The 57,671-nt window shown below is 71.4% G+C and carries 44 protein-coding genes (1 of these 44 running past the window's edge); 23 read left to right on the plus strand and 21 right to left on the minus strand.

The annotated features are described in order from the left end of the window. Nucleotides 1–5,886, plus strand: a 5,886-nt coding sequence (locus JHN45_RS08710; protein WP_201048593.1) for a non-ribosomal peptide synthetase, incomplete at its 5' end; no start/stop codon positions are given. A 55-nt stretch (nt 5,887–5,941) separates the two neighbouring features. Then, nucleotides 5,942–6,145 carry an MbtH family protein gene (locus JHN45_RS08715; RefSeq protein ID WP_201048594.1) on the plus strand — a complete coding sequence of 68 codons (204 nt, stop codon included), beginning with the start codon at nt 5,942–5,944 and terminating at the stop codon, nt 6,143–6,145. A 59-nt stretch (nt 6,146–6,204) separates the two neighbouring features. Here JHN45_RS08715 and JHN45_RS08720 read toward each other — a convergent pair whose 3' ends face one another. The 3 genes from JHN45_RS08720 to JHN45_RS08730 are packed head-to-tail and all read right to left on the minus strand — an operon-like array spanning nt 6,205 to nt 10,808. Next, the gene (locus JHN45_RS08720; protein WP_201048595.1) at nt 6,205–7,281 is read right to left on the minus strand and encodes an iron-siderophore ABC transporter substrate-binding protein; all 1,077 of its coding nucleotides are present in this window, start codon (nt 7,279–7,281) and stop codon (nt 6,205–6,207) included. A gap of 48 nt (nt 7,282–7,329) precedes the next feature. After that, nucleotides 7,330–9,159 (minus strand): ABC transporter ATP-binding protein, encoded by a 1,830-nt coding sequence (locus JHN45_RS08725; RefSeq protein ID WP_236583500.1) that lies wholly within the window; start codon nt 9,157–9,159, stop codon nt 7,330–7,332. Then, nucleotides 9,156–10,808 carry an ABC transporter ATP-binding protein gene (locus JHN45_RS08730; RefSeq protein WP_200711108.1) on the minus strand — a complete coding sequence of 551 codons (1,653 nt, stop codon included), beginning with the start codon at nt 10,806–10,808 and terminating at the stop codon, nt 9,156–9,158. Before JHN45_RS08730 ends, JHN45_RS08725 begins: the two co-directional genes overlap by 4 nt. Nucleotides 10,809–11,084: 276 nt before the next feature. Between JHN45_RS08730 and JHN45_RS08735 the strand changes: the two genes are divergently transcribed. After that, nucleotides 11,085–11,729: a DedA family protein gene (locus JHN45_RS08735; RefSeq protein WP_200711107.1), complete on the plus strand. Its 645-nt coding sequence runs from the start codon at nt 11,085–11,087 to the stop codon at nt 11,727–11,729. A gap of 83 nt (nt 11,730–11,812) precedes the next feature. On the opposite strand, the gene JHN45_RS08740 is transcribed toward JHN45_RS08735, so the two are convergent. After that, nucleotides 11,813–12,340 carry a gamma carbonic anhydrase family protein gene (locus JHN45_RS08740; RefSeq protein ID WP_200711106.1) on the minus strand — a complete coding sequence of 176 codons (528 nt, stop codon included), beginning with the start codon at nt 12,338–12,340 and terminating at the stop codon, nt 11,813–11,815. A gap of 108 nt (nt 12,341–12,448) precedes the next feature. Between JHN45_RS08740 and JHN45_RS08745 the strand changes: the two genes are divergently transcribed. Beyond that, nucleotides 12,449–13,246, plus strand: a complete 798-nt coding sequence (locus tag JHN45_RS08745; RefSeq protein WP_307783061.1) for an acyltransferase — start codon at nt 12,449–12,451, stop codon at nt 13,244–13,246. Nucleotides 13,247–13,253: 7 nt separating this feature from the next. On the opposite strand, the gene JHN45_RS08750 is transcribed toward JHN45_RS08745, so the two are convergent. After that, nucleotides 13,254–14,111, minus strand: coding sequence for a DMT family transporter (locus tag JHN45_RS08750; protein WP_201048596.1), 858 nt, complete (start codon nt 14,109–14,111; stop codon nt 13,254–13,256). 106 nt (nt 14,112–14,217) lie between these two features. Between JHN45_RS08750 and JHN45_RS08755 the strand changes: the two genes are divergently transcribed. Beyond that, nucleotides 14,218–14,802, plus strand: a complete 585-nt coding sequence (locus JHN45_RS08755; protein ID WP_201048597.1) for a helix-turn-helix domain-containing protein — start codon at nt 14,218–14,220, stop codon at nt 14,800–14,802. Between the two features lie 31 nt (nt 14,803–14,833). Then, nucleotides 14,834–15,391 carry a YbaK/EbsC family protein gene (locus JHN45_RS08760; RefSeq protein WP_200711102.1) on the plus strand — a complete coding sequence of 186 codons (558 nt, stop codon included), beginning with the start codon at nt 14,834–14,836 and terminating at the stop codon, nt 15,389–15,391. A gap of 2 nt (nt 15,392–15,393) precedes the next feature. On the opposite strand, the gene JHN45_RS08765 is transcribed toward JHN45_RS08760, so the two are convergent. Further along, nucleotides 15,394–16,431: a cation diffusion facilitator family transporter gene (locus JHN45_RS08765; protein ID WP_200711101.1), complete on the minus strand. Its 1,038-nt coding sequence runs from the start codon at nt 16,429–16,431 to the stop codon at nt 15,394–15,396. A 59-nt stretch (nt 16,432–16,490) separates the two neighbouring features. Here JHN45_RS08765 and JHN45_RS08770 point away from each other — a divergent pair, with 59 nt between their 5' ends. Further along, nucleotides 16,491–16,850 carry a metalloregulator ArsR/SmtB family transcription factor gene (locus tag JHN45_RS08770; RefSeq protein WP_200711100.1) on the plus strand — a complete coding sequence of 120 codons (360 nt, stop codon included), beginning with the start codon at nt 16,491–16,493 and terminating at the stop codon, nt 16,848–16,850. A 3-nt stretch (nt 16,851–16,853) separates the two neighbouring features. Here the strand turns inward: JHN45_RS08770 and JHN45_RS08775 are convergent, their stop codons facing one another. From JHN45_RS08775 to JHN45_RS08795, 5 genes are all read right to left on the minus strand, one after another. Continuing rightward, on the minus strand, nt 16,854–18,074 hold the full coding sequence (locus JHN45_RS08775) for a 4-hydroxybenzoate 3-monooxygenase (protein WP_200711099.1): 1,221 nt from the start codon (nt 18,072–18,074) through the stop codon (nt 16,854–16,856). A gap of 84 nt (nt 18,075–18,158) precedes the next feature. Beyond that, nucleotides 18,159–19,796, minus strand: coding sequence for an APC family permease (locus JHN45_RS08780; protein ID WP_201048598.1), 1,638 nt, complete (start codon nt 19,794–19,796; stop codon nt 18,159–18,161). Between the two features lie 179 nt (nt 19,797–19,975). Further along, nucleotides 19,976–20,389, minus strand: coding sequence for a CoA-binding protein (locus tag JHN45_RS08785; RefSeq protein ID WP_200711097.1), 414 nt, complete (start codon nt 20,387–20,389; stop codon nt 19,976–19,978). A gap of 70 nt (nt 20,390–20,459) precedes the next feature. Further along, nucleotides 20,460–22,328, minus strand: a complete 1,869-nt coding sequence (locus tag JHN45_RS08790) for a right-handed parallel beta-helix repeat-containing protein (protein ID WP_201048599.1) — start codon at nt 22,326–22,328, stop codon at nt 20,460–20,462. A gap of 136 nt (nt 22,329–22,464) precedes the next feature. Continuing rightward, complete coding sequence (locus JHN45_RS08795; RefSeq protein WP_200711095.1) at nt 22,465–23,460, minus strand: LacI family DNA-binding transcriptional regulator; 996 nt, start codon at nt 23,458–23,460, stop codon at nt 22,465–22,467. A 193-nt stretch (nt 23,461–23,653) separates the two neighbouring features. Here JHN45_RS08795 and JHN45_RS08800 point away from each other — a divergent pair, with 193 nt between their 5' ends. Next, nucleotides 23,654–25,612, plus strand: coding sequence for a hypothetical protein (locus tag JHN45_RS08800; protein WP_236583501.1), 1,959 nt, complete (start codon nt 23,654–23,656; stop codon nt 25,610–25,612). A gap of 13 nt (nt 25,613–25,625) precedes the next feature. Here the strand turns inward: JHN45_RS08800 and JHN45_RS08805 are convergent, their stop codons facing one another. Beyond that, entirely contained in the window at nt 25,626–27,671 is a 2,046-nt protein-coding gene (locus tag JHN45_RS08805) for an AfsR/SARP family transcriptional regulator (RefSeq protein WP_201048600.1), read from the minus strand. Between the two features lie 118 nt (nt 27,672–27,789). Between JHN45_RS08805 and JHN45_RS08810 the strand changes: the two genes are divergently transcribed. The 4 genes from JHN45_RS08810 (at nt 27,790) to JHN45_RS08825 (ending at nt 30,397) form a co-directional block, all read left to right on the plus strand. Beyond that, nucleotides 27,790–28,665, plus strand: coding sequence for an alpha/beta fold hydrolase (locus JHN45_RS08810; protein WP_201048601.1), 876 nt, complete (start codon nt 27,790–27,792; stop codon nt 28,663–28,665). A 64-nt stretch (nt 28,666–28,729) separates the two neighbouring features. After that, nucleotides 28,730–29,062 (plus strand): DUF190 domain-containing protein, encoded by a 333-nt coding sequence (locus JHN45_RS08815; protein WP_201048602.1) that lies wholly within the window; start codon nt 28,730–28,732, stop codon nt 29,060–29,062. Between the two features lie 31 nt (nt 29,063–29,093). After that, entirely contained in the window at nt 29,094–29,858 is a 765-nt protein-coding gene (locus JHN45_RS08820) for a hypothetical protein (RefSeq protein ID WP_201048603.1), read from the plus strand. Then, nucleotides 29,855–30,397, plus strand: a complete 543-nt coding sequence (locus tag JHN45_RS08825; RefSeq protein WP_201048604.1) for a histidine phosphatase family protein — start codon at nt 29,855–29,857, stop codon at nt 30,395–30,397. The genes JHN45_RS08820 and JHN45_RS08825 overlap by 4 nt, the downstream gene beginning before the upstream one ends. Nucleotides 30,398–30,405: 8 nt before the next feature. Here JHN45_RS08825 and JHN45_RS08830 read toward each other — a convergent pair whose 3' ends face one another. Further along, entirely contained in the window at nt 30,406–31,230 is an 825-nt protein-coding gene (locus JHN45_RS08830) for a sugar nucleotide-binding protein (protein ID WP_201048605.1), read from the minus strand. Between the two features lie 5 nt (nt 31,231–31,235). Then, complete coding sequence (locus tag JHN45_RS08835) at nt 31,236–33,221, minus strand: amino acid transporter (protein WP_200711088.1); 1,986 nt, start codon at nt 33,219–33,221, stop codon at nt 31,236–31,238. Between the two features lie 125 nt (nt 33,222–33,346). Between JHN45_RS08835 and JHN45_RS08840 the strand changes: the two genes are divergently transcribed. After that, on the plus strand, nt 33,347–33,973 hold the full coding sequence (locus tag JHN45_RS08840; protein ID WP_201048606.1) for a YigZ family protein: 627 nt from the start codon (nt 33,347–33,349) through the stop codon (nt 33,971–33,973). 24 nt (nt 33,974–33,997) lie between these two features. Here the strand turns inward: JHN45_RS08840 and JHN45_RS08845 are convergent, their stop codons facing one another. After that, on the minus strand, nt 33,998–35,959 hold the full coding sequence (locus tag JHN45_RS08845) for a protein kinase (RefSeq protein WP_236583502.1): 1,962 nt from the start codon (nt 35,957–35,959) through the stop codon (nt 33,998–34,000). Nucleotides 35,960–36,538: 579 nt separating this feature from the next. On the opposite strand from JHN45_RS08845, the gene JHN45_RS08850 reads away from it, so the two are divergent. From JHN45_RS08850 to JHN45_RS08880, 7 genes are all read left to right on the plus strand, one after another. Further along, entirely contained in the window at nt 36,539–38,101 is a 1,563-nt protein-coding gene (locus JHN45_RS08850) for an ABC transporter substrate-binding protein (protein WP_201048607.1), read from the plus strand. Nucleotides 38,102–38,143: 42 nt separating this feature from the next. After that, entirely contained in the window at nt 38,144–39,067 is a 924-nt protein-coding gene (locus tag JHN45_RS08855) for an ABC transporter permease (RefSeq protein WP_200711115.1), read from the plus strand. After that, a complete protein-coding gene (locus JHN45_RS08860; protein WP_236583503.1) occupies nt 39,064–41,001 on the plus strand; it encodes a dipeptide/oligopeptide/nickel ABC transporter permease/ATP-binding protein in 1,938 nt (645 codons plus the stop codon). The genes JHN45_RS08855 and JHN45_RS08860 overlap by 4 nt, the downstream gene beginning before the upstream one ends. Further along, the gene (locus JHN45_RS08865) at nt 40,998–41,825 is read left to right on the plus strand and encodes an ABC transporter ATP-binding protein (RefSeq protein ID WP_201048608.1); all 828 of its coding nucleotides are present in this window, start codon (nt 40,998–41,000) and stop codon (nt 41,823–41,825) included. Before JHN45_RS08860 ends, JHN45_RS08865 begins: the two co-directional genes overlap by 4 nt. 29 nt (nt 41,826–41,854) lie before the next feature. Beyond that, nucleotides 41,855–43,105 (plus strand): serine hydrolase, encoded by a 1,251-nt coding sequence (locus tag JHN45_RS08870; RefSeq protein WP_201048609.1) that lies wholly within the window; start codon nt 41,855–41,857, stop codon nt 43,103–43,105. 113 nt (nt 43,106–43,218) lie between these two features. Next, nucleotides 43,219–44,382 (plus strand): exonuclease SbcCD subunit D, encoded by a 1,164-nt coding sequence (locus JHN45_RS08875; RefSeq protein ID WP_201048610.1) that lies wholly within the window; start codon nt 43,219–43,221, stop codon nt 44,380–44,382. Nucleotides 44,383–44,500: 118 nt separating this feature from the next. After that, entirely contained in the window at nt 44,501–47,491 is a 2,991-nt protein-coding gene (locus JHN45_RS08880; RefSeq protein WP_201048611.1) for an AAA family ATPase, read from the plus strand. A gap of 11 nt (nt 47,492–47,502) precedes the next feature. Here JHN45_RS08880 and JHN45_RS08885 read toward each other — a convergent pair whose 3' ends face one another. Beyond that, a complete protein-coding gene (locus tag JHN45_RS08885; protein WP_200711081.1) occupies nt 47,503–47,949 on the minus strand; it encodes an Lrp/AsnC family transcriptional regulator in 447 nt (148 codons plus the stop codon). Between the two features lie 126 nt (nt 47,950–48,075). Between JHN45_RS08885 and JHN45_RS08890 the strand changes: the two genes are divergently transcribed. Together JHN45_RS08890 and JHN45_RS08895 are read left to right on the plus strand one after the other, a co-directional pair. Continuing rightward, the gene (locus JHN45_RS08890; protein ID WP_201048612.1) at nt 48,076–48,516 is read left to right on the plus strand and encodes a rhodanese-like domain-containing protein; all 441 of its coding nucleotides are present in this window, start codon (nt 48,076–48,078) and stop codon (nt 48,514–48,516) included. Between the two features lie 94 nt (nt 48,517–48,610). Continuing rightward, on the plus strand, nt 48,611–49,129 hold the full coding sequence (locus JHN45_RS08895; RefSeq protein WP_200711079.1) for an immunity 21 family protein: 519 nt from the start codon (nt 48,611–48,613) through the stop codon (nt 49,127–49,129). Between the two features lie 37 nt (nt 49,130–49,166). Here JHN45_RS08895 and JHN45_RS08900 read toward each other — a convergent pair whose 3' ends face one another. Continuing rightward, complete coding sequence (locus JHN45_RS08900) at nt 49,167–50,858, minus strand: DUF885 domain-containing protein (RefSeq protein WP_201048613.1); 1,692 nt, start codon at nt 50,856–50,858, stop codon at nt 49,167–49,169. Nucleotides 50,859–50,891: 33 nt separating this feature from the next. Next, nucleotides 50,892–51,386: an Lrp/AsnC family transcriptional regulator gene (locus JHN45_RS08905; RefSeq protein WP_019070989.1), complete on the minus strand. Its 495-nt coding sequence runs from the start codon at nt 51,384–51,386 to the stop codon at nt 50,892–50,894. Nucleotides 51,387–51,446: 60 nt separating this feature from the next. Between JHN45_RS08905 and JHN45_RS08910 the strand changes: the two genes are divergently transcribed. After that, the gene (locus tag JHN45_RS08910; RefSeq protein ID WP_201048614.1) at nt 51,447–52,718 is read left to right on the plus strand and encodes a PLP-dependent aspartate aminotransferase family protein; all 1,272 of its coding nucleotides are present in this window, start codon (nt 51,447–51,449) and stop codon (nt 52,716–52,718) included. Here JHN45_RS08910 and JHN45_RS08915 read toward each other — a convergent pair. The 3 genes from JHN45_RS08915 to JHN45_RS08925 form a co-directional block, all read right to left on the minus strand. Beyond that, entirely contained in the window at nt 52,687–54,138 is a 1,452-nt protein-coding gene (locus JHN45_RS08915; protein WP_236583504.1) for a GNAT family N-acetyltransferase, read from the minus strand. The genes JHN45_RS08910 and JHN45_RS08915 overlap by 32 nt on opposite strands. A 144-nt stretch (nt 54,139–54,282) precedes the next feature. After that, on the minus strand, nt 54,283–56,943 hold the full coding sequence (locus tag JHN45_RS08920) for a DUF6493 family protein (RefSeq protein ID WP_201048615.1): 2,661 nt from the start codon (nt 56,941–56,943) through the stop codon (nt 54,283–54,285). Continuing rightward, nucleotides 56,940–57,671, minus strand: the 3' portion of a protein-coding gene (locus JHN45_RS08925; RefSeq protein ID WP_201048616.1) for an SWIM zinc finger family protein. 672 nt of this gene lie beyond the right edge of the window; 732 of the gene's 1,404 nt are visible here — the last part of the coding sequence; its start codon lies off the right edge, out of view; the stop codon is at nt 56,940–56,942. The genes JHN45_RS08920 and JHN45_RS08925 overlap by 4 nt, the downstream gene beginning before the upstream one ends.

Below are 57,671 nucleotides of genomic sequence, written 5' to 3' on the forward strand. Positions count from 1 at the left end.
CACCCCGCCTACGTCATCTACACCTCCGGCTCCACCGGCCGCCCCAAGGGCGTCACCGTCCCCCACCAGGGCATCACCAACCGCCTGTTGTGGATGCAGGACACCTACCGTCTCGACGCCGACGACCGGGTCCTGCAGAAGACCCCGGCCGGATTCGACGTGTCGGTGTGGGAGTTCTTCTGGCCGCTCATCACCGGGGCGACGCTCGTCGTGGCCCGCCCCGAAGGCCACCAGGACCCGGCCTACCTCGCCGAGCTGATCCGGCGTCAGCACATCACCACGGCCCACTTCGTGCCGTCGATGCTGCGCGCCTTCCTCGACGAACCCACCGCCACCGGCTGCACCGACCTGCGCCAAGTGATGTGCAGCGGCGAGGCGTTGCCCGCCCCACTGGCCACCCGCTTCCACCAGATCCTGCCGGACGTACGTCTGCACAACCTCTACGGCCCCACCGAGGCGTCCGTCGACGTCACCGCCCACGAGGTGCCCGCCGACCCGGCCACCGTGCCGATCGGCCGCCCGGTGTGGAACACCCGCACCTACGTCCTCGACGCCCACCTGAGCCCGGTGCCGCCCGGCGTGGCCGGCGAACTGTACCTGGCCGGTGTTCAGTTGGCGCGCGGCTACCTCGGCCGCCCCGTCCTGACCGCCGAACGCTTCGTCGCCGACCCCTACGCCACCGAGCCCGGCGCCCGCATGTACCGCACGGGCGACCTGGCCCGCTGGACCCGCGACGGCGAACTGGAATACCTCGGCCGCGCCGACGACCAGATCAAGCTGCGCGGCTTCCGGATCGAACTCGGCGAGATCGAGAGCGTGTTGAGCGCCCACGCGAGCGTCGCGCACGCCACCGTCGTCGTACGGGACGAACGGCTCGTGGCGTACGTCGTACCGGCCGGAACCTCTGCCGAATCCGCCGAACTCCGCGCCCACACCGCCCGTTCGCTGCCCGATCACATGGTCCCGGCCGCCGTGGTGACCCTCGAAACCCTCCCGCTCACGCCCAACGGCAAGCTGGACCGGCGCGCCCTGCCCGCCCCCGACTTCGCCGCCGAGGTCACCGACACCCGGCCGCGCACGGAGCTGGAGGAGACCCTCTGCGCGCTCGTCGCGGATGTCCTCGGGCTCGAACGGGTCGGTGTCGAGGACGACTTCTTCACCCTCGGCGGCGACAGCATCGTGGCCATGCAGCTGGTCGCCCGAGCACGTGCCGCCGGGCTCACCTTCAGCCCGCGTGACGTCTTCCGCCACAAGTCGGCGGCGGGGCTGGCCACCGTGACCGCGACCACGGTCACGGCCGGGCGTGCCGACGACACCGTGCTGCTCGACCTCACCGACGACGAGCGCGCCGAACTCGCCGCGCTGCCCGCCGGAACCGAGATCCTGCCCGTCTCCCCGCTCCAGGCCGGTCTGCTCTTCCACGCCGCCCTCGACTCGGGCGACGACGGCCCGGACGTCTACACCGTCCAGGTCTCCTACGACCTCGAAGGCCCCCTGGACGCCGACCGGTTGCACACCGCCGCACAGTCCGTGCTCGACGCCCACGAGAACCTGCGCAGCGGCTTCCGGCACCTGTCCTCCGGACGGCCCGTCGCCGTCGTACCGCGGACGGCCGTACTGCCGTGGCGACAGCTCGACCTGAGCGAGGAGCCGGGGGAGTGGGAGCGGCTGCTCGTGCAGGAGCGGCGCCGCTTCGATCCCGAACACCCGCCGCTGCTACGGCTGTTGCTGGCCCGGCTCGGCCCGGACCGGCACCGGCTCGTGCTCTCGCACCAGCATCTCCTGCTGGACGGCTGGTCGTTGCCGCTGCTCACAGCCGAACTCTGGGCCCGCTACGAAGGCCGCACCCGGCTCGCGCCCGCCCCGTACCGCGACCACCTGCGGCTGCTCGCCGCCCAGGACCCGGCCGCTTCCACCGCGGCCTGGGCCGAGGCGCTCGGCGGGCTGGCCGAGCCGACCCGGCTCGCGCCGGTCGACCCCGACCGGGCCGCCGTCGTACCGAGCACCCACACCGTGGAGCTGGACCCGGACCGCACTGCGGAGCTGGAGGCGTTCGCGCGCCGCCGGGGCGTCACCGTCAACACCCTTGTCCAGGCCGCCTGGGGCGTGCTCCTCGGCCGGCTCACCGGCCGTACCGATGTGGTGTTCGGCGCCACCGTCGCCGGGCGCTCGCCCGAACTGACCGGTGCCGAGTCGATGATCGGTCTGTTCATCAACACCGTGCCGGTACGGGTGAACGTCCGCCCCGAGGAGAGCACCGCCGCCCTGCTGACGCGGCTCCAGGACGAGCAGTCCGCTCTCATCGCCCACCAGCACCTCGGTCTCGCCGACATCCAGCGGGCCGCCGGACTCGGTGAACTCTTCGACACCCTCGTGGTGTTCGAGTCGTACCCGGTCGCCGACGCGGACGAGGACGGCGACGGGCCGCGCGTGACCGTCCGCGACCACGAGGACTCCACCCACTACCCGTTCGCGTGGGCCGTCGAGCCCGCCGAACGGCTGCGGCTGACCGCCGAGTTCCGTCCCGACCTGTTCCGGCCGGCCGTCGTACGACGGATCTCGGACGCCCTGACCACCCTCCTCACCGGGATGGCGGCCGACCCGGACCGCCCCGTCGGACGCCTCGACCTGCTCGGCCCCGCCGACCTGCACACCGTCCTGGAGAGCTGGAACGACACCGCGCTCCCGGCCGCCGAACGCCTCGGCACGGTCCCGGAGTTGTTCGCCGCGCAGGCCGCCGCGGGACCGGACGCGATCGCCGTCACCGACGGCCGTACGACCTACACGTTCGGTGAACTCGACGCCCGCACCGACCAGTTGGCGCGCACCCTCGCCGGGCACGGCGCCGGACCCGAGCGGATCGTGGCCCTCGCGCTGCCCCGCACCGTCGACCACATCGCCGCGATCCTCGCCGTGATGAAGGCGGGCGCCGCCTATCTGCCCCTCGACCCCGACCTTCCCGCCTCCCGGCTGACCGGCATGCTCGACGACGCCCGCCCCGTGCTGATCCTGGCCACGGACGAGACCGCCGCCACGCTGCCCCCAACCGGCGTACCAGTACTGCGACTTGACGCCCCGGCCGAGGGCCTGCCGCAGGCGGAACCCGTCGCCCCCGGCCCCGACCACCCCGCCTACGTCATCTACACCTCCGGCTCCACCGGCCGCCCCAAGGGCGTCGTCGTCACCCAGCGAGGCATCGCCAACCTCTTCCACAGCCACCGCCACGACCTGCACCAGGTGGCCAGGGAGCGCACCGGACTGCGGCGCCTGCGGGTCGGCCACGCCTGGTCGTTCTCCTTCGACGCCTCCTGGCAGCCGCAGTTGTGGCTGCTGGACGGACACGCCCTGCACATCGCGGACGACGAGACCCGCCGCGACCCCGAACTCCTCGCCGAGTTCATCCGCGGCCGGGGCATCGACTTCATCGAGGTCACCCCGTCGCTGCTCGCGCAGATGGCGGACAGCGGACTGATCGGCACCGAGGGCGACTGCCCCCTCGCGGTGGTCGGCTTCGGCGGCGAGGCCGTACCCGAGTCGCTGTGGACACGGCTCGCCGCGCTGCCGGACACCGAGGCGTTCAACCTCTACGGCCCCACCGAGGCCACCGTCGACGCGCTCGTCGGCCGGGTCCGCGACAGCGCCACCCCGGTCGTCGGACGCCCCGTCCACGAGTCCCGCGCCTACGTCCTCGACACCGCCCTGCGCCCCGTACCGCCCGGCGTCACCGGCGAGTTGTACCTGTCGGGCCCCGGTCTGGCCCGCGGCTACCTCGACCGCCCCGACCTCACCGCCGAACGCTTCGTCGCCGACCCGTACGCCACCGAGCCCGGCGCGCGCATGTACCGCACCGGCGACCTGGCCCGCTGGACCGAGGACGGCCAGCTGGAGTTCGCCGGCCGTTCCGACGACCAGGTCAAGATCCGCGGCTTCCGCATCGAACTCGCAGAGATCGAGGCCGCGTTGGACACCCACCCGGCCGTCACCCAGACGGTCGTCGTGGCCCGCGAACACCGGCCCGGCATACGGCAGTTGGTCGCCTACGCGGTCGCGGAGGAGACGGATGGGTCGGCCCTGCGCGCCCATGCCGCCGCTGTACTGCCCGACTACATGGTCCCGGCCGCCGTGGTCGTCCTCGATCAACTGCCGCTGATGTCCAACGGCAAGCTCGACCGATCCGCCCTGCCCGCACCGGACTTCACCGCGACGGGCGGCGGCCGGGCCCCCGAGAACGACGCCGAGCGGACCTTTCGCGACCTGTTCGCGGACGCCCTCGGGCTGCCCGCCGAGGCGGTCGGCACGGACGACGACTTCTTCACCTTCGGCGGCGACAGCATCGTCGCGATGCAACTCGTCGCCCGCGCCCGGGCCGGCGGCCTGCGCGTCACCCCGCGCCAGGTCTTCCAGCACCGAACTGTCGCCGCCCTCGCGGCAGTTGCCGTCCCGCTGGGCACCGCCGAACGGCACGCCGTCCACGACGACGGCACCGGCACCGTCCCGCTCACCCCGATCATGCGCGGCCTGCTGGAGCGCGGCGGCCCCATCGCCGCGTACCACCAGGCGGCCCTGGTGCAGACTCCCGCCGACCTCACCGAACCCGGCCTGCTGGCCGTGCTCAAGGCACTCGCCGACCGGCACGACATGCTCCGGGCCCGGCTCGTGCGCGCACCGGAGTGGAGTCTGCGGGTGCCCGCCGCCCGGGACACCGACGTGAGCGCCTGGCTCACCCGGGCCGATGTGCGTGGGTCGGACGAGGCCGGACTGCGCGCCGCCATCTCCCGACACGCCGAGACCGCACGCGCCAGGCTCGACCCCGACAGCGGAGCGATGGTGCGGGCGGTCTGGTTCGACGCCGGACCCGGACAGCCCGGGCGGCTACTGATCCTCGTCCACCACCTGGTGATCGACGGCGTGTCCTGGCGGGTGCTCCTGCCCGACCTGGCCACCGCCTGGGCAGCGGTCCGAGGCGGTCGTACGGCCGAACTCGCTCCCGTGGAGCTGTCGTTCGCCCGCTGGTCCAGGCTCCTCGGGGCCCGCGCCGGCGACCCGGCCACCGAGGACGAACTGCCGTGGTGGACCTCCGCCCTCGCAGAGGGGGCGGGCCTTCCGCTGGCCCGTGCGCTCGACCCGGCCCGGGACACCGTCGCCACCACCCGCTATCTCTCCCTGACCCTGCCCGCCGACCTCACCGAACCGCTGCTGAGCCGTGCCCCTGCGGCCTTCGGCGCCACCGTCAACGACGTCCTGCTCACAGCATTCGCGCTGGCGGTCGGGGACTGGCGGACCCGGACACTCGGCGCGTCGCAGGCGGGCGGGCCCGTCCTGGTCGACCTGGAGGGCCACGGCCGCGAGGAGCAACTCGCGGGCGACGCCGACCTGTCCCGTACCGTCGGCTGGTTCACCAGCGTCGTACCCGTACGACTCGACCCGGGCCAGGCCGACTTGGCGGACGCCCTTGCGGGCGGACCCGCACTGGACACGGCCTTGGCCCGGGTCCGCGCCCACCTCACCGCGCTGCCGACAGCCGGTATCGGGCACGGACTGCTGCGCCACCTCAACTCCGGGACCGGCCCGCTCCTCGCCCAACTCGCCGAGCCGCAGATCGAGTTCAACTACATGGGCCGCTTCGACCGCCCGGCGGCGGCCGACTGGTCCTACGCGCCCGAGGACGACGCGGCCGACCTCGACGCCGACCCCGGCCAGCCGATGTCCCACGCCCTGACCCTCAACGCCATCACCGAGAACCGCCCCGAGGGCCCGGAACTCAGCGCCCACTGGGCCTACGCGGCCGAACTCCTCACCGAGGAACGGGTCCAGGATCTGGCGCGCACCTGGTTCAGGGCGCTGGAGGCCGTCGTACGACGGGCGGACGCCCTGAACAGGGCCTGAAATCACGGTACTTACCCCGACAGCAGAACCCTACGAAAGGCAAGGAAACCCCGACATGAGCAACCCGTTCGAGAACCCCGAAGGCGTCTACTCCGTCCTCGTCAACGGCGAGGGCCAGTACAGCCTGTGGCCCGACTTCGTGGACGTACCGGCCGGCTGGACGGTCGCGCACGGACCCGCCGCCCGGCAGGAATGCCTGGACCACATCGAGGCCAACTGGACGGACATGCGGCCCAAGAGCCTGGTCGACGGGGTCTGAGCACATGAAAGGGGGGCCGGTCCGAGTCATGAACTCGGGCCGGCCCCCCTTCCGTCGGGTCAGGAGGCGGGTTGCTCCACCTTCGTCGACGCCTTGCCGTCCACCGCCGCCGAGAGCTGCGGCACCAGGCGGTCCAGGACGTAGGGGATGCTCAACACGGTGGAGAGGGATACCGCGTTGCCGTAGTCACTGGTCTCCTTGATGAAGACCTCGCGGCCCTGCTTCACCACGTTCAGGTCGCCGTAGATCTTGTCGTTGTGCAGCTTGGTGACGGCCGTGGTGGTGTCCGGCACGATCCACACGGCGACCTTCTGGTCGAGGAGGTCGTAGCGCTCCTTGCTGATGTTGGCGCCGAACGTGTCCCCGATGACCTTGTCGAGATCCTTCGGGAGCGAGAAGCCCAGGTCGGACAGGAGGCGGGAGCGCGGGTCCTGGCTGCCGTAGACGAAGACGCCCTCGTACGGGGTGGCCATGACGGCGGAGGCACCGGCGAACGCGGGGTTGGCCTTCTTGGCCGCGTCGAACTTGGCCTCGACGCCCGATACCAGGGTCTTGGCCTCGTCCGCCTTGCCGAGCGCCTGACCGATCTCCTCGGTCTGCTGCTGCCACGGCACGCCGTAGTCGTTGTAGGCCTTCGGCTGGGCGACGACCGGCGCGAACTGCGACAGGCTCTGGTACTGGGCCTTGGTCAGACCCGAGTAGACGGCGAGGATCAGATCGGGCTTCAGGGCGGCGATCTTCTCCACCTGGGGGCCGGTGCCGGTGTCCTTGAGGACGGTCGGCGCGGGTGAACTCCCCAGCTTGTCCGTGGCCCACGGGCCGATGGCGCCCTTGTAGCCGCCGAGCCATTCGGTCGTGCCGACCGGGACCTTGCCGAGGGCGAGGACGGCGTCCTGATCGGTGAGACCGACGGTGACGATCCGCTTGGGCTCGGACTTGATCGTCGTACTGCCGAACTTGTGGGCGATCGTCACGGGGAACGCGTCGGCGGAGACCTTCGCCTCCGAACCCGCCGTCTCCGAAGAGGACGCATCGGAACCGGAGTCGGAGGAACCGCAGCCCACCGCCGTGACGGCCAGCAGGAGTACGGAGGCGAGCAGGCCGGACAGCCGGGAGGCTCTGGTGGCGCGGGGCATCGGATGATCCTTCTGTTCGTCGCGATGGGTCGGCGGGGGGTGACGGGTTCAGGGGGTGTCTGCGGAGCGGCTGTCGGACCAGGCCTGCCAGAGCGCGGCGTACTGGCCCCAGGCGGCGAGGAGTTCGTCGTGCGTGCCGTTCTCCACGACCCGGCCTTCGCTGAGGACGACCACCCGGTCCGCGGAGGCGGCCTGGCTCAGCCGGTGCGCCACGACCAACGCGGTACGGCCGCGCAGGGCCTGTTCGGCGGCCTCGTCGAGCTGACGGGCGCCCGAACTGCCCGCCTCCGCCGTCGCCTCGTCGAGCACGACGACCGGCGGGTCGGCCAACAGCAGCCGGGCCAGGGCGAGTTGCTGGGCGCGGTCGGCGGTCAGCCGGTGGCCGCCGTCGCCCACGACCGTGTCCAGGCCCTCCGGCAGCGCCTCGGCCCAGCCGAGCGCGCCCACCGTTTCGAGCGCTTCCTGCAGTTCCTCGATGTGGGCGTCCGGGCGGGCCAGTCGCAGATCGTCGACGAGCGGTCCGGCGAAGACATGGACCTCCTGTGTGACGAGCCCGACCAACTGCCCGGCCTCGTCCGGCTCTTGACCGCCGACATCGATCCGCCCCGCCTGTGGGCGGTGCAGCCCCGCGACCAGCTTGGCGAGCGTCGTCTTGCCCGCACCGGTCGTCCCGACCAGCGCGACCCGCTCCTTGGGCCGGATCTCCAAGTCGACGTCGTGCAGGACCGGGCGGCCCGCCACATACGCGTGCGAGACACCGGTCAGCGTCACGGACGGAGGTCCGGCCGCGGTCGTACGGTCGTCCGCGTGCCCGGCGACCACCGGCGCGGGTTCGTCCACGACCCCAACGAGCCTGGCCAGTCCGGCCGTTGCCGACTGGGCGTCGTCCAGCAGCACCAGGGCGGTGTTGACCGGACCGAAGAGACTGTGGAAGTAGAGCGCGGCGGCGGTGGCCGTACCGACCGAGGCGGAACCGTCGCGCACCAGCAGGAACCCGGTGACCAGGACGGCGGACAGCCCCAGATACTCCGCGATGTGCAGCCGACTGTAGAAGCGCAGCATCAGCCGCACCCCGCTCATCGTCAACTCCACGGCGGCACGCGAGCGTTCGGTGACCTGCCGGGTGTGCCCCTTCTGCAGCCGGTACGCCCGTACGGTCCGCGCCCCGCCGATGGTGTCCAGCAACTGCTGCTGCTGGGTCCCGGTCGCGATGCGCTCCTTGGCGTACAGCGGAACGGCGTTGCGCACATACCAACGGGCGGTGTGCGCCTGCACGGGCACGGCGATCAGCGCGGCGAGCAGGAAGCGCCAGTCCAGCAGGGCGAGCGCGCCCAGGGTCAGCACGATCGACAGCGCGGACCGCGCCAGTTCGGGCAGCGCGCCGCGCACGGCGTCGGCGACCCGTGAAACATCGCGCGTCACACGGGAGTTGAGGTCGCCCGACCCGGCCTTCTCGATCCGGTCCAGGGGCAGCGACAGCGCCCGCTCCACGAACAGTTCACGCAGCCGCGCGAGCGCGGTCTCCCCGAGCCGGGACACCAGCGACATGCCCAGCGCGGTGGTCACGCCCTGGACCAGGGCGACCCCGGCCAGCGCGACCACGGGCAGCGTGAGCGCGTCGGGGGAGCGACGCTCGGTGACCACGTCGACGATATGGCCCAGCAGCGGCTGGGTGAGCAGCCCGACAGCCGTGGCGACCACCATCAGCCCGAACCCGGCGAAGGCCAACCCCCGCTGCGGACGCAGCAGTTCGCGCACGGCGGCACGGGTGCGGGCGGGGGTGGCGGTGGGGAGCAGCGCGCGGTCGGAGTCCGTCCGCAGGACTTCGGAGTCCGTCCGCACGTCCTCGGCGTCCGTCCGTATGTCTTCTGTCGTCATGCCAGCACCGCCGTCCGGTAGGTCGCGTCGGTCCGCACCAGATCGGCGTGGGTGCCCTCGGCGCCGACGCGCCCGGCGTCGAGGAGGATGACGTGGTCGGTGACGGCGAGAAGTGCCGGGCTGTTGGTCACGACGATCGTGGTGCTGCCCTGCCGGTACTCGCGCAGCCCCTCCGCGATCCGCGCCTCGGTCACCGTGTCGACGGCCGTCGTCGGATCGTGCACGACCAGGACCGGTGACCCGGCCCGCAACGCCCGTGCCAGCAGCACGCGTTGACGCTGCCCGCCCGACAGGGACCGGCCGCCCTCACCGACCCCGGTGGCGGTCCCGTACGGCAGCGACTCGGCGACCTCGTCGGCACGGGCGGCGGCCATGGCGTGCTCGGTACGGAGATCGGCCTCCTCGCTCGCCGACTCCTCCTCCGGCGTCACGTTCTCCGCCAACGAGCCCTCGAACAGGGCCGCGTCATGGGCGGCGACCAGCACCGCCGCCCGAAGTCCCGTCGGATCCAGCCGAGTCAGGGGCACACCGTCCAGCTCCACCGAGCCCGACTCGGGGTCGGTCTCCCTGCCCAGACAGCGCAACAGGGCCTCGGCGCCGGCCGGATCCGTCACCGCGATGCCGGTCAACCGCCCGGCGCGCAGGTCGAGATCGACACCGTCGAGGCCGCCGAGTCGTACGCCCCGAAGTCGCAGTTCGCCGCGCACGGGCTCGGTGACCGGGTCGTCGCCGTCCACGACGGCGGGCCCGGCCGCGAGCACCTCGGCGACCCGGGCGGCCGAGGCCCGGCCCTGTGCAAGCTCGGCGTTGACCCAGGCGAACGTCTCCAACGGCCCCAGCAGGAACAGTGCGAGCCCCACGGCCGACACCAACTGCCCCAACGTAAGGGACCCGTTGAGGGCGAGCCGTCCGCCCACCAGGGCGATGAGTGCGATGAACCCACCGGTGAGCGCGAGCACGAGCCCGGTCTGCCAGGACTCGGCACGCGCCGAACGCAGCGTGGCGGCAAGGGAGATACGACTCGTCCGCCGATACCGCTCGACGGCGGCCTGCTGCGCACCGAGCCCCTTCAGCACCCGCAGCCCGGCCACCAGGTCGGCGGCCACGCCCGAGGCATGGGCGGCCCGGTCCTGCTCGGCCTCGCTGCGCCGCTCCAGCGGCTTGGACAGCAGATGCCCGAGCCACAGCAGAACAGGCGTCCCCAGCAGGACGATCAGTCCGAGCGTCACCGAGATCAGCAGCAGCGCGACGGCACTCACCGTGACCCCCGCGAGGGCCCAGATCCCGCTCATCAAAGCCATGTTGACCGCGCCGACCCGCTTGGCGTCCTCGGTGGCGACATTGGCCAGCTCACCGGGCAGCCGCCCGTCCTCGGCACCGCCGCGCGCATCGAGCACCCGGTCCACGATCGCCAACCGCAGTGTGTGCGCGGCCTCTTCGGCCCCGCGCTCACCGGCCTTGGCACCGAGCCGGAAACTCCACGACAGCGTCACGTACATGAGGGCCAGCACGCCGAGCCAGAGCGCCAGCCGCCCCGCGTCCTGACCGGCGACGGCCTGATCGATGACGACGCCGATGAGCACCGGCACCAGGGCTTCCCCCAGTTGGTGCACGCACCCGAGCGCCGAGCCGAGAGCGACGCGCCGCATCTGTCCCTTGACCGAGCGCGTCAGAACATCCCGCCCCGACAGTTCCCCTGCTCCCACCAGCCACCCTCCGGAAACCGGCCAACTTAGGCAAGGCTACCTTAAGTGAATTGCGGGAAGTGAGAGCCCTTTCTGCCCGCTCAGTAGGTAACGGAGCGGTTCCGATGCGCTCGATCGGCGGGGCGTCGGCCCGTGACGGCGAGCGGTACCCTTCCCGGAGTGCGCCCTTTTGCGCGGCGCGCGCAGGCAAGGCGGTACGCGAACTCGGGAGGACCGGCGTTGCACGTCCAGGAATGGCTCGACACGGTTCCCCCGGTGGCCGTCTACGCCTTGGTGGCGCTGGTCATCGGGGTGGAGAGCCTGGGCATCCCGCTGCCGGGCGAGATCGTCCTGGTCTCGGCGGCGCTGCTCTCCTCCCAGCACTCCGGCATCAACCCGATCATCCTCGGCGCCTGCGCCAGCCTCGGCGCGGTGATCGGCGACTCCATCGGCTACGCGATCGGCCGCAAGGGCGGACGCCCGCTGCTCGCCTGGCTCGCCGACAAGTTCCCCAGACACTTCAGCGAGGGCCATGTGGCCACCGCTGAGCGGTCGTTCGAGAAGTGGGGCATGTGGGCCGTCTTCTTCGGCCGCTTCATCGCCCTGCTCCGCATCTTCGCCGGCCCGCTCGCGGGCGTACTGCACATGCCGTACTGGAAGTTCCTGACCGCCAACCTCCTCGGCGGAATCATCTGGGCGGGCGGCACCACGGCGGTCGTCTACTACGTAGGCATCGTCGCCGAGGACTGGCTGAAGCGCTTCTCGTACTTCGGCCTGGCAGCGGCGGTACTGGTGGGCCTGGCCTCGATGCTGATGGTCAGGCGCAAGGCCCAGAAGATGAACGCGGCGAAAAAGGAACCCGAGCCAGTCAACGCCGCCGAGTAAAACAGGGGCGCGGGGCTGTGTTTGATCTGCGGCTCCGCCGCGTGGGCGCGCCCAGCCCCAACGGACCCGCACCCGCCAACGGTCTACTCATGCACCCCCTTGTGCGCCTTGGCCAACTCCGCATACATGGTTCCGTTGAGGGTCAGCCCCTCCCGCTCTTCGGGCGTGAGTTCTCGCCTGACCTTGGCGGGCACTCCGGCGACCAGTGACCCCGCCGGCACAACCATCCCCTGCGGCACCAACGCCTGCGCGGCAACAAGCGAACCCGCCCCGATCACCGCCCCGTTGAGCACCGTAGCCCCCATCCCGATCAGACAGTCGTCCTCGACGGTCGCCCCATGCACAACGGCGTTGTGCCCCACGGACACCCGCTCCCCGACGCTCACCGGAAACCCGGGATCGGCGTGCAGCGTGCAGTTGTCCTGGATGTTGCTGCTCGCCCCGACGACGATCCGCTCGACGTCACCGCGCAACACGGCCCCGTACCAGACACTCGCCCCCGCCGACACCGTCACATCCCCGATCACCGACGCCGTAGGAGCGACGAACGCCGACTCGTCGACCTTCGGTTCCCTGCCGCCGATACCCGTGATCAACGCCTTGTGCGCCATCGTGCTCTCCCTTTCGTCGAAGACACCCGCACCGTATGTCATCGGGTAGGGCGAAGATCACAGCGGTCGGACCTCATGGGTGCGGCTCACGCTGAGTACCGTGAGCGGGTGCCCAAGCGCAAGAACACGTTCTCAGAATGGCGCCGCCACCTCGCGCAACGCGCTGTCCACGCGGGCTGGGCCTGGGTGCAGCGCACGGGCTCCGTGACCGCCGCGCACCCGGGACGGTTCCGCTTCGGCGCGATGGGAACAGGTACCAGACTCGCCTTCCCGCTCGGCACCGTCTTCGGCGAACCGTGGATCCATCTCGGCGCCCACTGCATCGTCGGCGAACAGGTCACCCTGACCGCGGGCCTGATGCCCGACCTCGACCTCGGCCCCGACCCGATCCTGCGCCTCGGCGACGGCGTCGTCCTCGGCCGCGGCAGCCACGTCATCGCCGACACGACGGTCACCATCGGCAGCGACTGCTACTTCGGGCCGTACGTCTACGTCACCTCCACGAACCATTCCTACGACGACCCGCACGAGCCCATCGGCAAGCAGTGGCCGCGCATGGAGCCCGTCGAGATCGGCCCGGGCTGCTGGATCGGCACCGGCGCGGTGATCCTGCCGGGCGCGCGGATCGGCCGGAACGTGGTGGTGGCGGCCGGTGCGGTGGTCCGGGGCACGGTGCCCGACCACGCCGTGGTGGCGGGCGCGCCCGCACGGGTCGTACGACGCTGGACTCCGGCGGAGGGCTGGCAGCCACCGCTGCGGACGCCCGCGCCGGTGCCGATCCCCGAGGGCGTCACCCCGGACCAGCTGAACGCGCTGGCCGGTCTGGACGAGGAGACCGCGGCGCGGCTCGCCGAACTCGACGACGACACGATCGCGCGGCTGGCGGAACTCGACGCCGAAGCCTGAGCGGCGCTCACCCCGTGGCCAGCAACAACGTCCCCACCAACGCGAGTCCCGCCCCCGCCGCCTGCACAGCCCGCAGCCGCTCACTCAGGAAGCCGCGCGCGGCCAGCGACGTGACCACCGGATAGAGCGAGGCGAGGACCGCCGCCACGGTGATCGGCCCGTGCTGCGCGGCGATCGAGTACGTTCCGTTGGCCGCGACATCGGCGAGTCCCACGAAGCCCAGCGCCGACAGCGAGGCCCAGCGGAAGCCGCCCTCCGGGAGCGCGGTCCCGCCCCGCCGCACGGAGACGCGGAGCGCGGCCCCGCCCGTGGCCACGCTCGTCACGCGCTGCACGAACAGCGAGAGGAAGAGACCGGTGACGTTGGTGGACGCCTCCGCGATCAGCGCGAACACCGTGCCGAAACCGAGCGCGGCGATCAGGGTGAGCAGGATGGTCTGCCGCTGCACGGGAGCGCCCCGCAACTGAGGGCCGCCCGCCAGGACGACTCCGGTGACCGCGACCGCGATCCCCGCCACCTGTATCAGCCCGGGCCGCTCCCCGAGGAACAGCCCGAGCCCGACCGGTACGGCCACGCTCAGCGTGCCGAGCGGTGAGACGACGCCCATCGGGCCCAGCGCGAGCGCCTTGTAGAAGGAGAGGAGCGCGACCGGCCCCACCAGCCCCGCCGCGAACGCGAACCACAGGCGCGGCCCGGCCTCGCTCCAGCCGCCGGTGGCGATCACGACCGCGCCGAGCACGACCGCCGCGATGCCCTGCGACACGACGACGACCGTCAGCGCCGGGGACCTTCGGGTGAGCAGACCTCCGCCGAAGTCGGCCAGCCCCCACAGGAGGCTGGTGGCCAGGGCGAAGAATGCTGTCACGGGGTGCCTCGCAGTACAGTTCGGTGAACGATCGGGTGCACCACACCGTAGTTCAGTGAAGTGAACCCTGTCATCCATAATATTGAACTGAAGGTATGGACGGAACGTGTCGGACCTCGACCTGCTGAACCAGTCCCTGGCGCGCAACGTCAAGCACTGGCGCTCGGTGCGCGGCTTCACCCTGGACGTGCTGGCCGCGCGGGCCGCCGTCAGCCGGGGCATGCTCATCCAGATCGAGCAGGCCCGCACCAATCCCAGCATCGGTACGGTCGTCAAGATCGGCGACGCCCTCGGGGTCAGCATCACCACCCTGCTCGACTACGAACAGGGCCCGAAGGTCCGCATCGTCCCCGCCGACCGGGCCGTACGGCTCTGGCACACCGAGGCCGGCAGCTACAACCGCCTCCTCGCCGGCACTGAGGCACCCGGACCGCTGGAGATGTGGGACTGGCTGCTGATGCCGGGGGAGAGCAGCTCCTCCGAGCCCCATCCCACCGGCACCGTCGAACTGGTCCATGTCACCGCCGGCGAGCTGACCCTCACCGTGGACGGCGAGGACCACCTCGTCCCGGCCGGCGCGAGCGCCACCTTCGAGGCCAACACCCCGCACACATACGGGAATCGGGGCGCGGTACCGATGGAGATGGTGATGGCGGTGTCCGTCCCGCCGGTGCACCGCGACACCCCGTGAACGGCCGCCGTACGACTGTTAGCGTGCCGTCATGCGCGCACCCATCGGACACTTCGACCACGCCACCCCGGCCCCCGACTGCCTCGACGAACTGATCCGCCCGGTCGCCGAGGCCGTGCGCGGCTGGCACGGCAGCGTCCCCGCCGATCAGATCGTCTACGTCGACACCGACCCGGAGTGGGCCGACACCGCCACGTTCGTCGAGCACTACGGCCGGGAGCTGCTGGAGCAGTCCGCGAACTGTGTGGTCGTGGCCGGGAAGCGCGGCGGCGAGACCACGCTCGCCGCCTGCGTGGTCCTGTCCACCACCCGCGCCGACGTCAACGGCCTGGTCCGCCGCCAACTCGGCGCCCGCAAGGCCTCGTTCGCCTCCATGGACACGGCGACCGGCGAGAGCGGCATGGAGTACGGCGGCATCACGCCCATCGGACTCCCCGCCGACTGGCCGGTGTTGGTGGACTCCGCCGTCGTCGACCTCCCGTACGTCCTGGTCGGCAGCGGACGCCGGCGCGGCAAACTCCTCGTCCCCGGCAAGGCGTTCGCGGAACTTCCGGGCGCGGTCGTACTCGAAGGTCTCGGGGTCGCCTGATCTCAGGCCATGCTGTGGTGGTGGGCCAACTCCCCGTGCGGGTCCGCCTCGCCCGGCACCGGTGCCGGGTCGGCGTGCACCAGGGCCGCGGTGAGCCTCGGTACCGCGTGCAGCAGCGCGTGCTCCGCCGCCACGGCGACGGCGTGGGCCTGCCGTACCGTCGCCTCCCCGTCCACGACCACCGCGACCTCGGCGCGCAGCCGGTGCCCGATCCAGCGCAGCCGCAACTCGCCCACCCCGCGCACCCCTTCGACCTCCCGCACGGCGTGCTCGGCCCGGTCCACGAGTTCGGGATCCACGGCGTCCATCACCCGCCGGAACACCTCGCGCGCCGCGTCCCGCAGCACCAGCGCGATGGCGGCGGTGATCGCCAACCCCACGAGCGGGTCGGCGAGTTGCCACCCCAGCGCCGAACCGCCGGCGCCGATCAGCACGGCCAGTGAGGTGAACCCGTCGGTGCGGGCGTGCAGTCCGTCGGCGACCAGCGCGGCCGAGCCGATCTCCCGCCCGACCCGGATCCGGTACCTGGCCACCCACTCGTTGCCGACGAAGCCGGCCAGCGCCGCCCCCGCGACCGCCATGACATGCGTGACGGGCCGCGGATCGAGCAGCCGGTCCACCGCCGCCCAGGCCGCGAAGGCGGCGGACGCGGCGATCGTCAGCACGATCGCGATCCCGGCCAGGTCCTCGGCCCGGCCGTAGCCGTAGGTGAAGCGCCGGGTCGCCGCGCGACGGCCGAGCACGAACGCGATGCCCAGCGGTACGGCGGTCAGCGCGTCCGCCGCGTTGTGGACCGTGTCGCCGAGCAGCGCGACCGACCCGGACAGCACGACCACGACCGCCTGCGCCAGCGCCGTCGCACCGAGCACCGCGAGCGACACCCAGAGCGCGCGCATGCCGCGGGCCGAGGACTCCAGGGCGGAGTCGAGCTTGTCGGCGGTCTCGTGGGAGTGGGGGGTGAGGAGGTGGGTGAGACGGTGGCGGATGCCCCTGGGGGCGTGGTGGTGGTGATGGTGCTCGTGGTGGTGCTGGTCGCTCACGTGCGTCCCCTTCCGGTGCGCGGGTGGACGTACGGCGCCCACGGGACCATTATGTGCGTATGAGCGCACGCATGCACCTATCACCTGCGCACGATGCGCATCCGCGCACCCCGGGCGAGGAACAGTTCGCGCTGGCCGCCGAACTCCTGGCCCTCCTCGGCGACCGCACCCGCCTGACCCTCCTCCACGCCCTGACGGCGGGCGAGTCCGACGTCACCACCCTCACGGAGGCGTGCGACGCGGCCCGCCCGGCCGTCAGCCAGCACCTGGCGCGGCTGCGTCTCGCGGGCCTGGTGACCACGCGCAAGGAGGGCCGCCGGGTCATCTACGCACTGAGCGACGGTCATCTACGACGGCTCGTCGACGAGGCGTTGAACGTGGCGGACCACCGGCTCAACGACCGCCCGCCGCACGACTGAGGTTCAGCGCTGGGGGTCCTTGCCCAGGTACGACTCCGCGAACGCGAGCCCCGCGGAAGGGGATTGGAAGACCCGGCGCAGTCGGGCGAGGGTGGTGCCCGCGAGGTACGGATCGCCCGACGAGGCGCCGTGGTACACCTCGGAGAGCCAGCGGGAGAACTCCTGGTACTCCCAGACCCGGCCCAGGCAGGCCTCGGAGTAGCCGCCCAGGCCCGCCGATTCGCCCCTCGTGAGGTGGGCGACGAGCGCGTCACCGAGCAGGAACGCGTCGTGCAGGGCGAGGTTCATGCCCTTGGCGGCGATGGGCGCGGTGAGGTGGGCCGCGTCGCCCGCGAGGTAGAGCCGGCCGAACACCATGGGTTCGACAACGTAGTTGTGCATGTCGAGCACGCGCTTCTCGATCAGCCGGCCCTCGGTCAGCGGCGGGGCGCCGGTCGCGGCGAGCCGGTGCTGCAGCTCGGACCAGACGCGGTCGTCCGGCCAGTCGGCGGGGTCGTCGCCGGGTGGGCATTCGAGGTAGTAGCGGGTGATGTCGGGGCTGCGTGCCATGTGCCCGGCGAAGCCGCGCGGATGGACGCCGAACAGGACGCAGTCCGAGGACGGCGGCGCCTCGGCGAGCAGCGCGAGCCAGCCGATGCCGTAGTCGTGCCGAGCGGTGCGGGCCCGCTCCGGGGGTATCGCGGCCCGGCTCACCCCGCGCGCACCGTCGCAGCCCGCGACGAAGTCCCCGTGCACGAGCTGCCGTTGACCGGTTTCGTCGGTGTACGACACTGCCGGGCGGTCGGTGTCGAGGTCGTGCAGCTCGACGTCCCGCACGCCGAAGCGGATCGCGCCGCCGCGCACGTCCGCGTACTCCCGCACCAGGTCCGTCACCAGCAACGGCTGCGGATAGACGTAGTGGTGATGCCCCGTCAACTCCGTGTAGGAGAACCGGTGTCGCTGCCCGCCGAAGCGGAACTCGCACTGGGTGTGCCGCTGCGCGCGCTCCAACAGGTTCTGGGCGAGGCCGCGTTGCTCAAGGCCGCGGACGGCCCACTCCTCGATGACCCCGGCCCGGGGCCGCTGTTCGATGAACTCCCTGGTCTCGGTCTCCAGGACCAGACAGTCGACTCCGGCCGCGCGCAGGATGTTGCCGACGGTGAGCCCGGCAGGGCCGGCGCCCACGACGACGACCGGAAAGCGGGGAACGGACGATGAGTTGGGGTGGGGGGACGCGAAAGTCACCGGTCCAGTATGACGGTGGCCCGACAACCGAGAACCGGCCGCCTGGACGGCGGCCGGTTCGGATCGCGGGGGAGGAGGGTCGGATCAGTGCGCGGGCGCGTCCGTGATCACGACCTCGTCGATGCTGCGCTCGATGTCCTCGACCGTGGACGAAGTCGCCTTGGCCCAGTAGTAGATGCCGATCGAGAACGCGGCGATGAGCAGGATGTCCCACCACAGCGGGATGTTGCCCTGGCCGCCGAAGCCGCCCTGCCAGGAGATCAGGCCCATGCCCAGCAGGTAGACCGGCAGCCACTGCGCGGCCTTGAAGTCCAGTCGGGGCGCGTCCGGCAGGTTGTTGCTGTGGGCGTAGTAGGCGTAGCCGCCGAGCAGGAGGTAGCCGAGCAGGATCGCCAGGCCGAGCCGCCACAGGGTGTCCCAACCCGCCCAGTAGATGATCAGGTTGGCGACCACGAACGACAGCGGGGAGAGCAGCTTGCCGGCCGGCAGCCGGTACGGGCGTTCCAGGCGCGGCAGTTTGTCGGCGAAGACGCCGTAGGCAAGCGGGGCGCCCGCGTACATCAGCACGCTCGCCGAGGTGATGAAACTGACCAGCTTGTGCCAGCTGGGGAACGGCAGGAAGCAGATCACGCCGGTCACGAAGGACATGATCAGGCCGAACCACGGCACACCGCGCGCGTCGGTCTTCGCGAAGATCTTGGGGGCGTAGCCGTTCTTCGCCAGTCCGTAGGAGACGCGTGAGGTGGCTGTGGTGTAGATCAGGCCGGTGCCGCCGGGGGAGATGATCGCGTCCAGGTAGAGGATCCAGGCCAGCCAGCCGAGGCCGATCAGAGTCGTCAGGCCGGCCCACGGGCCGCTGTCGCCCTTGAACGCGAGGTGGCCCCAGCCGTTGGCGAAGGTGCTGTGCGGCAGTGCGGCGATGAACACCACCTGGAGCAGTACGTAGATGACGGCACCGATCGCGACCGAGCCGAGCGTGGCGCGCGGCAGGTCCCGCTTCGGGTTGCGGCTCTCGCCCGCCAGCTGGATGGCCTGCTCGAAGCCGAGCAGCGCGAAGATGATGCCGCTGGTGCTGATCGCGGTGAGCACGCCCTTGGCGCCGAAGGGCGCGAAGCCCTCCGAGTGGAAGTTGGCGGGGTGGAAGTTGCTCGCGGCGACGATGAAGATCGCGCCCAGCGGGACGGCTATCTTCCACCAGGTCGCGGCGCTGTTGGTGTGCGCGAGCACCCGTACGCCGAAGAAGTTCACCGCGACGAAGACCGCCATGAGCACGATCGCCACCAGCAGACCGCTGGTCGTCAGGGTCTTGTCGGCGTGCTGGAAGTGCTTCGCCCACTTCCAGTGACCGGCGTAACCGATCATGGCCTCGACCTCGATCGGCGCCACGGTCGCGGCCTGGAGCCAGGAGAACCAGCCGAACGACATGCCCGCGAGGCCGCCGAACGCGTAGTGCGGGTAGCGGGCCGTGCCGCCCGCCACCGGGAACATGCCGCCGAGTTCGGCGTGCACCAGCGCCAGCAGCACGATCGCGACCGCGCCGATCACCCACGAGATGATCGCCGAGGGCCCGGCCTGGATGACCGCGTCGTGTGCGCCGTAGAGCCAACCGGAGCCGATGATCGAGCCGACTGATGCCCATGTCAGCCCGATCAGGCCGACGTCCCTCCGCAGGCCGCTCGGATCCCTGGTGGCCTCCGGAACGGACTGGTCAACGCTCACCATGTCAAGAGGCCTCTCGAAGTCAGCACGCATGCTTAACGGACGGGAGGCCTCAGGCTAGGAATGAATGAATTCTTACAGAAGTCCGTTGCCTGAAATTTTACTTGTCTTCGAAGTCTTCTTTGACATGCTCACAGGCTTCTTGCAGTGCCTTCATGTTGTGCCTTCATGTCGTGCCGAGCTCAGCCGCGGCCGAGCCTCGGGATCTCGATCGCCGGGCAGCGGTCCATCACCATCTCCAGGCCCGCTGCCCGGGTCCGCTCGTACGCGGCCTCGTCGATCACACCGAGCTGGAACCAGACCGCCTTCGCGCCCTTGGCGACCGCCTCGTCCGCGACCGCCCCGGCGAGGTCGCTGTTGACGAACACGTCGACGACGTCGACCTCGAAGGGGATGTCCGCGAGCGAGGCGTACCCCTGCTCGCCGTGCACCGTCTCCGCCTTGGGATGGACGGGGACGACGCGCTTGCCGAAGCGCTGCAGCACCTCCGCGACGCCGTACGCCGCGCGGGACCGGTTCGAGGACAGGCCCACGACCGCCCAGGTGTCACCGGACTCGGTGAGGATCTTGCGGACCGTTGCTGAGTCGCCGTACACGCTCGGCCTCCTTGGTGTGCGTGCGGAGTCTGACGCGTGGCACAACGGCGCACGGCGGGCGGGGATTCCCTCAGTCGGAGACCACCGAGGTGTTGAGGCCCTGGGCGTAGTGGTTGTGGGCGATCTTGATCCCCGTACTGCCGTGGAAGACGAACAGCGGCGAGGTGTACGGCGGCTCGTCCGGGGTGGCCAGGCGGCGGACCGTGTTGCCGATGAAGGTGAAGCCGCCGACGCTCTTGGCGTTGACGACCGTCACGTCGCCGATGTCGAAGGAGTTGTGCTCGACCTTGATGTTGTGGTGCACCGGGTTCGCCGGGTCGACGACCTGGTTGGTGGGCTCGACGAAGATCACCGGACCTGTGGGGCGGGTGAAGGAGTTGTCGCGGATCGTGAGGTCGGCGACCGGGCCGGACTCGTACCACTGGTAGGCGTCGGCCGAGACGTAGATGCTCGCCATCGACATCGCGTCGAAGCTGTTGCCGGCGATCAGGACGGGCTTGCGGGTGGTGACCAGGATGCCGCGCGTGGGCACATTGCGGAACGTGTTGCCGGTGATCACGACCGACGGGGTGGCCGTGATGTTCTCGACGACCGTGCCGTCGATCTCGACCCCGGCGGGGACCGGCCGGTCGAAGGAAACGGTCATCGTGGTCAGGGACTTGGAGTGGTCCATGCCGCTGGGCCCGTCGACCGCCGTCACCTTCGCGTGCGCCGGTGTCAGCGACTTCATCGTCCGCTTGTCGGTGAACTCGACCTCGTCACCCGGGGCGAACTGCGGGAACCCGGCGGTCTGCGGGTGCTCGTAGGCGAGGGTGAGGGTGTTCGGGCCCGGCTGTCCGACGACTTCGAGGTAGGTGCCGTGGATGTTGATCGGGTCGTCGTGCGGGCCGTCGAAGAGGCTCCGGGTGATGGAGACCTTGCCCTTGACGCCGGACATCTGCACGAAGTCCGCGAACGAGGCCGTCGAGCGGCCGGACTTGGGATCGGGCGCGAAGTTCACCTTGTCGATGGTGATGTTCTCGCTGAACTGCCCCACCACACCGAAGGACTGGAGGTAGTAGGCGTTCATCGAGCGCATCGTGACGTTCTTGGACTGCCAGATGAAGGCGCCCGGCTCCGTGCGCTCGATGAGCCGCATCTGGTAGACGAGACCGGAATCCGACGGTTGTGCCGCGGTCGTGTAGTCGATCCGGATCTTGCGGTTGCCGAGGTCGGTGACCTTGGAGACGTCGTTGAAGAGCGGGTTGTCGCCGCGCCAGGTCTTCTGCGCCTTCGGGTCGTGGATCTGGGTGTACTGGAGCCCGTCCTCGCCCTGCCAGTACGGCTGTCCGGTGGCCGGGCTCTTCTCGCCGAGCCAGGTGATGTGCGTGCCGTTCACCTGGTACGGGCTGCCGGCCGGGATCGACAGGACGCGGTAGGCGTGCCCGTCGTTGACACCGGCGGTCGCGACGGTCGCGTCGATGACCTCGGGGGCCGCGTAGTCGAACGAGAAGTTCTGGAAGGTCACATCCGTCGAGCGGATCGACGCGAACGCCGTCTGCAGACCGTGGTAGACGAGCTTCGCCCCGCCGCCGTCGACGGTGACGTCGTGCATGTCCTCGATCAGCAGGCCGATCTTCTTGTCGCGGTAACGCTGGTCGGCGCCAACGGTGTTGGAGACATACAGCTCACGCGTCTCGGCCCGCTCGGGGTAGAGCTGATAGGTCCCCTTGGAGAAGACGATCCTGACCGGCCGGTCGTGATCGACCTTCTTCGCGTGCCGCAGCGCCGCGACGACGGCGGGCGTGGAGTCCGTCCGGCCCGTCGGGTCGGCGCCGTACGCGTCGACTCTCACCACCGCCGGCGCGGGCGTCGCCCCCGACGCCGCGGCGACAGGACCCCCACCGCCCACGAGCAGCGCGAGCGCCACCCCTACAAAAACGAACCGAGACCGAGACATAGCCCCTCCGGAGCATTCATGAATCGCCAAACACCCGATGAATGAACGGAGTTGCGGCCGATTGGTGGTCCGATCTCCGGAGTGGAGTGTCCATAGATCCGACCTCTAGGTCAATGGTCCGGACGAGCAAGGGAGTTCACGCCTTCGGCGCCGCCGTGCTCGCGCGGATCACCAGCTCGGGATCGAAGAGCAGCTCGCCGACGGGGACATCACGGTTGCCGACCAGGGCGAGGACACTGCGGCCCGCCTCCGAGGCCAGCCGGTCGGCCGGCTGACGGACCGTGGTGAGCGGCGGGTCGACGAAATCCATGATCATGGAGCCGTCGTAGCCCACGACCGACACATCGCCCGGCACGTCGTACCCCTGCCGGCGCGCACCGCGGATCGCCCCGAGCGCCATGTAGTCGCTGGCGGCGACGATCGCCGTCGCGCCCCGGCCGAGCAGCGAGATCGCGGCCGACTGACCACCCTCCACCGTGTACGACTGCCGGACCACCCACTGCTCCGCGTCCTCGACCCCGCGCTTGGCGAGCGAGGAGACGAAGCCGCTGACCCGCCGGTCGGCCGGGCGGTTGCCGACCGGGCCCGAGGCCATGCCGATACGGCGGTGACCGAGCCGGTAGAGGTGGTCCACGGCGAGTTCGGCGGCGAGCAGATCGTCGGTGGAGAAGACGGGTGCCTCGCTCACGCCCTCGAACCGGCCGTTGATCCCCACGAACGGGATCCTGCGGGAGGTGAGGAGTTCGTACGCCTGCGGATCCGCGCCCTCGATCGTGTTGCTCGCCGAGAGGAAGACCACGGCGGCCACACCCCGGTCCGCGAGGGAGGTCACGAAGTCCAACTCCTGGACCCCGCCCGGGAAGCACGGGCACAGCACCGTCTTCAGACCGTGCGGGGCGAGCACCGACTCGATCCGCTCGGCGACATCGGCGAAGAACGGGTTGGAGACCAACTCCGTGACCACCGCGACGAGTTGCCCCCGTGTCTGCCGCTCGTAGCCGAGGTCGGCCATCGCCTGCTCGACGGCCTCGCGGGTCCTGCGGGACACGCCCTGGCGCCGGTTGATGACCCGGCTGACCGTGGCCTCGCTCACCTGCGCCCGGTCCGCGACCTCGGTGATGCCGACCTTCATACGGTTCCCTCCACCCCGACTTGCAACAGTGGACTGAAAACTTTCAATCCAACCTCCCACGCAACATAGCAGCGAAACTGCATGTCTTCCATGTTTCTTACGCATGACCATTGAATCGCCACTTCGGCCCCTGCTAGCTTTCCGGCCACCACGCGGCGCCCATCCCGCAGTGACCGAAGACCCGGGAGACCCGATGAAGCCCTCAAGGCTCATGCTGCTCACCGCTGTTGCCCTGCTCGCACCGATGGCTCCCGCTCTGTCGGCCACCGCGTCCGCCGCACCCCGCCCGCAACTCGCCATCCCCGACCCCGGGTTCGAGAACGGCGGCGTGGGCTGGACCTTCACCTCGGGCGCCGGCGTGGGCACCGGCAACAGACACGGCGGCCAGCGCTTCCTCTACCTCGACTCCGGAGCCGGCAAGAGCGGGCAGACGACCATCGTCGCGCCCCGCGACGGGAGTTACGACTTCTCCGCGTGGATCGGCAGCGCCGGCACCGGCGGGACGTACACGGTCCGGCGCAACGGCGTGACCGTGGAGACCATCACCCTGCCGCAGCACCCCGGGTACGCCCGCTACACCATCAGCGACGTCAAGCTGAGGACCGGTGACCAGCTGCAGATCGAGTTCGGCTCCGGAACCTCCTGGGTCAACGCCGACGACCTGATGATCTCGCCCGCCGCGCCCGCCGACCCCGAGGTCACCTCGTCCGACCCCTCGGTGGTCGAGATGTTCGCCTGGGCGCAGAAGAAGGCCAACAGCTGGGTCCAACTGCCCGGCACGGTGGGCCCGGTCAACGTCGACGAGTACCAGACCGGCGGCACCGGAACCGCGACCTACGAGCCCACCTACTGGGCCGGATACGCCAACCGCAGCGCCTACTACTCCCGCGACATGACCCACCAGCTCGCCGGCGCCCACCTCATCGGCCTCGACACCGAGAACGAGACGATGCTCCGCTCGTACGCGGCGTCGGCCACCGCCGAGAGCAAGTACTTCCCCGTCTGGTCCCTCAACTTCGACGCCAAGACCTACCTCAGCATCGACTACAAGAGCCCGGACAACTTCGTGCGCGAGGTGCCCGCCGTCTTCGAACTCGTCGAGAAGGCCGCCCTCGCCTACCAGTGGACCGGCGACCGCAGATACGTCGACGACCCGGTGCTGTGGAACTTCTACCGGCACGCCACCGAGCAGTTCATCGACCTGCACAACTCCGCCAAGGACAACGGCAAGGTCAAGGTCGCCGAGGGCACCGGCCAGGGCATCTTCGCGGGCGCCGCCAGCTACAACGAACAGGACGGCGACGACCTCGCCGAGGCCGGCGACACCATCGCCTCCGAGTACCAGGCCTACCTGGCGATGTCCGTCCTCGCCCGCGGCAGGGGCGACACCAAGCTGGCGAAGACCTACGACAAGAAGGCCGCCGACCTGAAGACGTACTTCAACGACACCTGGAGCGGCACCGGCAGCGGCGCCGACATGGTCCGCGCCTACACCGTCTCCGGCACCCCGGTCACCGGCTGGGGCAAGGAGAACAGCGTCTTCATGCCGATGAAGCAGATCATCGACCCCGGCCCGCGCAACGACGCCTACCTCGACTACATCCAGCAGCAGGAACTGGGACCGCAGGGCTCACCCAACATCGAGTCCACGACGTATCTCCCCGACATGTTCTTCAAGAACAACCGCCCCGACACCGCCTGGCAGTGGATGCAGAAGATCTACGGCGAGCGGGAGACCCAGCACATCAACTCCAGCCAGGGCCCCAACGGCGACTACCCCGAGGTGTCGTTCACCTTGGTCAGCCAGACCATCCAGGGCCTGATGGGCATCACACCGGACGCACCGGACCACAAGGTGACCACCCAGTCGCAGCTGCCGACCGGTATGAAGTGGCTCCAGGCTGCGGACGTCCCCATCGGCACGGGCACGGTCACCGTGCGGCACGACGGCGCCACGAAGACCACGCTGACGAACAACTCCCGCAAGGGCTCATACAGTTGGGAGGCCCGCTTCGCCGGCGTCCACAAGAAGATCAAGGTCAACGGCGTCCAGCAGCACGTGCGGGTCAAGACGGTCCACGGAGTGACCTACACCTACGCGACACCGACGGTCCGCGCCGGGGCGACGACGGTGGTCCAGGTCGGCGACTGACGCCGACTCCCGGTCACCGAGGGCCCCGTAGCGCGCCGGCGAGATCGTCGAGGTACCGCGCGACGGGGCCCAGGGTGACCAGGCCGCTGCCCGCCCCGGCCAACTCGGCCGCGGCGGGCGCCAGTTCGGTGTGTGCGCGCTCCATCATGTCCCGGTCGCCCACGTCGATCGCCGCCCGCGCGGCCAGGCACCACAGCGCCTCGTACAACAGGTCGCGCGGCGGCTCCGGGAGCGAACGCAGCGCGGCCCGGGCGTCGTCGGGCCGCCCCTGGGCCAGCGACACGAGCGGCCGGGCCCACGGTTCGTACGGCCCCCAGTCGATGTGCTCGTCGGTCCGGGCGGGTCGCCCGTGCCGCAGGCGCAGACACAGCAGGGCCAGCGGCAGCAGCCCGCGCTCCAGCCCGGGCATGCCGGCTCCGTCCAGCCGTAGCGCCGCGTCCCGGTAGGCCACCTCCACGTCCTCCGGCCGCGCGCTGTCGGTCTCGGCGAGCCGCAGCGCCCGGTACCACTGGGTGAACACGCCCACCAGCGGCAGTTCATGACGCTCCGCCAGCTGCTCGGCGGCTGCCACGTGCAGGTCCGCTCCGGCGAAGTCCGCGAGCGCGCTACGAGCCTGGAGCCGGACGAGATGGCCGAGCACTTCGTGGGTGACAAGGCCGTGCCGAGCGGACAGGGCGACCAACTCGGCCCCGATCCCGTCCCGTTGCCGGGCCAGACCGGCGTGCTGGAAGGTCTGCATGAACACCCCGTTGAGGGCGAAGGCCAGGAGCGCGGGGTCGTTGAGCCTGCGGGCGATGTCCTCCGCCTGCCGGGCGGCCTGGGGTCCGCGCGCGGAACGCGTGCCCCGTGACTCCAGCGCGACCGTGGCCAACAGCCGGGCCCGCACCGCGAGATGGGCGTCCGGCGGGAGCACGGCAAGGGTGCGCTCGGCGGCTGCCACGGTCTCCGCCGCCAACTGGGGGTCGTCGACACGGGTCCAGATCGCGGGGACGTCGTAGGCGCCGATCACCCGGGCGGTGAGTTCCGGGTCGCCCAGCTCGGCCGCCGCCGCGATCGCCGCGAGCCGATGCCCGCGGGACGCCTCCAGCCCGCCGCCACCGGTCACCGCGAGATCCCGCAACAGCCCCACCGTCGACTCCAGCCGCACCCGTGCACCGGCCGCCACGGTCCGGTCGTAGGCGGCGGTGGCGGCTGCCCAAACCTGCTCGGCGGGACCGCTGTCCGCCGGCGACCGGCTGTGTTCGCGCGGGCTACTGGTCACCTGCGCCCGTCCCCGCGAACCGCCAGGCCCGGCGTCGAGGTGCTGAGCCTGCGCGAGGATGTCCGACTCCAGGCGGCGCAGGGCCGGGCCCGGGTCCGCGCCGAGTTGTTCCACGAGGAGGGTGCGGGCCCGGCGCAGTACCGCGAGCGCGTCGCCCTGGCGGCCGGTGCGGTACAGGGACAGTGCCAGCAGTCGCCAGGCGTTCTCGCGCCACGGGTGTTCGGCCGCGTGTGCGTCCAGGTCCGGTACCGCCTCCGCGGCCCGGCCCAGGGCGAGTTGGGTCTCGGCCCGGCGTTCGACGGCGTGCAGGCGCAGCTCGGCGAGGCGGGAGCGTTCCGTGCGGGCCCAGGTCTCGGCGCCGAAGTCGGCGTAGGCCGGGCCCCGCCACCAGCCGAGCGCCTCCTCCAGGTGGGCCAGCGCCCGCTCCTCCGGCAGCGCCCCGGCCGCGGTCACCGCCCGCTCGAAGCGCCAGGCGTCCACGGCATCCGGCGCGGCCCGCAGCGCGTACCCCGGCCCCTCGGTGACCAGCAGCCGGGCCGGAGCGCGCGGCGGGCGCTCCGGTTCCAGGGCCCGGCGCAGCGCGGCGACGAAGGTACGCACCGCGCCCACCGCGTCGGCGGGCGGCTCCTCCCGGCCCGCCCACAGATCCTCGACCAGCCGTCCGACCGGGACGACCCGGCGCCGGGCCACCAGCAGCCGGGCCAGCACCGCCCGGTGCCGAGGCCCCCTCAGCGCGATCACGTCCCCGGCACCGTCCCAGGCCGTCACCGGCCCCAGCACCCCGAACGCGACCTCCATCACCGATCACCCTTTCCGGGGCATCGCCCCAGGTCACGGTAGCGCGCTCACTCGTTGCTCATCGGAGGGCGGCACGCTCGAAGACACCACTCGCACATGCACGAAAGCAGGGCGCACCATGCCACCGACCATCCCGGGTTTCACCTACCACCGCGTTCCCGTCGCGGACGGCGTGTCCCTGAACGCGGCCGTGTCCGGTTCGGGCAGCCCGGTCGTGCTGCTGCACGGTTTTCCGCAGACCCACCTCATGTGGCGCCATGTCGCCGCCGACCTCGCGGCCGACCACACCGTCATCTGCCCCGACCTGCGCGGCTACGGCGCGAGCGACAAGCCCGCCGAGACCGACGGCAGCTACGCCAAGCGCACCATGGCCGACGACATCGTGACCCTCGCCCACGCCCTCGGCCACGACCGCTTCGCCCTCGCCGGGCACGACCGCGGCGCCCTCGTCGCCTTCCGCGCCGGACTCGACCACCCGGACACCGTCACCCACCTCGCGTGTCTCGACGTACTCCCGACCCTCGACATGTGGGACGTGATGCACGGCGTCACCGCCGCCGTCGGCTTCCACCTCTACCTGATGGCCCAACCCCCGGGCCTGCCCGAGGAGTTGATCGCCGCCGCGCCCGACGCGTTCTTCGGCCACTTCCTCGACCTCTGGACCGACGACCCACAGGCGATCCCCGCCGACGTCCGCACCGCCTACCTGAACGCCTGCCGCGCCGCGGTTCCCTCGATCGTCGCCGACTACCGCGCGTCCGCCGGCGTCGACCTCGCCCACGACCAGGCCGACCGGGACGCCGGAAACCGGCTGCGGATGCCGGTCGCCGTGCTCCAGCAGGACTGGGGCGCCGCGCTCGGCTTCGACGCGGCGGCCCTGTGGGGCGACTGGGCACCGGACCTACGGCACTCCACCGTGACCTGCGGCCACTTCATGGCGGAGGAGGCGCCCGCCGACGTGGCCAAGGCACTCCGGGACCTGCTCGCCCGCTGACCGCGTTCCCCCTTGCCGACCCGCGCAGTACCGTCGGGACAGTCCCCACGGCAGGGGGTGCCCGATGCCCGCGCCCGACCCGCTCGCCGCACGTCTCACCGTCCACCTCGACGCGGCCGCGCTCTGGCACCACAGGCCGGCCTACGCCGAACTCGTCCACCGCGCCCACCGCGAGGGCCTCGCCGGAGCGAGCGTCTTCCACGGCGTGACGGGGTTCGGCGCGGGCGACCCCAAGGTCCGGCACCTCCGCGATCACGGGCCCTGCCTGGTGATCATCGTGGACGACGAGCGACGGCTGCGTTCGTTTCTGCCGCGCGTGGCCGACCTGTTGGCCGAGACGGCGGCCGTCACGACCCTGGACCAGGTGCGGATCCATGTGCCGGACAGCCCGGGGTGAACCCCGCGACTCCGGCCGGAAGAGAGCGAACATGCGTGCGTACGGCCCTCCACCCGCCTACGCTCGGGCCGTGCTGCGCATCATCGACGCCCGAACCGGCGACTCCACCGAAGCCGCCCCCGCCCGCCGTGGCCTGACCAGGGTCGAGGCGCATGCGTCGGGCCTGGATCCCACGGCACTACGTGTCCTCCTCGTCGCCGACCTCCTCGTGCGCGCCCTCGAACTCGGCGGCACACCCGTGTGGGCCCTGCTCACAGGCGACCACGAGCAGGCCGAACTCCGTGCCGCCGCAGGTGCGTTGGGCATCCGCCCGTTCGAGGACGGCGGAGACCTCGGCTCCGGACTCGGCGAGGCCCAAGTCCTCCACGTGGCCGCCGGGAGCGAGGCGACACCCGGGGGAGTCCTGGTCGCCGTAGCGCCCGTCGAGTCTTCCACGACCGCTGCCCCGGACCTCTCCGACCCGGGCGCGCTCCGTCTCGCCCTGCTCTCACAGGCCCGGGACCTGCCGGGACGGCTCGACGCGGCGGACCTCGACGAGGCGCGGCGGACCCTGGCGCACTGGCGCGGGTCGGTCGCCGACTGGGCGCGGCGGCCCTCGCGGCCGGTGCCCGACGAGGTGCGCGCCGAGCTGCGGAGCGCCTGGGAGAACGACCTGAACGTGCCTGCCGTGCTGGGGGTGTTGCGGCGCGTGGAGACCTGGCCCGACCTGCCGGACGGCGCCCGCTTCGAGACGTACGCCTACGCCGACCGGCTGCTCGGGCTCGAACTCACCCGTGACATCGGGTCGTTGGCGTGAACGCCCGTTCCGGGGCCCGCCCGCTGCGCCGGCTTGTGGTGCTGCGGCACGCCAAGTCGGCCTGGCCCGCGGGCGTTCCCGACCACCTGCGGCCCCTCGCCCCGCGCGGTTTCCGTGACGCCCCGGCCGCCGGGATCGCGCTCGCCGAGACGGACTCCCTGCCGGACCTCGCGCTGTGCTCCACGGCCGTACGGGCGCGCCGGACCTGGGAGTTGGCCTCGGCCGAGTGGGGCACCCCGCCGCCGGTGCGGTACGAACCACGCCTCTACGCGGCCGATGTCGCGGACCTGCTCGACGCCGTTCACCAAGTGCCGCACGAGGTCGAGACGTTGCTCGTCGTCGGGCACAACCCCGGCCTGGAGGAACTGGTCCTCGAACTCGCCGGTGACGGTCTCGACGACACGCTCGACGAGGTCCGCGTGAAGTTCCCGACCTCGGCGATCGCGGTCCTGGCCTGGCACGGCCGCACCTGGCAGGATCTCGCCCCGGGCACGGCCCTGCTGACGGGCCTGACCGTGCCGAGGGGCAAGAAGAAGTAGCCCCGCTTCTAAGGGAGTTGGAGGAACTCCCGCGCTCCGCGCAGCCGCGTGCCCAGCCGCTCCTGTGTCGCTCGGCTGTCCAGGCGGACGTCGAGGGCCATGGGCATGCCCTCTCGCCGCCCGGCGGGAAGCCGGCTCGCGTCGAGTCCGTCGCGTCGGGCGATGAGCACACCGAGGTCGTGGCGGCTGAGGGCGTCCGGGCCGGCGAGATGGAACAGCCCGGCCATGTCGGAGCAGGCGAGCTCCAGCAGGGCGGCGGCCAGATCCTCGACGTGGACCGGGCAGCGGACGACATCGGTGAACAGGACGCCTTCGCGGGTACCGGCGGCCAGTTCACGCACCATGCGCTCGTGCGCGGAGCCGCCGTCGCCGATGATCAGCGAGGTGCGCGCGACCGCGGCGGCCGGTGTCAGAAGGCGTACGGCGGTCTCGGCGGCGGCCTTCGCAGCGCCGTACGGGGTGACCGGGTCGGGCAGGCACGACTCGTCGTAGGAGACGCGGGAACCGGAGAACACGGCGTCGCTGGAGACATGGACCAGGCGCCGGCCGTGGCGTGCCGCAGCCATCGCCACGCGGACCGAACCGTCGGCAGTGACCGCCCAGTCGCTCTGTCCGCTGGTCGCGTTGATGATCGCGTCGGGTTCCGACTCGGCCAGGAGATCGTCGAGTTGGGCGTTCGTGCGGAGGTCGAGCCGGTGCCACGAGACATCCGGCGGCACGGTGTCGGGGCGCGCCGAGCAGTACGTCGCCGTCGTTGCCCAGCCCGCCGCGCTCGCCCCGCGTACGAGTTCCGTGCCCAGGAAGCCGCTGCCGCCGATCACAAGGACTCTCACCGCGGTCAGCCGACGTGGACGCGGGGCCGTCGCTCCGGGTCCGGTTCCGCGCGGCGCAGCACCTCGCGGGTGACGGGGGCGACCTCGCCGTCGCCGAAGACGAGGAAGCGGATGAGATGGCTGACCGGATTGCCCTCGGTCCAGGTGAAGTAGGCGTGCGGGACCTTGCCGGTGCGGTCGCGCAGGGAGAGCAGGACGGCGGCGATCGCGTTGGGCACCGTGGGACCCACGACGCGCAGTCGGCGTACCCCGTACTTCTTCTCGCCGTGGACCGTGATGTCCGCCGAGAAGTCCGAGGAGTCGTGCAGGAGCACCTCGAGGAAGAGCACGGGGCCGCGGTCCGGGATGTGGGTCTCCTCGCGCTGGCTGTACTCCTTGGCGCGGTACTCCCGACTGCTGTGCTCCTGCGGCTCGTTGGCGATCAGCCGCAGGGGGCCGGAGCGGGCCGCCTCGTCGATGAAACGGGCCGCCGTGTCGTCGAACGTGACCTCGGCGGCGCGGAGTTCGAAGGCGCGGTGGATGCGCGAACCGAACGACGTCGCCAGGATCAGCACGATGAAGATCCCGGCGATCTTGATGCCGTCGGGCCGTTCGACGACATTCGCGACCAGCGTGTACGCGAACACGGCGGTGATCGTGCCGAACCCGAGCGTCGCCTTCCGATGCCCCCGCTTGTGCACGGTGACCGTGGAGGCGAAGGCAGCCGAGAGCATCAGCACCAGCACACCGGTCGCGTACGCGCCGCTCTGCGCGTCGACGCTCGCGTGGAACCAGAGCGTGATCAGCACGGCCGTCACCATGAACACGAGCACCAGAGGGCGCACCGCCCGCGTCCACTCGGGCGCCATGCCGTAGCGCGGCAGATAGCGGGGGACGAGGTTCAGCAGCCCGGCGAGTGCGGAGGCGCCCGCGAACCACAGGATCGCGATCGTCGAGACGTCGTAGAACGTGCCGAAGACCTGGCCCAGATGCTCGTGCGCGAGATAGGCGAGGGCGCGGCCGTTCGCCGGGCCGCCCGTCTTGAAGGCGCTCTGCGGGATGAGGATGGTCGTCGCCAGGCTGGACAGCAGCAGGAAACCGGACATGATCACGGCGGCCGTGGTGAGCAGCTTGCGGGTCTCGCGGATGCGGCCGGTGGGCTTCTCCCAGGTGTCCGTCGGGTCGCCCTTGACCTGCGGCATCACCGCCACGCCCGTCTCGAAGCCGGACATGCCGAGCGCGAGTTTCGGGAAGACGAGCAGCGCGACCCCGACCATCGCGAGCGGTGAGGAGTGCGCGGCCGTCATCGCGTCGGTCCAGTCGCCGATCTTCACGGGATGACTCAGCACTTCCCAGGCGGACACTGCCAGCACCACAAGGTTGAGCGTGAGATACACGCCCACCAGCACCACGGCGATCCCGATGGCCTCCCGGAACCCCTTGAGGAAGACCGCGCCCAGCGCGCCGACCAGCACGAGCGTGATCCAGGTGTTGCCGCCGTGCATCCAGCCCGGCGCGAAGGGGTTCTCCACGACGTGCGCCGCCGCGTCCGCCGCCGACAGGGTGACCGTGATCATGAAGTCGGTCGCCGCGAAGCCCAGCAGCACCAGGACGAAGATCTTCCCCGACCACCACGGCAGCAGCCGTTCCAGCATGGCGATCGAGCCCTCGCCGTGCGGGCTCTCGTGCGCGACCCGCCGGTAGACCGGCAGCGCCCCGAGCAGCGTCAGCCCGATGAGCACGACGGTCGCCAGCGGCGACAGCAGTCCGGCGGCGAGTGCGGCGATCCCCGGCTGGTAGCCGAGGGTGGAGAAGTAGTCGACGCCGGTCAGACACATGACCCGCCACCAGCGGTGCCCCTCGTGCTCCGGGTTCGGTGTGGCGTGCGGTCCCGGATGCCGGGCGCTCTGCTCGCTCAGCCCCTCCAGCAGCCAGGCCCGGCAGCGCTCGGCGGCGGTCTCCGAACCGCCGGACTCCGCGCTCTGTGTCGGGTCCACCTGCGCGCCGGTCATGCTGAGAACTCCCTGAGATCGGACCACCGTGCCCGCCACCGGGGCAACGAGCAGCGAGTATCCACCACATCGTCACCCGCACCCGGACCGGGGGCGACCCCTGATCCTGCGCATAGGCTGGCCGGATGCAGGACGAGTACCGCACAGTGGCCCGCCCGGGTGTGCACGAGACCGAGGTCAACCGCTCCCGTTTTCTGTGCGCCCTCGCCCCGGCGGCCACCGAGCGGGAGGCGCAGGACTTCGTGGCCCGCGTACGCAAGGAGCACGCCGACGCCACGCACAACTGCTTCGCCTACGTCATCGGCGCCGACGCCGCGATCCAGAAGGCGAGCGACGACGGCGAACCCGGCGGCACGGCCGGTGTCCCCATGCTCCAGATGCTGCTGCGCCGCGACATGCGGTACGTCGTCGCCGTCGTCACCCGCTACTACGGCGGTGTGAAGCTCGGCGCGGGCGGCCTCATCAGGGCCTACGGCGGCTCGGTCGGCGAAGCCCTCGACACCCTCGGCACGCTCACCCGCCGCCGCTTCCGGCTCGCCACGGTGACCGTCGACCACCAGCGGGCCGGCAAGATCCAGAACGACCTGCGCGCCACCGGACGCGAGGTCCGGGACGTGCGTTACGGCGAGGCGGTGACCATCGAGATCGGGCTCCCGGACGCCGATGTGGACGCCTTCAGGGCGTGGCTCGCCGATGCCACGGCGGGGACGGCGGCGCTGGAGCTCGGCGGCGAGGCGTACGGGGACGCCTGACCACAGAGGGTTTTTGACGGTGTGTCAGGAGTGCCAGTTCCAGACCTGGTTGGAGCTGCCCGCGCAGCCGAAGGTCTGGACCGGCTGACCGTCCTGCCCCGACTCGTCGGCCTCCGCGTCCAGACAGAAACCGTCCGGGGCGCTCACCAGGGTCCCGGCGCTGCCCAGTTGCCACCGTTGCGCGCTCAGCCCGTCGCAGCTCCTGGCCCGGATCTTCGAGAAGTTCTGGCCGACGGTGTCGGCGTCGGCGTCCAGGCACGCGTGGCTGCCCTGATTGACGACGAGGTACTGGGACGCGTGGCCGGGCACGCGGTACAGCGCCCACTTCTGGGCCGCCGTGCCGTTGCACCCCCACACCTGCACCGCGGCGACGCGGGCGTCGAGACACCGGGCGACATCGACGGCGTGCACGCTCTCGGTGACGGTCACCGAACCGGTCCTGACCGGCCCGCGCTCCGTGCCGTACAGCAGCTTCATGGTCGGCGCGTCGACCGTCCCGCTCGGGGCGGTTCCGGCCTCGGTCTGGAACGCCTTCACCGCGTCGCTCGTCGCCTCCCCGTAGTCGCCGTCGACGGTGACGTGCAACCCGTAACCGGCGAGGAGGAGTTGGAGGGCCTTGACACAGTCGCCGTGGGAGTGGGACGCGATCTCAGCGACGCAGGAGGCGATCCGGATGTCGAGGGTCGCGGGATCGTGGGTGGCCGGTGCCTTCGTCGGGCTCTGCGACGCCACGTTCCCCGTCCCCGGCAGGGTCGCGTCCGAGGCCGGTGAACTGCTCGGCGCCGAGGGCGAGTTCCCCGGTGCGGCGGCCGCCGAGGACGCCTCCGGCCCGGCACCGGCCGCCGTCCCGCCGTCGCCGTGGTGCAGCAGCAGTGTCGCGGTGATGCTGCCGGCGACCAGGACGGCAGCCGCGGCGACGGCACCCACGACCAGTTTTCCGCGTTTCCCGGGCGAGAACCCCCGTTTCCCGGGGGCGACTTGGGGCGTGCCGGGCTCGGCGGGACGTTCCGGGGGCGTCGCGTCGGGACGGACGCCGGGGGAGGCCGCGCGCCTGGGAGCCGCAGCGGGCGGGTCGCCGACCGGTCCGGAGAGCTGATGCCCGATGGCGGTCCTGAACACGGCTTCGGGTGACGGCCGTTGCTCGGGGTCCTTGTCGAGGCAGACGCGGATGAACGCGGCCAGGTCCGTGTCGACGGCGGCCACCTTGTCGAGGGTGTCCTCCCGGGGCGGGTCGAAGGCCACCCGGTGCAGCACGTCGACGCCGGTGCCCTCGCCGAACGGGGCCTCTCCGGCGACCGCGTAGGTGAGCGTGGAGGCCAGCGAGAAGACGTCCGAGGCGGCGGTCACCTCCTGGCCGCGGACCTGCTCCGGGGACATGTAGGCGGGGGTGCCGACGTTCTGGCCGGTGGCGGTGATCGAGGTGCCGTCGGTGGCCTGGACGACACCGAAGTCGATGACGCGGGCGCCGTCGGCACCGAGGATGACGTTGGACGGCTTGAGGTCGCGGTGCACGAGCCCGGCGCGCCAGATCGCCTCGATCGCCCGTCCCACGTCGCCCATCAGCCGCCAGGCCGCCGCCGCCTCGACCGGCCCGCGCGCGTCGACCAGCTGGTCCAGCGTGGGCCCGGGTATGTACTCGGTGGCCACCCAGACCAGGTCTTCGTCGCAGCCGCTGCCCAGCAGCCGTACGATGTGCGCCCCTCGGATGCTGTCCAGGGCGCCGACCTCGCGCTCGAAGCGCCTGCGGAACTGCGGGTCCTCCGCGTACTCGGGACGGATCACCTTCACGGCGGCCGGGCCGGTGCCGCCGGTGGTGTCGCGGCCCAGATAGACCCGGCCCATCCCGCCGCTGCCCAGCACCGACAGCAAGCGGTACGGGCCCGCCTGCCGGGGATCGCTCTTCCGCAACGGGACCTCGGGCGGCGGTTCCATCCCCGCCGCCGCATAGGCCATCGTTTCGGACCGACCGCGGTACTCGACTGGCATGGGAACCCTGTGTCTCTCGCGTGGTGCGTGTGACGTGAGATTAGCGCAGCTCCCGTACGGGGCAGGGGAGTTGGGGGTTTCCCGGGGGCGCCGAGCCGCCTCGGCACCACCCGCTGCCTCCCGACCGGCACGAGCCGCGACCTCCGCGCCGCCGCGCGCCGGGCAGAGGCACCCATATCGGTCCTCAAGGTGAGGTTCCGGGGCGGCCCGATATGTGTCGCGGTCCGTTCAGCGGACTGGAGTCTTTCCGGGAATGCGGCGGCCGACCGAATAATGGGCGAACTCCGATCCGCGGGGCCCCACCCCCTGCTCGGCCCGACCTCCACAAGAGGGGGCCGAACAGCGGTTTCACTCCTAGGCCTGCAGCTCTCAACAGCACGGTTCGCGTGTTCCCCGTCCAGCCGGGACACGCTCCGCGGTTTCCGGACGCCGCCGTACGCAGCCGTACGGCGAGATCGTCCCGCCGCCCCTCCATCCCCGCGGACTCACGCAACGGAGCGGTCACCACGACGGTGGCCTTCCTCCCCACGCCCGGTGAACCCCGCGTTCCCGTTCGATGCCTCAACGCCGGAGGTTCAGATGTCTCGTTCGCGTCTCACTCTCACCGTCACGGCCGGTGCCGCCGGACTGGCGCTGCTGACCACCGCGTGCGGCGGTGGAAGCAGCACCTCGTCCACTCCCGCGAAGGCCCAGGACCCCAGCGTCCTGACGGTCGCCTCGGCCATCGCGCCCAACAGCCTCAACCCGGCTCTGGGCGGTTCCTCCGACCCACAGCAGTACTTTTTCGAACTGGCGTACGACACGTTGATCCGTCAGGCCCCGAACGGCAAGTACACCCCCGCCCTCGCGACCACATGGGGCTTCGTCGGCTCCGGCAGCAAGACCTTCGACCTCACCCTGCGCTCCGGTGTGAAGTTCAACGACGGCTCCGCGCTCACCGCCGACGGCGTGAAGAAGTCGCTCGAGTACTACGCCAAGGCCGGCGGCCCACTGGCGGCCGACCTCGCCCCCGTCGGATCGATCGACGTCACTTCCCCGCTCTCCCTCCGTATCCACCTCAAGACGTCCGACCCGCTGCTGCCGCTCTACCTCTCCAGACCGACCACCGGAGAGATCATCAGCCCCACCGGCCTCAGCAGGACGAGCGAACTGGGCACCACCACCCACGGCGCCGGACCGTACATGATCGACAGCTCCCAGACCGTCTCCGGCCAGACCTACACCTACGTCCCCAACCCCACGTACTACGACAAGTCGCGGGTGCACTGGAAAAAGGTCGTCGTCAAGGTCATCAAGGACACGAACACCACGCTCAGCGCCTTCCGCTCCGGCGAGGTCGACTACGCGCTCGGCGACTCCACCACCGCCAAGGGCGCCAAGTCCGCCGGATTCCAGGTCCTTTCGAGCCCCTACTCGATCATGCAGCTGATGATCCAGGACCGGGCGGGCACCATGGTCAAGGCCCTCGGTGACCTGCGAGTACGGCAGGCCATGATGTACGGCATCAACCGCGACTCCATCGCCAAGGCCCTCTACGGCTCGTACGCCAAGGGCTGGGACTACCCCGTGCTCGCCAATACGAGCGGCTACACCCAGGGCAGCGAAGGCAAGTACCCCTACGACGTCGCCAAGGCCAAGAAGCTCCTGGCGGCGGCCGGCTACCCCAACGGCTTCAGCATGTCCATCACGGTGAACCTCACAGGCGTGGGGGAGTCCCAGGCCGCGGAGGCCTTCGCCGCGGAGATGGCGAACATCGGCATCAACGTCAAGATCAACGTCCCGGCCAACGTCAACGAGCTGTTCTCCACCTACGCGAAGTTCCCGGCGATGATGTTCGACTACGGCGCCGGCATCGCCCCGCCCTACGCCCAGGGCAACGACCTCCTCTACAGCTGGGGCAACCCGCTCAAGGTCAGCGACAAGCAGCTCGACACGCTCTACAGCGCGGCGGCCTCCGCACCTTCCGCCGCACTCCAGGAGCAGGGCTGGCAGAAGTTCGAACAGCGGCTGTCCGACCTGTCCTGGACGATCCCCATGGTCTCCATGGAGAAGATCGTCTACGCCCGGCTCGGTCTGAAGGGCATCGACCTCTCGGCCACCAACCTCACCCCGGACCTGACGTCCCTGTACGCCGCGAAGTGACCCTCCCCAGAAAGGCACCCAGTCATGTGGCGAACCAGCGGAATGCGGATCGTGCAGGCTGTACCCCTGCTGCTCTTCGTCTCGGCGCTCACCTTCTTCCTCCAGCTGTTCATCCCGGGTGACGCCGCCCGGTCCATCGGCGGCCTGACCGCCTCACCCCAGGCGATCGCCGCGCTGCGACACCGCCTCCACCTCGACCAGCCGGTCTGGGAGCGCTACTGGGCCTGGCTCAAGGACGCGGTCCACGGCGACCTCGGCCGCTCGATCAGCAACAACGAATCGGTCTCGGGCACCCTCAACACCCGGTTGGGGGTGACCCTCTCCTTGGTGATCGCGACCACCCTGCTCGCACTGGTCGTCGGGGTCGTCCTGGGCATGGCGAGCGTGCGTGGCGGGCGCACCACCCGGCTCGCCGCGGACAGCGCGTCTATCGCGGGCATGACCATTCCCGCCTTCTGGGTCGGCCTGCTGGGCATCTGGGTCTTCAACACCCGGTTCGACCTGCTGCCCGCGAACGGTTACGTGTTCTTCGGGACGTCCGCCGGCGGCTGGGCGCGTTCACTGGTGCTGCCGGTGGCCGCCCTGGCCTTCGCCCTGGTCACGGTGATCGCCAAGCAGACGCGCGAGCAGTTCGCCGACGTACTGGGCCGCGACTTCGTACGGAACCTGCGCGCCAACGGCGTCAGCGAGCGCTCGATCCTCTTCAAGCACTCGCTGCGGCACGTCTCCGTCACCGTCCTCACGGTGGCGGGCAACAACCTCATCGGACTCCTCGGCTCGGCCGTGGTGATCGAGGAACTCTTCGGCCTGCCCGGCCTCGGCAGCGCGGCGGTCACGGCCGCGTCCAGCGGCGACATTCCGGTGATCCAGGGAGTGGCGGTGTACTTCACCCTCATCGTTGTCGGACTCAATCTCCTGCTCGACCTCGCCATCGGCTGGCTCAACCCACAGGCGGTCGCCGCATGAGCACACCCCAAGTCCCCTTCCTCCGGCGCGCGTTGGGCCGGCCACGGATCACGGTCCCGGCCGTGATCCTGGTCCTGGAGCTGATCGCGTCGTTCGGCGCCAACTGGCTCGCGCCCTACCCGCCTCAGCAGGCGGACTTCGCCGCCGCACTGAGCGGCCCCAGCGCGAAGCACCTGCTGGGCACCGACCGCCTCGGCCGCGATGTGCTGTCGCGGCTGATGTACGGCGGCGCGGACACGTTCCGCGAGATCGCGATCGCCGTACTGATCACCCTGGTGATCGCCGTCCCGCTCGGCCTGGTCGCCGGTCTGCGCCGGGGCCGTATCGACGCGGTGCTGATGCGACTCGCCGACGTGGTGATGTCGATCCCCGGCATCATCCTGCTGCTGATCGTGCTGGCCCTGTTCTCGCAGAGCATGACCGCGGCCATGATCGTGATCGGCCTGCTGTCGGTACCCGGCATGATGCGGGTCGTCCGGTCCGCGTCCCTCACGGTCGGCCGCGAGACCTACGTCGCCGCCGCACGGGTCTCCGGACTCGGCACCTGGCGCGTGGCCCGCCGCCACGTCCTGCCCCGGATCACCGGCCTGATCCTGGTCAACGCGGCCCTGGCCTGCGCGAACACCCTGCTCATCGCGGCCGGCCTGAACGCCATCGGCCTCGGCGTGAAGCCGCCCGCCCCGTCCTGGGGCGGCATGATGGCCGACGCCGCGCAGACCCTCAACCAGAGCCTCTGGCTGGCCATCCCGACCGGCGGCCTCGTCGCCGTCACGGCCGCCGCGCTGATCGTCCTCGGCGACGGCCTGCGCGACACGCTCGCCGAACGCTGGTCCGGCACGTCCCATGCGCCAACGACCCGTCGCCGTAAGGCAGTTGCTGCTCCGGTGGCCACCGCCGCGGCACCGGAGTCCGACGACGCCTGGCTGCTGGCGGAACCGGATCCCGTCGTACGGCTCACCAAGGTGACCGTCACCGCGGAGACCGAGCACGGCGAGGTCGAGCTGATCAGCGATGTCAGCCTGGCCGTGGGGCAGGGCCGCACGGTGGGTCTGGTCGGCGAGTCCGGCTGCGGCAAGTCCATGACCGGACTGGCCCTGCTCGGCCTGCTGCCGAACGGCGCCCGGGTCTCCTCGGGCACGGTCGAGATCGACGGCGCCGACGTCGGCCCGTACGGTCCGGCCCAGTGGCGGGAACTGCGCGGCGGCACCATCGCCTTCATCTCGCAGGAACCCATGGTCGGCCTCGACCCCCTCTTCACCATCGGCCAGCTGCTGCGCGAGGCGGTCCGCACCCACGAGAAACTGTCCCGCAAGGAAGCCACCCTCCGTGCACGCGAACTGCTCGCACAGGTCCAACTCCCCGACCCCGACCGGGTGTTGAAGCTCCGCCCGTCGCAGATCTCCGGCGGTATGGCACAGCGCGTCTCCATCGCCGTCGCGCTGGCCGGACGCCCGCGCATCCTCGTCGCCGACGAACCGACCACCGCGCTCGACGTCACCGTCCAGCGCGAGATCGTCCAACTGCTGCGCACCATCCAGCGGGACACCGGCATGGCCCTGCTGATGATCAGCCACGACTGGGACGTCATCGCGGAGGCCTGCGACACCGCCCTGGTCATGTACGCCGGCCAGGTCGTCGAAGCCGGTCCGACGGAGCGCGTCATGACGGCACCGCTGCACCCGTACACCCGCAAGCTGCTCGCCGCGAACCCGCGCCTGGCCACGGTCGGCGAGCCCATCCCCACCATCCCCGGCACCGTGCCGCCCCCGGGCCAGTGGCCCGTCGGCTGCCACTTCGCCGACCGCTGCCCCGACCGGGTCGCCCGCTGCACCGAGGCCCCGATCGCCCTGACCCGACCCGACGACCAGGGCGTCGCCCGCTGCGTCCTGGTCGGCGAAGAACTGGGCGAAGAACTGCTGGAGGTGTCCTCGTGAGCACGAAAGCTGCCGACAGCGCTGGGGTGAGCGCGACCGACCGGCCCCTGCTCGACATCCGCGGCCTCTCGGTGTCGTACCACCGCCGTGGCAAGGGCACCCCTGCCATCCGGGACGTGTCCCTGGACATCCGGCCCGGTGAGACCGTCGCGCTGGTCGGCGAGTCCGGCTCCGGCAAGTCCACGCTGGGCCGTGCCGTGCTCGGGCTGACGGCCGTCACCCAGGGCACGATCCGGTTCGACGGCGAGGACATCACCCATGCCGGCGGCGCCCGGCGCAGGGAGCTGAGCAAGAGCGTCCAGGCCGTCTTCCAGGACCCCAACGGCTCGCTCAACCCGGCACTGACCGTGGGCCAGACCCTGGCCGAACCGCTCCTGGTGCACTCGCGCGACGAGCGGTCCGTGGTCCAGCAACGGGTAAGGGAGGTACTGGAGTTGGTCGGGCTCCCCGCAGAGGCGGCCGACCGCTACCCGCGCCAGTTCTCCGGCGGCCAGCGGCAGCGGATCGCCATCGCCCGGGCCCTGGTGATGGCGCCGAAGCTCATCGTGTGCGACGAGCCGGTCAGCGCGCTCGATCTGTCGGTCCAGGCCCAGGTTCTGAACCTCTTCACCGGCCTCCAGCGGGAGACGGGCGTCAGCTACCTGTTCATCTCCCACGACCTCGCGGTGGTACGACACCTCGCCCAGCGGATCGTCGTCCTGTACCGCGGTGACGTCGTGGAGCACGGCACGACCGAGGAGGTCTACGCCGACGCCCAACACCCCTACACCAGAAAGCTGTTGGCGGCGGCCGGGGTGCAGACCGCAGCTCCCGCCACCCCTTGACCCGCCAACTCCCGTACACGGAGGCCCACATGCAGCAGTTCGCCGACGGTCTCGGCGTCATCAAGCCCCCGGAGCGGTCCGGCTTCAGCGCCGAACGGCTCGGCCGTATCGCCGAGTTCTTCGACCGGCAGACCGAACTCGGGGTCATCCCCGGCTGGTCGGCGCTCGTGGCCCGCGACGGAGAACCCGTGTACGCGGCGGGCGGCGGACTCCGCGACCTCGAAGCGGGGTTGCCGGTCGAGCCGGGAACCCTGTGGCGCCTCTACTCCATGACCAAACCGGTGACGTCCGTCGCCGTCATGATGCTGGTGGAGCGCGGACTGCTCGGACTCGACGACCCGGTCAGCGCGTACATCCCCGAGTTCGCGGACATGCGGGTCTACGACGGCGGGTCACCGGGGAGTGTGCGGGTGCGCCCGGCCGCCCACCCGGTGACCGTGCGCCACCTGCTCTCGCACACCGCCGGCCTGACCCTGGGGCTGGCCCACATGAACCCGGTGGACGCGCTGTACCGCCAGGCCGGCCAGGACGTACTGCCGCTGCCCGGCGCCACACTCCAGCAGACGTGCGCCGACGTCGGCGCCCTGCCGCTGCTGTTCGAACCGGGCACCGCCTGGAACTACTCCCTCGGCGTCGACGTCCTGGGCCGGATCATCGAGGTGGTGAGCGGCGAGAGCCTCGACACCTTCATCGAGTCCGATGTGCTCGGCCCGCTCGGGATGACCGACACGACGTTCACGCTCGCGCCCGAGCGGGTGCCGGACCTGGCCGAGGTCTACAGCCCGGACCCCGAGTCGGGCCGGCTCGCCGTGAACGAGGAACTGCGGCCCACCTTCCGCGAGTCGGCGCCGTTCCCGTCCGGCAGCGGTGTCCCCGGACTGGTGGCGACGCTGGAGGACTACCACCGCTTCGCGGCCATGCTCGTCCGCGGCGGCGAACTCGACGGCGAGCGGCTGCTCGGCCCCCGGACCCTCGCGCACATGACCGCCAACCACCTGCCCGGCGGCGCCGAGATCAACTCCTTCGGGCTGTACCCCGACGACGAGCACCGGGGCTGCGGCTTCGGGCTGGGCTTCTATGTCATGACCGACCCCGTGGGCGCGGGTTCGTTCGGCAACAAGGGGGAGTTCGGCTGGTCCGGCGCGGCCAACACCCACTTCTTCGTGGACCCGGTCGACGGGGTCACGGCGGTCTTCTGCACCCAGGTCGTCACCTGGGGCAGGCACCGCACGCCGATCCGCCGCCAGTTGCGCAACCTCGTGTACCAGGCCATGACATAAGGGGTGTTGGGTGTCGGCATAAGGGATATTTGCGACTTCTTGCGGGGCAGGGCAGGCGCGAACGTGTGGCCGTGGTGAAGCAGGGGGGCCACAGGCGCTAGCGTGGTGGCTCCATGAAACTGCTGCACACCTCCGACTGGCACCTGGGCCGGGCGTTCCACCGAGTGAACATGCTCGGGGCCCAGGCCGACTTCGTGACCCACCTCGTCGCCACCGTGCGCGAGCACGCGGTGGACGCCGTGGTCGTGTCGGGAGATGTGTACGACCGTGCGGTCCCACCGCTGGCCGCCGTCGAGCTCTTCGACGACACCCTGCACCGGCTCGCCGACCTGGGCGTGCCCACGGTGATGATCTCCGGGAACCACGACTCGGCCCGCCGTCTCGGCGTCGGCGCGGGACTGATCGACCGCGCGGGCATTTACCTGCGCACCGAGCCGTCGGCCTGCGGGACGCCCGTGGTGATTCCGGACGCGTTCGGCGACGTGGCCTTCTACGGGCTGCCGTATCTCGAACCCGCCCTGGTGAAGGCCGAGTTCGGGGTGGAGAAGGCCGGGCACGAGGCGGTGCTGGCCGCCGCCATGGAGCGCGTGCGGGCAGATCTCGCGGGTCGTCCGACCGGTACCCGTTCCGTCGTCCTCGCCCATGCCTTCGTCACCGGCGGTGAGGTCAGCGACAGCGAGCGGGACATCACCGTCGGCGGGGTCGCCGCCGTACCGGCCGGGGTCTTCGACGGTGTCGACTACGTGGCGCTGGGGCATCTGCACGGCTCGCAGGCCATCACCGGGCGCGTGCGCTACTCGGGCTCCCCGCTGCCGTACTCCTTCTCCGAGGCCGACCACCGCAAGAGCATGTGGCTCGTCGACCTGGACGCCGACGGGACCGTCAGCGCCGAACGCGTCGACTGCCCGGTGGAGCGCGAACTGGCCCGGATCCGGGGCGCGTTGGAGGATCTGCTCGACGATCCGGAGCTCGCCCGGCACGAGGAGGCCTGGGTCGAGGCGACGCTCACCGACCCGGTGCGTCCGGCCGACCCCATGGCCCGGCTCACCGAGCGCTTCCCGCACACCCTCAGCCTGGTCTTCGACCCCGAGCGGTCCCCGGACGACCCCGACGTGTCGTATGCCAGACGTCTCGCGGGCCGCAGCGACCAGGAGATCGCCGACGACTTCGTGGCCCATGTGCGCGGCGCCGGACCCGACGCTGCCGAACAGACCGTGCTCCAGGATGCGTTCGACGCGGTGCGCGCGGACTCGGTGGTGCGGGAGGTGACGCCGTGAGCGCGCGGCGCGCGGGAGGAGCGGGAAGCGGCGCCGTGGACGCGTGGCTCTCGGCGCGGGTGAATGCGCGGCCCCCGGCGCGAGTGAGCACGCGGTTCTCGGCAGGAGGCGGTGTGCGATGAGGCTGCACCGACTCGACGTCACCGCCTTCGGGCCCTTCGGCGGTTCGCAGACCGTCGACTTCGACGAACTGTCCTCCGCCGGACTGTTCCTCCTGCACGGCCCGACCGGCGCCGGCAAGACCTCCGTCCTGGACGCCGTCTGCTACGCGCTCTACGGCTCGGTGCCCGGCGTCCGCCAGAGCGGCCAGGGGCTCACCCTGCGCAGCGACCACGCGGCACCCGCCACCCGCACCGAGGTCCGGCTCGAACTCACCGTCGCCGGGCGGCGGTTGGAGCTCACCCGGCAGCCGCCCTGGGCCCGCCCCAAGAAGCGCGGCACCGGCAGCACCCTGGACAAGGCACAGAGCTGGCTGCGCGAGTACGACGCGACGGCCGGCGACTGGAAGGATCTCAGCCGCTCGCACCAGGAGATCGGCGAGGAGATCACCCAGCTGCTCGGGATGAGCCGGGAGCAGTTCTGCCAGGTCGTGCTGTTGCCCCAGGGGGAGTTCGCCCGGTTCCTGCGCTCCGACGCCGAGGCACGCGGCAAGCTGCTCGGTCGGCTCTTCGACACCCACCGCTTCGCCGAGGTGGAGAAGCGGCTCGCCGACCGGCGGCGCGCCACCGAGGCCCAAGTCCGCCAGGGCGACGCCGAGTTGCTGGCCGACGCGCACCGTATGCAGCAGGCCGCCGGGAACGCCATGGAGCTGCCGGACCTCGCACCGGGCGAACCCGGCCTCGCAGCCGAGGTGTTGGGCGCGGCGGCCGTCGCCCGCAGTACCGCGCGCGAACAGCTGACCATCGCGCACAGCCGCCTCAGCGCCGCCGAGTCCGCCCAGGCAGCCGCCGACCGCGAGCTTGCCGACGCACGCGAACTGGCGCGCCTGCAACAGCGGTTCACGCAGGCGCGGGAGCGGGCCGCGCTTCTGGAGGAGCGCGCCGACGGTTATCGGCAGGCGCAGGCGCGGATGGAGCGGGCGCGCAAGGCCGAGGCGGTGGCGCCGGCGCTGGAGCTGCGGGACGCGGCGGACGCCGAGCACCGGGACGCCGCCCGGGCCGAGGCACGCGCGCGTGACCTGCTGCCGGAGACCTTCGCGGACGCCGGGGCGGCCGGACTTACCGCCGCCGCCCGTCGGGCCGCCGAGGAGCTGGGCGGCCTGGAATCGGCCCGTCGCGCGGAACAGCGTCTGACCGAACTCGGCGTAGAACGGGCCGAGTTGGACCGGCAGGAGAGCGCCGACGACGACGTACGGCAGGAGGCGGAGGCATGGCTCGCCGGGTGGGACACCAACCGCGCGGAGCTGCGGACGCGGATCGAGTCCGCCCAGGAGGCCGCGACCCGGGCCGAACAGCTCGCCGTGCGCCGCGAGCCCACCGAGCGGCGGCTCCGGGCGGCCCGGCAACGGGACCAGTTCGCCGGGGACACGGAGGACGCCCAGCGGCAGGTGCTCGCCCTTGCCGAACGCGCCGTCGAGGCCCGCGCCCACTGGCTCGACCTCAAGGAACAGCGGCTGAACGGCATCGCCGCCGAACTCGCCGCCCACCTCACCGACGGCGAACCCTGCGCCGTCTGCGGAGCCTCCGAACACCCCGCGCCCGCACGCAAGTCCGCGGAACACGTCGACCGCGCGGCCGAGGAACAGGCCCTCACCGCCCACCAGCGCGCCGAGGAACAGCGCACCGAGGCCGAGCGCCGCCTCGGCGTCGTACGGGAAGCGCTCGCCGCCGCCACGGCGGAGGCGGGGGACACGCCCACCGATCAACTCGCCGACGAGGTCGCGGAGTTGGAGCGGCTGTACGAGCAGGCACGCCGGGACGCGTCCTGGCTGCATCCCGCGACCGAGGAGCTGCGGCGGGCCGAGCAGGAGCACGAGCGGCGGACCGGCATCCAGCAGCAGGCCGCCCTCAGAGCCGCCTCCCGTACGACCCTCCGCGACACCCTGGACCGCGAACGCGCCCTGCTGGAAGAGGAGTTGGCCCAGACGCGGGGCGCCGCCGACAGTGTGGCGGCGCGTGCCGCCCAGCTGGAGCGGCAGGCCGCGCTGCTCACCGACGCCGCCGACACCGCACGGGTCGCCGAGGACACCGCGCAGCGCCTCAAGGACGCCGACGCGCGGCTGGCCGACGCCGCGTTTCGCGCCGGGTTCGACACTCCGCAGGCGGCTGCCGACGCCCTCCTCGACGACACCGCCCATCGCGAACTCCAACGGCGCCTGGACGCCTGGCAGTCGGAGGAGGCCGCCGTACGGGCGGTCCTCGCGGAGGAAGACACAGTGGCAGCCGCCCAACAGGCCCCAGCCGACCTGGACTTGGCGGAACGCGCCGCGGGCGCGGCCGAGCGGCGGACCCGGGACGCGGCCTCCGCGCGCGACGCGGCGGCCCGGCGCTGCACCGAACTCGACCGGCTCTCCGCCCGGTCGGCGGCCGGGGCACGTCAACTGGCGCCGCTGCGCGAGGAATACGACCGCGTGGCCCGGCTCGCCGCCCTCACCGCGGGCACCTCGGCGGACAACGAACGCAAGATGCGGCTGGAGTCGTACGTCCTCGCCGCCCGCCTGGAACAGGTGGCCGCCGCCGCGACCGTACGGCTGCAGCGCATGTCGTCAGGCCGCTACACCCTCGTCCACTCCGACGACCGGGCCGGGCGTGGCCGCAGCGGCCTCGGGCTGCATGTCGTCGACGCGTGGACCGGGCGGGAGCGGGACACGGCGACGCTGTCCGGGGGCGAGACCTTCTTCGCCTCGCTCGCCCTCGCGCTCGGACTCGCGGACGTGGTCACCGACGAGGCCGGCGGGGTCCGGCTCGACACCCTCTTCATCGACGAGGGCTTCGGCAGCCTCGACGAGCAGACCCTCGACGAGGTCCTCGACGTCCTGGACTCCCTGCGCGAACGGGACCGCAGCGTCGGCATCGTCAGCCATGTCGCCGACCTGCGGCGGCGCATCCACGCACAGCTGGAGGTCGTGAAGGGGCGGGCGGGGTCGGCCGTACGACAGCGGGGGCAGTGAGGTCGGTGAGGTCAGTGACCGAGCGGTCGGCGGGGGAGCGGTGAGGAGTAGACGACGCTGGTGGTGACCGAGCCCAGCGCGCCGATCTTCCCCGACACCTCCTCCAGATGGCGCATCGAGCGGGCCGCGACCTTGATCATGAAGCAGTCGTCGCCCGTGATGTGATGCGCCTCCAGGATCTCCGGCGTCACCGCGACCAGGTCGTGGAACGGCTTGTAGTTGCCGTTCGGATAGCGCAGCCGCACGAACGCCAGGATCGGCAGGCCGAGCCGCTCCGGGTCCACGACCGCCGTGTACCCCTGGATCACCCCCGCCTCCTCCAGCCGCCGCACCCGCTCGGTGACCGCGCTCGCGGACATGGACACGGCCCGGGCCAGCTCGGCGAAACCGGCCCGGCCCTCCCGCTGGAGGACGTCGAGGATGCGCCAGTCGGTGGCGTCCGGGGAATACGCGGTCATTCTTCAGAAATAGCAGGGGAATCCCCGGCGGATCAAGCGGGACGCCGGGAATCGTCACTTCAGAGGACCGGCCGCCGACCGTAGATTTCCGGGTGTCAGGACACCTCGGTGAAAGGCCGGCCTTCCATGAGCAGCACCACCCCCGCGGCAGCCGCCGCCCACTTCCGCGCGAGCCTCGCCTTCCACAGCGACGTCTCCGATGTCGCCGCCGCGCTCGCCTCCGGAGACCCCGCCTTCGTCGTCGTGGACTCACGCTCCACCGAGTCCTGGGACCAGGGGCACATCCCCGGAGCGGTCCACCTCCCCACCGCGCTCGTCATCGAACAGGCCGGGCGACTCCTCGGCAGATCCGTGCCGGTGGTGACGTACTGCTGGGGCCCCGGCTGCAACGGCGCCACCCGCGCGGCCCTCGCCTTCGCCGAACTCGGTTACCAGGTACGGGAGATGCTCGGCGGCTTCGAGTACTGGGTGCGCGAGGGCTTCGAGTTCGAGACCTGGCAGGGGCGGGAACGGCGCCCGGCCGACCCGCTGACAGCGCCCGTGGGCGCCGCCGACTGCGGCTGCTGAAGCTGCGAACGGGCGCTGCCCGCACGAGAGTTGGCGGCGCGCGCGGCGGCTCGAACCATGAACATGTGGGCTCGCTGTGCGTTAGGTTCTGCCCATGGCGCTATACGTGGAGCCGGGCACGGCGGTGCAGTGGGTGGAGTCGGGCGGCGGGCCGCTCATAGCGGTACCGGAGACGGTGCTGCCGTTCTGGACGGGAGCCGACGGCGACGAACTGGCCTCGGACTACGACCGGGCGTGCGAGGTCGGCGGATACGTCGGCCTGCTGCCGGTGGGGGACAGCGCGGCCCTGGTCCTGGGCGACGAACCCGCCTCGACGGCCTTCCTGCCGGAGCACGGCACGTTCGTACGGTGGTGTGCCGCGGACTCCGAGGACGAGGTGCTGGCCGGAGTACCCGCCGCGCTCGCCGGCGCGACCTGGGAGAACGAGGTGCGGTGGGACGTCCCCGGACCACTGGTGCTCTTCGACTCGGCGTGGCCCGGGCGGGATTCGGAAGGCACCGAGCACCTGAAGGTCGACCTGGAACCAGGACGCTACGCCGTTCGCGCGGGCCGCGCCCAGCCGGGCCCGGAGACCTGGCTGGGCCTTGTGCACCTACGACGGCTTCCCGACTGACCCGGGGTCGACGGGACTTCGGCCCCAGGTGCCGGCGTCAGAGCTGTGACAGCTCGTCCACCAGGTCGTCGAGGCCCAGCGAACCCTGCGACAGCGCGGCCATGTGCCACGCCTTGAGGTCGAAGTCGTCGCCGTGCCGCTGCCGCGCGTTCTCCCGGCCCAACAGCCAGGCCCGCTGGCCGAGTTTGTAGCCGATGGCCTGGCCCGGGATCGTGAGATAGCGGGTCAGCTCGCTCTCCACGAAGTCCGCCGGACGGCTGCTGTGCGCGCCGAAGAACTCCTGCGCCAGCTCCGGCGTCCACCGCTCACCGGGGTGGAACGGCGAGTCCGCCGGGATCTCCAGCTCCAGGTGCATGCCGATGTCGACGATGATCCGGGTGGCCCGCATCATCTGCCCGTCCAGAAAGCCGAGTCGCTGCTCCGCGTCCTCCAAGTAGCCCAGTTCGTCCATCAGTTGCTCCGCGTACAGCGCCCAGCCCTCGGCGTTGGCGCTGACCATGCCGACGGACGCCTGGTAGCGGGACAGATCCTCGGCGACATGCGCCCACTGGGCGAGCTGGAGGTGATGGCCGGGAACGCCCTCGTGGTACCAGGTCGAGACGAGGTCGTAGACCGGGAACCGGGTCTGCCCCATGGTCGGCAGCCAGGTGCGGCCCGGCCGCGAGAAGTCCTGCGAGGGTGACGTGTAGTACGGCGCCGCCGCACTGCCCGCGGGCGCGATCCGCGACTCCACCCGCCGTACCCGCTCGGCGAGTTCGAAGTGGGTGCCGTCCAGCTCCTCGATCGCCCGGTCCATCACGCCCTGGAGCCACTCGCGGACCTCGTCGACACCCTCGATGTGCCGACCGTGCTCGTCCAGATGCGCGAGGGCCACCCATGGGGTCTCGGCGCCGGGCAGGATCTTCTCGGCCTCCCGCTTCATCTCCGTGAGCAGCCGGTGGTACTCGGACCAGCCGTACGCGTACGCCTCGTCGAGGTTCAGGTCCGTACCGTTGTAGTAGCGCGCCCAACGCGCGTACCGCTCACGGCCCACCGTGTTCGGCGCGCCCTCGATCGCCGGCGCGTACACGTCCCGCAGCCAGTCCCGCAGTTCCACCAGGGCCGCGGTCGCCCCGCGGGCGGCCTCGTCCAGTTCGGTGCGCAGGGACTCGGGTCCGGCCGAGGCGAAGTCCTCGTACCAGCCGCGCCCCTCGCCGTCCGGGTCCGACCACTCGGTGAGCTGGTCGATGAAGGTGGCCGTCGGGCGCGGGCTCGCGAACAGCTTGCGGTCCAGGCCCAGTTGGAGGGACTCGCGGTAGCCGGCCAGCGCGGTGGGCACCGCGCGCAGCCGCTCGGCGATCGCCGCCCAGTCCTCCTCGGACTGCGCCGGCGTCAGCGTGAACACATCACGCACCGTGTGCGCGGGGGTGTGCATATTGCCCACCTCGCGCAGCCCCTCGTCGGTGTCGTGCACGCCGAGTGCGGCGGTCAGCCGCTCGCGCAGCAGGCGCGCGCACCGGCGCTCGACACCACTGTCCGCGCCGGGCCGGCGCTCTGCCTCGTCGAGCTTGGCGAGGGTCGCCCGCTGAAGCTCCGCGAGTCGTTCCTGACCTGCGGGGGAGAGGTCGGGCAGCCTGCTCGAACTCTCCTTCACGCCGAGATACGTACCGATGACCGGGTTGAGGGCGATGAGATCGTCGACGTAGGCGTCGGCGACCTGCCGGGGCAGCGGAGTGTTGGTCTGCGACATGGGGACCATCCTCATACCTGGGACTTCTCCCCGTCACCCCGATTCAGCTACGGGCGTGGCAAGCGGTAGCAAGGGCCCGCAGTCCCACTGCTGGAAGATCAACCGGGTCTCCACGCGCGCCACTTCCCGCTGTGACGTGAACTCGTCCAGGACCAGTCGCTGCAGGTCCGCCATGTCCGCGACGGCCACATGGATCAGATAGTCGTCCGGCCCGGTCAGATGGAACACGGTCCGCGACTCCGGCAACGCCCGCACCCGCTCCACGAACGGCCCCACCAGCTCCCGCCGATGCGGCCTGACCTGCACCGACAGCAGTGCCTCCAGGCCGCGCCCCAACTTCGCCGGATCGAGCCGCAGTTGATGCCCGAGGATCACCCCGGCCCGGCGCAGCCGCGCCACCCGGTCCAGACACGTCGACGGCGCGACCCCGACCTGCGCGGCCAGATCGCGATACGTCGCCCGGGCGTCGTTCTGCAACAACCGCAGCAGATGAAGATCCACCGGATCGAGTACGACAGAGTCGGTCATCTGTCGAACGTAACACGGGCGTTTGTGATGCGGGCCCGGTGGATGTTCACCCTTCTCTCCATGGACACAACGAGCCTGCATCCCTCCCCGGCCCGGCGGGCACTGGACACCGAAGCCGTGCACGCCGGCCGCGACGACCTCGCCCGGCAGGGCCTGCACGCCCCGCCCATCGATCTGTCGACCACCTATCCGTCGTACGACAGCCGCGGCGAGGCCGCCCGCATCGACGCCTTCGCCACCACCGGCGCCGAACCCGAAGGCCCGCCCGTCTACGGCCGCCTCGGCAACCCGACCGTCGCCCGCTTCGAAACCGCCCTCGCCCGCCTCGAAGGCACCGACAGCGCGGTCGCCTTCGCCAGCGGCATGGCGGCCCTGACCGCCGTCCTGCTGGCCCGCGCCTCGACGGGGCTGCGCCATGTGGTGGCGGTACGACCTCTCTACGGCTGCAGCGACCACCTGCTCACCGCCGGACTGCTCGGCTCCGAGGTGACCTGGACCGACCCGGCCGGAATCGCCGACGCGCTGCGCCCCGACACCGGTCTTGTCGTCGTCGAGTCACCGGCCAACCCGACCCTCGCCGAACTCGACCTGCGCGCCGTCGCCCACTCCTGCGGCTCGGTGCCCCTCCTCGCGGACAACACCTTCGCCACGCCCGTCCTGCAACGCCCCGCCGAACACGGCGCACGCCTCGTCCTGCACAGCGCCACCAAGTACCTCGGCGGGCACGGCGACGTGATGGCGGGCGTGGTGGCCTGCGACGAGGAGTTCGCCGGGCAACTGCGCCAGATCCGCTTCGCGACCGGCGGCGTACTGCATCCGCTGGCCGGCTATCTGCTGCTGCGCGGCCTCGCGACCCTCCCGATCCGGGTACGCGCCGCGTCCGCCACCGCCGCCGAACTCGCCCGCCGCCTCGCCGCCGACCCGCGCGTGGCCCACGTCCACTACCCGCGCATCGGCGGCGCGATGATCGCCTTCGAGACCTACGGCGACCCCCACGAGGTCATCGCAGGGGTCGGCCTCATCACCCCGGCGGTGAGCCTCGGCAGCGTGGACAGCCTGATCCAACATCCGGCGTCGATCAGCCATCGGGTGGTGGGGGAGACGGATCGGCGGGGCGCCGGGGTGAGTGACCGTCTGCTGAGACTGTCGGTGGGCCTGGAGGACGTGGAGGACCTGTGGTCGGATCTGGACGGGGCGCTGGCGCCGTCCGTCAGGGGCGCGGGGCTTTGTTCATCTGCGGCTCCGCCGCGGGGCGCGACCAGCCACAACGCACCCGCACCCGCCAACGAATCCACAACCCCTACGGCGCTTCGGCCCTCCCGAACTCCGTGACGTCCACTGAAGTCACCGCCGTCTCCAACCGCGCCGTGACCACCAACGTCCCCTCCTCGATCTGATAGTCGAGCGGCAGCTCGAGCCCCCGCATCGCCGCCACCATCCCCGTGTTGGACGCCTGCGTCACGGCATACACGCTCTCGCACCCCGCCTCGACAGCCATCGCCACCAGCCGCCCCAGCAACTCGCTCCCGATGCCACGCCGTTGCCAGTCGTCCTCGACGAGCAGCGCGACCTCCGTCTCGTCCCCGTCCCACAGCAGGTGCCCGAGTCCGACGATCCGCCCCGAGGCCGTCTGCACGGCGAGCGTCCGGCCGAAGCGCGGGGAGAGCAGGTGGTTGAGATAGCGGTCGGCGTCACCGACCGGCCCGTGGTACCGCATGCCGAGCGTCCGCGCCGAGCAGCGCTCGTGCATCTCCCGCGCCGCCTCCAGATCTCCGGTGTCCGCGCGCCGCACGGTGATCGCGTTGCCCTCGGGCAGCGTCAGTACGTCCTGGCTGCGCGGGATGCGCGGACCGAGCCGGGCGTCCAGCTCCACCAGGGCCCGCGCCCGGGCGAACTCGGTGGGCGTGAACGGCAGATACGGCCGCTCCACGGTGATCACTCCGCCTTCCGGCGCCCGCAGGCGCATCACGGTGTCCTCCAACGCACCCTCCGTCGGCACGGGCTCCTGCTCTCGCCCCTTGCCCGAAGTGGCCGCGGGCAGCGAACGGATGGTGCACCGGCCCAGCAACTGCCGCAGCGCCAGCGGCAGTTCCGCCGCGTCCAGGGCCGTGCGGGTGGCCAGGCCCAGGACACGGGTCGGTGCGTCCACCAGATCGTGGGCGTCGGCCCGCTCGATCCAGGTGCTCGAACCGCCGGCCGCCGCCACCAGCCGGGTGATCTCGGACGCGGCGACCTCACCCGGCGCCCGCAGCAGGAACTCGTCCACCGTGCCGTCGGCCAGCGGATGCGTCTGCAGGCTCAGGATGTCGACCTGGCGTCCGGCCAGCGCCGTGCACAACGCGGCCAGCGATCCGGGCGCGTCCCGCACCGTGGTCCGCATCCGCCACAGCGCGGCGGGCTCGGTGACACCGTCGGGCGCCACGGACGACTGCTGGGACTCCGACTCGGAAGCGAACTGGGGCTCCGACTCGGAGGGCCCGGCCTGCCGCACCCGCGCGGCCGACCGGGCACCGGTATCACCCGTAGGAGGTGCGTGACCGTGGCGGCGTGACCACCATGTGTGGAACCCCGCCGTGGCGATCAGCGCCAGCGCGGAGATCGCCAGCAGTGCCGGGCCCCCGGGACCGTGCCCCACCAGATTCGCCACGACGTCCGCCACCGCCACTGCGGTGAACAGCGCCGCCAGCTCCACCAGGTCGCGCCGCCAGTGGTGCACCGGACGCCCGTGCCTTGCGCGCGTCACATCAGACATGTCTCGACTCATGCGACCACTGTGAAGGAAGGGTGTTGCGTGATCACGAACTCTCTGTGACCGACCGGTAAAAGCGTGGTTCTGTACCTTTTGCAGTTCTTTTTGTGAGTCTGCTGCCCTGAAGGTCAGCCCCGGTGGCCTACGTCATGCGGCCACCTCCGCCACCAGCGTGCTGCGCAGCCGACGTGCCTGAGCGACCAGTCGAGAGGAGCCGGTGCGGTCCGCCGTCTGCGCCAGATGCGGCAGCTCGCCCCGCGCCCCGGACCGCTCCGCGCACTCGGCGGCCACGGCGAGCAGGTCCCCGAGCCCCCGCGCCGGCGCGGGCTTGATGTCGCCGTCCAGGTCGGCGAGCAGCGCGGTCAGGGTGTGGCGGAGGATCCCCCATATGCTCGTGTTCGCCCCGGTGGCGGCCGCCGTCCGCATCGACTCGGCGAGCCGAGAGGACTTCACCGCCCCGCTCCGCACCAACTGCCCGAGGTCCGTGCCCAGCCGGTCCCCGTCCAGCTGTCCCCGCGCCGCGAGCACCAGCAACGCGTCCACCGCGGCGAGCCGGTCCTCGGGGTGTCGCGCGCCGAGCCCGTACGCCAGACACAGGTGCGTCGCCTCACCGGATGCGCCGCCGGACTCGGCCAGCGCCGGGAGTACGCCGGCCGCGCCCCGGGCGTCGTCCACGGCCGCGGTGGACACCTCCCGCACGATCCGCACCGCCACCAGCTCGCGCAGCTCGGGGAGTATCGCGAGCCAGTGCTGCTGCATGTTCCGGTTCCAGTGGTAGCAGTGCCAGCGCTCGCCGTAGACCGTCGTAGGCTGCCCCAGCTCCCGATACCCCGCCGGGAAGTCGGCCTGCAGCGACACGAGTTCACCGAATTCGAGCTGGACGCGGGCACCGGTGGACCGTCGTCGACTGGTGGGCAGCACGGGTTCCCCGGACGACAGCCATCGGGCGAGCCGGACGCCCTCGGCCGTACCGAGCGCCGCCGCGCGCTCGGCTGCCGCCGCTGCCGCCGCCAGGTCCGTCCGGCGCACCCGCAGGAGCGCCTGTGCGAAGTCCGCCGTCGAGACCCGCGCGCCCAGACGCCGATAGGTGTCGAGCCTGTCCACCAGCTCGTCCGGCTCCAGCAGGCCGGTACTCCAGCTGGGCGTCGACAGCAGGAACGGCAGCGGCTCCGCGCGGATGCGGTACGCCACCTCCCAAATGCGCGCCTCGAAGGCACTGGACAGCGGGCTGTGTCCGCACGACGGGGACCGGGAGCCGTGCTGGACGACGCCGTGGAGTGTGGCGGTGTGCACTTTGCCCCGGAGAGTGGCCAGCAGGAGGTCGAGGCTCTCCGCCACGCTGTTGAATCCGTGATGATTCTTGCTGAAGCGGTTGTCCACACGGACGTTGTCCGGATCGGAGCTGTCCCACCAGAGGCGCGCGCACACCGGCCCCAATGCCTCCACCAGGGCGTCCCGGTCCTGGTACGCATGGCGGACGAGTCCGTCCAACGCGCGCTCGAAAGCCGTCACATCGCCGTCGGACGCCAGCAACGCCCCTACTTCCTCGGAGAGTTCGACCGCAGACTCCGGAGCCGGCGCCAGGCGGACCGGCATCGGAGGCGGCGGAAGCACCTCCTCGTGGACTGCCGCCGCCGCTGCGACCGGCGCCGCCCCCAGCGACTCGACCGCACGCGCACGCAGCGCCGGGACCAACTGGTCGGCCGCCGCCGCGAGTTCGGCCCGCACCTCGGGGGAGCCGACCTTCTTGAGGTGCCGCTCGACCAGTTTCAGCGCCCGCTCCTGCACTTCCGTGTCCTGGTGCCCGAAGGCGACGGCGACGGCGGGCAGCACCTCGGCGGCGGCCGACGCGTCCCGTGCCAGCACCTTTCCCAGCAGCACGAGTTGCGCCCGGACGAGCTTCTTCTCGGACCTGAACAGCACCGCGTCCGACATCTCCGTCAGCCGACGCGGCGTCAACTCCCCGTCCAGGGCCAGGGATCCGAGCACCGCCTGCGCGTGCGAGGCCACCGTGGGCACCGCGTCCGAGGCCAGGGCCAGCCAGTCGGCGATGTGCTCCCGCTCCTCCTCGCGGTTGAGGGCGAGCCCCTTCAGCACGCGCAGGAACGCCCGGTGATCGACAGTCGAACCGCCCCGCAGCAGCCGGGCCACACAGGCGTCCACCGTCCGCTTCCGGTCCAGGGCGCCTTCGACGGTGAGCCGGGCGATCGCGTCCACCCAGCCGTCCAGATTCTCCGCCGAGGACCACTCCATGGGACCGGCGACGTCGTTCGTCTCGAAGAGCGCGGCCATCAGCTCCGCGAGGTGGGGATCCCTGCGCAGCCGGTCGAACAGGGTGTCCCCGCGCTGCCACAGCTGACCGGTGTGCGCCACCCAGGCCTGCACATAGGTCTCCGTAGTCGGCACCGGACAACCGGAGAGCCGGACCAGACCGGCCATCAGCTCGTACGACACACCTGCGGAGGCCGGACGCCCGGCGAGGCGGTGCGTCACATCGGCCAGCCAGGAGGCGTCGCGGTCGCCCAGGACGTGGATCAACAGCGCCGCCGACGACTGCGACCAGCGCATGTCGCTGCCGGCGATCCAGCTCACCGAGGCGGCCGCTCCCGTCTCACAGGCGGCACCGGTCGCGTGCAGCGTGGGATAGGCGTGGCGGGACGGATGCCCCCACGGTGCCGTGCGCAGTTCCTTGCGGAGATCCTTCAACTCCGGCAGGAACGCCCGGCGTTCGGTATCCGTGAGCCCGTCGAGCAACCCGACCACCTCGGCGGTCCGCCCCGCCCGCACCGCTTCCATCAGCGCACTCATCGCACACCCCCGTCGACCCGCACCGTGTCCCGCTCCACCGCGGCGCCCCGCCGCACCATCCGTACCGCCAGCGCGTGCTTGCACGGCCCGCGCCCGCCCCGGTACTTCGCCCACCACACACAGCTGCAACTCAGCACCCCCGCCTCGTCCCGCACCCGGTGCACATGACCGTCCTCGGCGGTCACCGTGCCGATCGCGCCCTCCAGCCGCACCGCGCCCGCGGCCACCAGCGCGAGAGCCGAGCGCAGCCGCGGGTTGTGACGCTCCACGCGCTGTGCGTCGTACGGCAGTTCACGGTGGAAGTAGGCCGCCTCCGCCGTGTCGTACCCGACGCGCCCGGAAGTGCCCAGGCGGATCAGCGCGGCGCGGACCCGCTCGGGGGTGAGCCCCGAGGAGGCGGCCAGGTCGGCGACGTCGATACGGGGCTCCCAGGCCAGCAGCACGGCGATCAACTCGGCGTCCTCTCCGGCCTCGTCGGTCGCGAGCGCGTCCAGGACGCCGCCCTCGCCGGAGAAGCCGCGCGACGCGTCCGGCGACAGCGTGAGGGTCAGCCGCATCCCCGGCAGGACGGCTTCCCACGCACTGGCGGTGGCGGGGGCGCCGACGACGGAGGGGCCGTAGATCCGCAGGGCCGTCGCGTGGCGCAGGACCCGCTGGAGGGCCATCAGCCGCTCCGGGCCCGGCAGGCACACCGCGCCCGGGACGGGGCGGGTGGTGGGGCGCAGGCC

Origin of the sequence: Streptomyces sp. MBT53, from assembly GCF_016654115.1 — a bacterium.
Classification (GTDB): Bacteria; Actinomycetota; Actinomycetes; order Streptomycetales; family Streptomycetaceae; genus Streptomyces.

Bases quoted from the DNA above. Each gene is read 5' to 3' on its own strand.
- JHN45_RS08885 (WP_200711081.1), bottom strand. From the start codon at position 47,949: ATGACCGCGTATTCCCCGGACGCCACCGACTGGCGCATCCTCGACGTC.
- JHN45_RS08895 (WP_200711079.1), top strand. From the start codon at position 48,611: ATGGCGCTATACGTGGAGCCGGGCACGGCGGTGCAGTGGGTGGAGTCG.
- JHN45_RS08875 (WP_201048610.1), top strand. From the start codon at position 43,219: ATGAAACTGCTGCACACCTCCGACTGGCACCTGGGCCGGGCGTTCCAC.
- JHN45_RS08815 (WP_201048602.1), top strand. From the start codon at position 28,730: ATGCCCGCGCCCGACCCGCTCGCCGCACGTCTCACCGTCCACCTCGAC.
- JHN45_RS08795 (WP_200711095.1), bottom strand. From the start codon at position 23,460: ATGAAGGTCGGCATCACCGAGGTCGCGGACCGGGCGCAGGTGAGCGAG.
- JHN45_RS08860 (WP_236583503.1), top strand. From the start codon at position 39,064: ATGAGCACACCCCAAGTCCCCTTCCTCCGGCGCGCGTTGGGCCGGCCA.
- JHN45_RS08715 (WP_201048594.1), top strand. From the start codon at position 5,942: ATGAGCAACCCGTTCGAGAACCCCGAAGGCGTCTACTCCGTCCTCGTC.
- JHN45_RS08790 (WP_201048599.1), bottom strand. From the start codon at position 22,328: ATGTCTCGGTCTCGGTTCGTTTTTGTAGGGGTGGCGCTCGCGCTGCTC.
- JHN45_RS08740 (WP_200711106.1), bottom strand. From the start codon at position 12,340: ATGGCGCACAAGGCGTTGATCACGGGTATCGGCGGCAGGGAACCGAAG.
- JHN45_RS08805 (WP_201048600.1), bottom strand. From the start codon at position 27,671: ATGGAGGTCGCGTTCGGGGTGCTGGGGCCGGTGACGGCCTGGGACGGT.
- JHN45_RS08840 (WP_201048606.1), top strand. From the start codon at position 33,347: ATGCAGGACGAGTACCGCACAGTGGCCCGCCCGGGTGTGCACGAGACC.
- JHN45_RS08780 (WP_201048598.1), bottom strand. From the start codon at position 19,796: ATGGTGAGCGTTGACCAGTCCGTTCCGGAGGCCACCAGGGATCCGAGC.
- JHN45_RS08720 (WP_201048595.1), bottom strand. From the start codon at position 7,281: ATGCCCCGCGCCACCAGAGCCTCCCGGCTGTCCGGCCTGCTCGCCTCC.
- JHN45_RS08920 (WP_201048615.1), bottom strand. From the start codon at position 56,943: ATGAGTGCGCTGATGGAAGCGGTGCGGGCGGGGCGGACCGCCGAGGTG.
- JHN45_RS08725 (WP_236583500.1), bottom strand. From the start codon at position 9,159: ATGACGACAGAAGACATACGGACGGACGCCGAGGACGTGCGGACGGAC.
- JHN45_RS08900 (WP_201048613.1), bottom strand. From the start codon at position 50,858: ATGTCGCAGACCAACACTCCGCTGCCCCGGCAGGTCGCCGACGCCTAC.
- JHN45_RS08800 (WP_236583501.1), top strand. From the start codon at position 23,654: ATGAAGCCCTCAAGGCTCATGCTGCTCACCGCTGTTGCCCTGCTCGCA.
- JHN45_RS08820 (WP_201048603.1), top strand. From the start codon at position 29,094: ATGCGTGCGTACGGCCCTCCACCCGCCTACGCTCGGGCCGTGCTGCGC.
- JHN45_RS08915 (WP_236583504.1), bottom strand. From the start codon at position 54,138: ATGTCTGATGTGACGCGCGCAAGGCACGGGCGTCCGGTGCACCACTGG.
- JHN45_RS08880 (WP_201048611.1), top strand. From the start codon at position 44,501: ATGAGGCTGCACCGACTCGACGTCACCGCCTTCGGGCCCTTCGGCGGT.
- JHN45_RS08730 (WP_200711108.1), bottom strand. From the start codon at position 10,808: ATGCGGCGCGTCGCTCTCGGCTCGGCGCTCGGGTGCGTGCACCAACTG.
- JHN45_RS08870 (WP_201048609.1), top strand. From the start codon at position 41,855: ATGCAGCAGTTCGCCGACGGTCTCGGCGTCATCAAGCCCCCGGAGCGG.
- JHN45_RS08810 (WP_201048601.1), top strand. From the start codon at position 27,790: ATGCCACCGACCATCCCGGGTTTCACCTACCACCGCGTTCCCGTCGCG.
- JHN45_RS08890 (WP_201048612.1), top strand. From the start codon at position 48,076: ATGAGCAGCACCACCCCCGCGGCAGCCGCCGCCCACTTCCGCGCGAGC.
- JHN45_RS08760 (WP_200711102.1), top strand. From the start codon at position 14,834: ATGCGCGCACCCATCGGACACTTCGACCACGCCACCCCGGCCCCCGAC.
- JHN45_RS08770 (WP_200711100.1), top strand. From the start codon at position 16,491: ATGAGCGCACGCATGCACCTATCACCTGCGCACGATGCGCATCCGCGC.
- JHN45_RS08835 (WP_200711088.1), bottom strand. From the start codon at position 33,221: ATGACCGGCGCGCAGGTGGACCCGACACAGAGCGCGGAGTCCGGCGGT.
- JHN45_RS08905 (WP_019070989.1), bottom strand. From the start codon at position 51,386: ATGACCGACTCTGTCGTACTCGATCCGGTGGATCTTCATCTGCTGCGG.
- JHN45_RS08910 (WP_201048614.1), top strand. From the start codon at position 51,447: ATGGACACAACGAGCCTGCATCCCTCCCCGGCCCGGCGGGCACTGGAC.
- JHN45_RS08855 (WP_200711115.1), top strand. From the start codon at position 38,144: ATGCGGATCGTGCAGGCTGTACCCCTGCTGCTCTTCGTCTCGGCGCTC.
- JHN45_RS08850 (WP_201048607.1), top strand. From the start codon at position 36,539: ATGTCTCGTTCGCGTCTCACTCTCACCGTCACGGCCGGTGCCGCCGGA.
- JHN45_RS08845 (WP_236583502.1), bottom strand. From the start codon at position 35,959: ATGCCAGTCGAGTACCGCGGTCGGTCCGAAACGATGGCCTATGCGGCG.